Here is a 56,314-nt window from a genome sequence, read left to right on the forward strand (position 1 = left end):
GTGCGCCCAATCTTGATGATGCCGGCAAATTCCTTTGCCTTTTGCTCTAACCCACTTGCCAGTTTTTCAAGCCCCGGCAGCAGAACATCACGAACGCTCATAGCGGCGGCAATATGCATCGCAGTGGGGAAAGTGTCATTGGAAGACTGCCCCATATTGCAATGGTCATTTGGGTGAACGGGATCTTTCGAACCAATCACGCCACCCAGTATTTCGATGGCGCGGTTGGCGATCACTTCGTTCGAGTTCATGTTTGATTGTGTTCCCGAACCGGTCTGCCACACGACTAAGGGAAAGTTATCATCGAACTTACCATCAATAACCTCGTCCGCAGCCTGAATCACCGCATCGGCAATCTTGGCATCCAACTTACCTGTAGCTTTGTTTTCCATTGCGCACGCTTTTTTTATGACGCCCAATGCACGAACAATGGCTACTGGCTGTTTTTCCCAACCGATCGGAAAATTCATGATAGACCGCTGGGTCTGCGCGCCCCAGTATTTGTCCGCTGGTACTTCGAGAGGGCCAAAACTGTCGGTTTCGGTGCGGGTCTGAGACATTTGTCACTCCGTTTGGCATGCAATCGTATGCCGTGTAACCTCAGCATCAGCGCAAGGCAATCGGCCAGTTACGCGCACCTTAATCTTTGGCCTAACAAAGGTATAGATACGGCGCGGTTCCATTATTTGTCCGTTAGCGAAAACAGTGCCATTGTGCCCAAGCGAGCTAAAGTTACAATATAAGCGCAACCGCGACGGAGTTTCTTATGCGTGCAGCACACATTGTCCGACCTGTGTATATGTTTATGACCGTGTTTTCCGTGTCGCTATTGCTTTTGGCCGGCACAAATTCCACTTTCGCCGCAGAAATTGAACCATTTGTGGGGGATTATGTTGGGTCCGCTAATGTCGTAGACTCTGACGGCACAGAGACCCCAAGGGATATGAGCGTATCGATTAGCGAGTTAAAAGACGGATTCAACGTAAGTTGGACCACAACCACTTACAAAGGTGACGGTCGCATCAAAGAAGAAGAATATTCGGTCGACTTTAAGACGACTGAGCGCCCTGATGTGTTTTCGGCGGCTATGAAACGAAATGTGTTCGGTCACGAAGTCCCGTTAGACCCGATGAAAGGCGAACCGTTTGTTTGGGGACGGATCGAAGGGGCGACACTGACAGTCTTTTCATTATTTATTGGTCCAAACGGTGGATACGAATTGCAGCAATTCGACCGAACTCTTGCCGATGGCGGGCTAGACCTTTCTTTCTCGCGATTCCGCAATGGTGAAAAATCGAGGTCGGTAGAGACATTTTTGGAGAAAAAATGAACCCGGCTGGTTAGGGGTTAGTTTGGGCAGTTACTTGCGGAAATTGTCCAACGAAACAACATCCGCATCGTGATGATGCTTCTCTTCTTCAGAATCGATTTCGATCGTTTCTTCTTCTGAAAACTCTGCCTCATCCTCATCTTCTGCGCTCTCAAATCGCAATCCGAATTCAACAGATGGATCGACGAAAGTTTTGATGGCCATATACGGGATGTACAACGGCTCCGGCGCGTCGCCGAAGTTCAGTGTGATTGAGAAACCATCGTCACCGACCTCTAGATTCTCGAACCAATGCTGCATGACGATTGTCATTTCATCAGGGTAACGTTCTCGCAACCAGTCGGCCAATTCGACACCCTCTTGTTGCGTGTCGAATGTGATGAAGAAGTGGTGTGCACCCGGTAAACCGTTATTTGACACGTCAGTAAGAACAGTCTTGATAAGACCGCGCATTGCCGTGTGCATAAGGTTCCCATAATCTATGTCTTGCGACATTTTCGATCCTCGAGCGTGTTTGATGTCAGCATAAGGGATTTGAGCGGAAACGAAAGACTGGGTTGCACAAGTTCAGCTACAAAACCTCAATCGCAATTCCCGCTAGGCTCATCGCTATCAGCGTTACCGTCAAACCTGATTTCATGCGGAATATCAAGATACTCGCTATCAAGATCAAGATCAAAGCTGCGAGGTCCAGCGTGGACGGGACGGGCAGGGGCATTTCGAATGGCCCCCACGATACTCCATCCACCGATCGGAACAGAACATTCATACCGAACCACACCGAGAGGTTTAGAATCACTCCGACAACCGCGGCGGTTACAGCCTTCATCGAAGCTGCCAATCGCGGGCGGGTCGCGATTTTGTCTAAGTACGGGCCGGTCAAAAAAATCCAAAGAAAACAAGGTACAAATGTTGACCATAGGGCAACAATACCAGCGGCAATGGCAAGGGACGTACCGCCTGCCATCTGTCCGGTCAGCATAGCAACGAACTGTGTGACAAGAATCAAAGGCCCAGGCGTTGTTTCAGCGAGTCCCAAGGCATCTATCATTTGGTCCGTGCTGATCCAGTTATAGGTTTCGACGACCGTTTGCGTCATATACGCTAGTACGGCGTACGCGCCCCCAAACGTCACAACTGCCAATCGGGCAAAGAACCAACCCAGTTCAGCCAGTAGAGTTTGCCCCGCCCAGCTAAGTAAAATCAGCGGGATCAGCCACAAAGCGAGCCAGACGAAAGCTGTTCGGATGGGACGTGTAAGTATTGGAGAGGGGTCAACGGGCGGTAAAGTTATGTTTTGCGCCGTGCAATACCCCCAAATCGCCGCCGTGAGGATGATCAATGGAAAAGGCAGATTGAACACAAAAATCGCCAAAAAACCCAAACCCGCAATCAGTCGATATCTGCTGTCTGTTAAGGCTTTGCCGGACAAGTTTCGAACTGCTTGAATTACGATGACAATAACTGTCGCCTTGATCCCTAAAAAGCCGGCCTGAACCAAAGGCAGGTCTCCGTAAGCCGCGTACAAAAAGACAAGCAACGTTATCACGATGGCACCGGGCAATACGAAAAGACTGCCGGCAATCAAACCCCCGACGACCCCTTTGAGGCGCCATCCAGCATATGTGGCTAATTGCATGGCTTCAGGCCCCGGCAGCAGCATGCACAACGATAAAGCACGCAGATAGGTCTGTTCATCCAGCCAAGACCTACGCTCCACTAATTCCTGGTGCATCAACGATATCTGAGCAGCCGGACCGCCAAATGAAAACAGCCCTATGCGCCCAAACACAAGGCAAAGCTCGTTTATGCTCGGTGTCATGAGGTGTGACCGTTCGGCCAATCATGAACTTCATTGAAACCGTCACGAGCCCATCGGTATAGAGCATCGTAAATGTGCATACCGGCTTCAAGCTGTTGATGGTCGTCTTTGTATTGGCGCGATAGACCGACCGAAATTGCTAACAATCCAGCAGCTTCCGGGGCCACCTTATGTTTGTTTGTGTCTGCTGCACGAATAACATCGGCCATGCGATCAAGGGGGGCGGAGTGGATATCGAACTCGTCAAGCATCGTATCGAAAGTACAGTTTTCACCCCGGTGGCTCCAGAATTCACCGTCTTCGTCGAACGCAGTCGCACCAAACTTTGCTACCACACCTTTAACCTCAGACGGCGCTACAAAAAGGAACCGAGCGTTGGGATCCACAAATCGACGAATAAGCCACGGGCATGCAATCCGATCGATTTTAGGTCGATGACGTGTAACCCAAAGTGTTCCTGACCCGACTTCTTCCGGCAAAGCCGAAACTGAAACCAGTTGGCTATCTGGCATGTCCCGCCAAGCAAAGTGACCGCCTTCAAGATACTCGGCCGCGTGCCCATCGCTGCGCAGCCACGAAACCACCCCTTGGCTCAGTTTTTTTCCTTTTTGACAAATAATAACGCAGGGTCGGTTACCGATAAGTGCCCGCAACTCGACAATTTGGTTATGCGGATGTCGTACTGATCCAGGTATGAGCCTGGGATCATCGGCGAAGTCAAAATCTGTGCGTATATCCACTATAATAGGCGCAGATGGCGTCCCGACAATCCGGGCAAGTTGTTTTGGGGTAATAGCGTTTGGGGCAGCCACAGCATGTCTCCTTCTAAATCTCGGATACATGCGAAACTTGGGCTGCCGCCTCACGGGGCGTTCGCAAGCTAACCCCTTAAGGATTTGCTAGCGTGTAAGTAACGTGTTGGTCAAGCGTACTGGACTGTATTTTAGGCCCAATCCAACCGCTGACCAGTCATACAGACTGGCAAAGTGTCTTGCGGGAACTGGCCTAGCTGCTCAAACAGAGAAATAAAATCGAACTGGTTGTAGGCCTCAACAATTTTGCCGTCTTTGAACCGCGCCATAACTTGTCCAGTCACTTCCAACGGAGCACCATTGTCAGCTCGAAAAGTTCGTACATGTAAAATCGCAGAAACCCAGTCTTCGTGCTCTACGACTTTGGGCAGATAAAACTTTATGTCGCCAAGCACGTGGCGAAATGCGGTTACAAGGTCACGAAAATCGTCAGCTCCAACTTGCATTTCTGGGATCAAACCTTCGGCCATTACATCCGGAGCAAAGAATTTATTTATTGCGTCCGTATTCCCATTTTCCCAAACCTCGGAGTACCACCTGCGAAGTATTTCTTAATTCGTCATAACGACTCTCCTGTCCTGTTCCGGCAGGATGTGAAACAGAAATAAACAAACTCTGAACCGTTTCGGAATTTGTGGGGCAAACAACAGACATAAAGCGGTAAATGCAGGTTTCTGTTGCCAGGTACCTGCGAACCCCGCCTCACGCGGCTAGGCGCAAGGACTTAGATTTCGGTCTTGTTACTGCTTACGCAGCAACTGCAACCGGAGCACGATTGTCGTTTGCAATTGTACTATTTTCGCCGATAACGGTGGCAGACAGCCGAGACAAAGCTAACCCCTTTAGACGTTCGTCGATCCTATTTCGGCCCCATGATCCCCAAACGAAGGATTTTGGTGGAGCCGCCGGGTACCGCCCCCGGGTCCGATCCGTTTATTACGAGCGCGTTTATGTCCATAGTCCCGAAGGACACATATTATATAGGTGAGGTTTGGCTCGGATGCAAATCGGGAATGATGGGTTCAAGCGCTTTTTATTCCAATGCCTTACACGGACCTGTTCATGTTTGCAGCGATTAGCCAAATTGCCAGGACCAATTCGATTCCTCCGAAAGTCATAGCTTTGGCCAGTGGCGGATTATCAAGAAGGACTGACACGAAACGCCCCAAAGCTGCGCCAGCATAAACAATGCCGAGCATCGCATAGGCCGAGGGTGTATTTAACCAAATCACCGCAACTCCAGTCACAACGAATAATCCGCCAACAGATGCCCGCATTTCGCTTAACCCCATGTTGCTGTCTGTAGGCGCGAGATCCAGCGAAGCCGCAGTCCACGCTGGGGCAAGAAACCCGAACAGACCAAACCCAATCGTCAAAAGCGCGGCTAAAACATTGAATGCTGCTGTCATGATGTCCTCGTCGGGGTCAAAAAAGCGATTTGATAGAACCTAATTCGACCAGCTGGAATGAAAAGCAATTAAAGCGCGGACCACAATCCCAAAAAACCAACTAAGATCAGGCTCAAGGCCCAGATCAGTTCTAGGTTAAACCAACTGCGGGACAGAAACTGAAGACCAAGCCAGCGATAAACGGCAAAGGCCACAATACCCCCGCCCAAAACCATGGCGGCCGTATGTATGACGGCCACGGCCAAGACGAGCATCCCGTTGGTAGTCATGATCTCGGAAATTGCGCGGTGGCCGGCATCCAGTTCATCAAGACCACATAGTCCAAGATAGATCGGGACCAACATCAATGCAGCACCATGTGCGAGCGCCACAAGAAACGACCAGAGGGCTAACTTGCTGGGTGGTATGCGAGAAAGAACTCGGGGGTGCCGTCGCGTTATCGCGATGTAAAGACCCATGGTGATGACTATAAGAGCAGCACCAACGCGAATTTCCCGCTGATATTCGACAAGTAGCGTCATTAATGCGAAGGGAAGCAAAACTCCCAACATTGCCACGAAATGCCCACCAGCCAAAGCAGCGAGTGCGCCCCAAAGCGCAGATTGCCGTTGCTCCATCAGGGCCGACGAAACCGCCAGCGGCCATCCCATCCCTGGATTTAATCCGTGGTAGGCTCCGCTTAGAACGACGGCCAGCCAAAGGCCAGCCGTCGATGTCATCAGAAACTCCAATTCAGACGGACGGGTAGCAGAAACTGTCAGTTGAACAGTCGCCACCCTCAAGACGGATTTGGTGGCTCCGGTAGCCTTTCGGGAAATCCACCCAGAATTTGGGATCAAGCGTCAAGCCACCGTTTTCACCGACATCAGCCTTGACCATAGCGGCTCCACGATCACCGGGGTAGAACTGATCATCCCATGTCGAATACAGCGAATTCGTCCAATAAACGCGTTTGCCGTCCCGGCTGATTTCAACCATTTGCGGCCCATAGCCAAATTCCTGACCGTTCGGATGCTTCGTCTTTTTGACGATGCCGCCAATTTCAACCACGCCGGCCAACTTTGGGTTCATTGGGTCTGACACATCGTATTGATGCATTTCGCCTGTTCCCCAGCAGGAGACGTAGAGATAGTTATCATCAAGGCTCAGATCGATGTCCGTGACTAATGGAGGAACCGCCGAGAAACCTTTCAGCAGGTCAGGCAAATCGTCAGGGTCAGCCGGTTGTGGATCAATAGTGATCGTCTTTTTCGCCTCAAAGGTTCCGTCGTCGTTGCGCCACCACGTAAAGATCGCACCCTGCAGGTTAGTGGTATCGACTACGACACCGCAAAATCCATATTGCTTTACGGGATCATGAGCGGGGCGAATCTCCAAAGCCATTTGGTGGTTCTCACCTAAATCAATGGTCTGAATATTGGTGCGATCACGAAGGTTCCAAAAGTGAATCCGATGCCCATACTTGTTTGAAAGAAGATCCTCGGCCACGATCCCGTTTTCGAATTGCGGTGGTAATCCCCATTCAGAGCTTACCATGTAATCGCGAGGCAGGTTCCACCAGAAATCATAATGCTTGTCTTGAACTCCGCGCTCGATCTCGTATCTACCAATTATATCAAAGGTTTCGCAGTCCATGATAAAAATACCCGGAGGACCATCTGTACCTTCCTTTCCACCACCGCCAAGTGTGCTGACATAGATGCCTTCCGGTCCGCAATGGATCGTGTGTGGGCGGGAATACCCAGTTTTAGCAAAGACTTCTTCGGGTTCGATAATCTTGTGAATTTTGGCTTCCAGCGGATTTTTAACATCAATAATGTAGATTCGGCTTGATCGAATGCCGGGAATTATCAGGTAACGGCGTTCAAGGAATGCATGTCCGCTAAGTGGCGACAGAGAAGACGAGCACGCATTCCAACCAAAATGGTGAAATTCATCCCCTTTTTCGGGCATAATCACCTGATGAACGATTTTTCCGTAATCTCCCGATGTTGGGTCGACGTTCACAACAGCCAAGCCATCAGGCTGCGAAAAATCTGGACTAAGCATAAGCGTGAAAGCCAGTGTTTCCGTCGGTCCTTCCATAGCCAGCTTTGCAGATGGATAAAAGGTTGGGTCCGGTCTTTGGTTCATAACGTCCTCCCGTAAGAAATTGATATTCAACATTTTTGAGAGTTCCGGTCTTGATGCCGGGTGACTGGCTGCCTGCTCGTGTTTCAGTGTCTTCCTTCTGCTGCTCCAATTCCGTTTAAATTCTGCTTCAGGCCGGCTTGCGGCGCTGTTCTGCAACGTCTTGTGCCAGTTGGCGCGTATAAGTTTCCAAATCCGCCAGCGCCGCGTCGACAACATCGGCGTCGCGTGCTTCTAACGCATCTGCGATTTTGCTGTGCATAGCAATTATCGCCTCTCGCGACCTCGCTGTGAAGGTGATCATATTCATCAACGGCTGCATAGCTTCAACGGCACCAGCTAATTGATAGGACAAAACCGGATTTCCCGCACCATCCACCAATGCTCGGTGAAAAGCTACATCCGACGTACAAAACGCTTCGTCCGTAAGTCCTGGCTGTGACTGCCTGAAAATTTCCGTTCTCATAGTAGCCAAATGGTCAGGCGTACGCCGGTCGGCTGACAAAGCGGCGCATGCTCTTTCCAGAGCGTAACGTGCCTCGCACGCCGTATCGAAACTTACAGCATTCATGGATAGTAACAGCGTCGATGTCGTGATCTGCTGGGAATAGGCGTCTTCAAAATTAAGCCGATTTACAAATGCTCCACCAGCGGCACCGCGTTGTGTACGGATCAGGGACTGGGCCGCCAACCTCTTTAGCGCCTCGCGGACTGTTGGACGCGAAACTCTGAACTGATCGGAAAGCTCGGTCTCCGAGGGAAGCCGCTCATCAACAATTAACGCCCCCGATACTATCGCGTCCCGGATGGCCTGCGCGATCTGTGCGGAAAGGTCGGCAGGGTTTTGTGGGTCTATTTTCATGTCCAAAGGCCAGCATGTCAGATTTTATTTGTCTGACATTTAAAAGTCTGACATTTGAAAAAGCAAGAACTGAGTCGGGAGGAGAAAATGAGTCGCGCAATGCTACGCAGCGGATTGTGGCTTGGCTTTTACGCCGCCATCCTTTGGGCGTGGTGGACTATGTTCTCGATGAGCCGCGATATGGATCTGGATTGGATCGGCCGTCCGGGTCCGATGGGCGAAGCCATGCGTGTAATGGACCCGCGGATGGACATGTACATGCCCATGGCCGAATTCGGGCCTTTGTTCTGGATGTGGGCGATTATGATGGCTGCGATGATGTTGCCAACGCTTGTTCCGACTTTGCGCAGCTATGAAGACCTGATCCGCAGCGCTAACGGAAGCCGCGCTGGATGGATTGGCGTTCTGAGTGGATACTTCCTTGTCTGGGCGGGCTTTGCGGCACTTATCACTGAACTTCAATTGGCTCTACTTTTTGGTGGTGCAATAGATATGCTGGGGATTGCAAAATCACCTTATCTAGCAGGCGGCTTGTTGGTTTCGGTGGGCGGATTCCAGTTCACTCGCCTCAAAGAAACTTGCCACGGCATCTGCCACGCTCCCATGACCTACTTTTTGGGGCACTGGAAAACTGGTTATATCGGCGGTGTTCGAATGGGGCTTGGCCTCGGTGTTTTCTGCGTAGGTTGCTGTTGGGGCTTCATGGCCCTGGGTTTTGTTGGCGGCGTCATGAGCCTGCTATGGATGGGTTTGGCGACCCTGTTTATGGTTTTGGAAAAACTTCCCCAAATAGGTCACGCCGTGACCCGACCCATGGGGTTTGCTTTGATCGCGAGCGGAGTAATCCTGCTCGGGCATCACATCGTTTACGGAGGATAACGTGATGGCAAAGAACAGAAAACCAGAGGCGGACAGACTTCCCATAAGCCAGCGGATCGACAGTCGTATGCCCAACCCAAAGCGGCGTGAAATGAGCCCAACAGACTGGGCAATCAAGGGCGAACTGATCTTAAATTGTTCCTGTGATGTATTTTGTCCCTGCGTTGTCTCGCTTGGCGCACATCCTCCAACCGAAGGTCATTGCCATGCATGGATGGGCGTGATTATCGACGAGGGAAATTTTGAAGGCGAGGACTTATCGGGGCTAAACGTGGGACTGCTGGTCGATATTCCGGGCCGCATGGGCGAAGGTCAATGGAAAGTGGCGGCCTATGTGGACGAACGCGCCAGTGGGAAGGCTTACAACGGCCTGTTACAAATTTTCAGCGGTCAGGCTGGGGGAACGACTGGTTTGTTCACAATGCTTGTCAGCGAGATCATAGGGGCAGAGCGGGCGCCCGTTCAGATAGAGCGCGACGGAAACAAACGCCGGATCGTTATTGGACGCAAGATTCAAGGCGAGATTGAGATGTTGGCCGGCAAGGACGCCGATCATCCAGTGATGGTTTCGAATTCAAAGTACTGGATGGGACCAGATATCATTGTTGCCCGCGGAACAAAATCAAAGCTTCGAGACTATGGTCGCGTTTGGGACTTTGGTGGAAAATCCGCTGAGATTTGCCCGATCGACTGGCATGGGCCAAAGTGACGTTCGACCCTGAACCATCTATAATTATGTAGTTTTTCTGCCTGAAGGATCGGAAAATGGCAGTCATCACTCCTAACCGACGCGTACGTAAAACGCCATTTACACCCGGTGTCGAAGCTGCTGGGGTTGGCGGATACACAGTGTACAACCACACGCTTCTACCCACGTTTTTCGAGAGTGTCGAAGCTGATGCAGCACATCTGAAGCAACACGTTCAGGTCTGGGATGTTTCGTGCGAAAGGCAAGTTCAGGTCAAGGGACCGGATGCTTTGCGCCTTATGAAAATGTTAAGCCCACGTGACATGGACCGTATGCAGGCGGATCAATGTTACTATGTACCGATTGTGGATCACAATGGCGGTATGCTGAATGATCCTGTGGCGATAAAGCTGGCCGACGATCAATACTGGTTGTCTGTGGCTGATGGTGACCTGTGGCAGTTTGCTTTGGGTCTTGCAATCGCATTGGGTCTGGATGTCGAGATCACCGAGCCCGATGTTTCGCCGCTTGCGGTTCAGGGTCCAAAGGCCGACGACCTTATGGAACGCGTTTTCGGCGATCAGGTAAGGGACATAAAATTCTTCCGTTACAAACGTTTGCGGTTCGAAGATCAAGAATTCATCGTTGCGCGCTCAGGATGGTCAAAACAGGGTGGTTTCGAAATCTACGTCGAGGGTTCCGAATATGGAATGCCCTTGTGGGATACGTTGTTCGCCAACGGACAGAATTTGAAGGTCAGAGCGGGGTGTCCCAATAACATTGAACGGGTTGAAAGCGGGCTGCTTAGCTTTGGCTCTGATATGCGGCGCGAAAATACTCCCTATGAATGTGGATTGGCTAGGTTTTGCAACTCGCCGCTCGACTATATCGGCAAATCGGCTTTGGCTGGACAAGCCGAAAACGGTCCGCCACGGCAGATAAGACCTTTGGTGATTGAAGGCGAAATTGGACCGTGCACCCAATCTTGGCCCTTGCTTGCCAACAGCACTCAGGTGGGTCAGGTGGCTTCGGCTGTCTATTCGCCCGAGTTTGGAGTCAACGTGGCAATTGGGATGGTGGACCGAGCCTATTGGGAGCCGGGGACACGGATCGAGTTGATGACGGAACACGGAATGCGGTGGGCGGAGGTTCAGCAAAGTTTCTGGCGATGACCCACGACAAACAGCGGACGAAAATTGAGATCGGATTACGGAGATATAACGATGTTCAATGCATTAGTAGTTGAAAAAGATGAAGAAAGTGGCCTGGCCAGTCCTTCGGTCAAACAACTTTCTGACAGCGATCTCCCACATGGTGAAGTCACGGTGGCAGTTGAGTATTCGACGGTGAACTACAAGGATGGATTATGCATGTCGCCAAAAGGAGGAGGGTTAGTTCGAAACTATCCTCATGTGCCCGGTATCGATTATGCGGGTACAGTCGAATCCTCTTCCGACGATCGATATAAACCTGGCGACAAAGTTGTATTGACGGGCTGGCGCGTTGGCGAGGCTCATTGGGGCGGGTACTCGCAAAAGGCAAGCGCATTGGCTGATTGGCTTGTGCCGCTGCCGGACGGTTTAGACACGCGACAAGCTATGGCTGTCGGAACAGCAGGTTTCACGGCCATGTTGGCCGTTATGGCGTTAGAAGACCATGGTTTGAAACCGGGTCACGGTCCTGTTTTAGTTACAGGGGCCGCTGGTGGTGTAGGCTCTGTCGCGACAGCTATTCTGGCTCATCTGGGCTATGAGGTTGCCGCTGTCACCGGGCGCCCTGATACGGCTGACTACCTGAAATCTCTGGGTGCAACGAGTATCGTCCCAAGAGAAGAACTGAATGAAACAACCAAGCGCCCTTTGGAAAGCGAGACTTGGGCAGGTTGCGTGGACGCCGTCGGCGGCGCGATGTTGGCTCGGGTTCTTGGGCAGATGAAATACGGCGCGTCGGTTGCTGCGGTTGGTCTCGCCGGGGGTGCTGCTTTGCCCGCTACTGTAATTCCGTTTCTGCTTCGCGGAGTGAATCTGCTGGGGATAGACAGCGTAATGCAGCCCTACGAAAATCGCGTTCGTGCCTGGCAGCGCATTGCCGCAGACCTGCCGATGAACAAGCTTGAAGCGATGGTCCATCCTGCCACTTTGCAAGATCTGCCAAAACTTGGCGCCGACATACTGCAAGGGCAGGTTAAAGGGCGCGTAGTCGTAGATTTGAATTCCTGACTTGAAAAAATCAGCGGCCCACACGAATGGGTCGCTGAATTAATTGGTCAGAAACTTAAAAATGGCCGCTAGAGCTCTGGGAATTGCCACATTTGGCGGCCATGATTGCTATACAACCCTATTCCGATGGCTTATGACCCACGGGAACAGCACTTGAAGACGGGGAGTGAGCAGTATGTCTGACGATTTCGAACTGGACACCGATGATCTGAAGCGCCGAATGGAAGGCGCCATGTCCAATCTCAGGACGGAATTTGCGTCGTTGCGGACAGGGCGGGCGTCTGCATCCATGCTGGAACCCGTTATGGTTGACGCTTATGGATCTATGACACCGATCAATCAAGTTGGAACAGTGAATGTGCCCGAGCCCCGTATGGTGACGGTCAACGTTTGGGATAAGTCGCTGGTCGGAAAGGTTGAAAAAGCAATCCGTGAAAGCGGGTTGGGAATTAATCCGCAACTGAACGGTACGATCATCATGTTGCCCATTCCCGAGCTGAACGAAGAACGTCGTCGGGAACTTGGCAAGGTTGCAGGCCAATATGCTGAAAGCGCGCGTGTTTCGATCCGCAATGTTCGCCGCGATGGCATGGACCAGATAAAGAAAGCCAAAGCTGACGGTATGTCCGAAGACGACCAAAAGTTCTGGGAAAACGAGGTTCAGGAACTGACTGACACAATGATCAAATCGGTTGACGAAGCGCTGGAAACTAAACAAGCAGAGATTATGCAGGTCTGAGAACGTCACATGCCCAAGGACCCTCATATGGAGCCTACGCACGGCCCAAAGCATGTTGCCATCATTATGGATGGCAATGGGCGGTGGGCTCAGGCACGAGGTAGACCCAGGCTTTATGGCCACCATGCTGGTGCGCGTCGTGTACGCGAGGTGGTCGAAGCCTGCCCAAGACTGGGGATTAAGTATCTAACAATTTTTGCGTTTTCGACAGAGAACTGGAAAAGGACCCAAGTCGAAGTCGCGGGATTGATGAGCCTTTTCAAGCGCTACATCATCAAAGAGACTCAGACCCTAAAGGAAAACGGTATACGGGTTCGGTTTATCGGTGACCGCGTAAGGCTCGACAGTAAGCTTATCGAATTGATGGATATGCTGGAACGAGAGACCCAGGACAACGACCTTGTTCATCTGACAGTCGCCCTCAACTATGGCGGCAGGGACGAAGTGGCTCGGGCAACAAAGCGCCTTGCGCGCGATGTAGCAGAAGGCAGGCTGAGGCCCGAAGATGTAGATGAAGAAACACTTCCTAAGTATTTAGATACGCGCGTTTTACCCGATCCTGATCTTGTGATCCGCACGAGCGGCGAAGCGCGTATCTCCAACTTTCTGCTGTGGCAGTCCGCTTATTCTGAATACGAATTCATAGACACGCTTTGGCCCGATTTCACCGCGGCCGAACTTGAACGGTTGTGTCACAACTTTGGAGCACGCGAGCGGCGGTTTGGAGCAGTTCCCGCATGAGCAATGACCGCTGGTCTGACCTGAAAGCACGAGTTTTGTCAGCTGCGGGCCTGACGGCGTTGGGTGCGGTCGAAGTATGGCTGGGTGGATTGTGGTTCGAAGCCTTCATTGCCGCAGCATGCGGAGTTATGACTTGGGAACTGGTTCGGATGGTCGATCCGGGGCGGCAGAGCGTTGCGATACAAATTGCGCTTTTGACCGCATTTGCGGTTGTTGTAAGCTACCACCTGCCTCCTTTGTACAAATTACCGGTCCTTTTGGCGCCTGCGCTGGTTGGGGCAGGGCAAATCAAACGCCACCGCGGCATGTTTGTCGGATTCTTAATTTGGATTGCAGCCTCGGGACTTGGTTTTATAACCATCCGCGAAAGTATGGGCTTTGGCTGGATGGTTTGGCTAATCTCAATTGTAGTGGCGACTGACATTGCTGGCTATTTTGTTGGAAAGTCACTGGGCGGCCCAAAGTTCTGGCCCAAAGTTAGTCCCAAGAAAACGTGGTCCGGAACAGCCGGAGGTTGGGCAGCAGCAGGCTTGGTCGGCGCTGTTTTTGCTTGGAATGCCGGGTTTGGATTTTTTTTCGTTCTGATTTCCATTCTAACGTCAATGGCCAGTCAGATAGGCGATATTGTGGAAAGCGCAGCAAAGCGCAAACTTGGTGTAAAAGACAGTTCGAACCTGATCCCGGGCCACGGCGGATTTCTAGACCGATTTGACGGCATGATGGGCGCAGCGTTGTTTGTTCTGATCGCGGGACTAATTTATAGGCCCGGAGGAATGTGATGCGAAAGGTGTCCATTTTTGGAGCGACCGGGTCGATCGGCCAAAACACCGTTGATCTGATTTCGCGCGCGCCAACGGAATACGATGTCGTAGCTTTGACTGGCGGCGCAAACATTTCGCAGTTGGCAGAAGACGCGCGAAATACGGGTGCCCAGATTGCGGTGACCGCCTATGAAAGCAGACTCCAAGATCTAAAGGATGCGTTGTCAGGAAGTGGAGTTGAAGCAGCCGCCGGGCAGGCGGCTCTTGTCGAAGCAGCCTCGCGTCCTGTGGACTGGGTCATGTCTGCAATCGTAGGTTCAGCTGGCTTGGCTCCTGGCATTGAAACACTGAAACAAGGCGCAACGCTGGCGCTGGCAAACAAAGAAACGCTGGTATGTGCGGGTCCCTTGGTTCTTGAAATGGCAAAGGCGCATAACGCGCAGATTTTACCAGTAGACAGCGAACATTCGGCTGTTTTTCAGGCTCTGGTCGGCGAGGATATCCGCTCCGTTGACAGGGTAGTAATCACAGCAAGCGGCGGCGCGTTTCGCGATTGGCCAATCGAGGACTTGCCGAGGGCTACTGTCGAACAGGCCTCCAAACATCCCAATTGGGACATGGGGCAACGAATTACGATCGATAGCGCCTCAATGTTTAATAAAGCTCTGGAGATAATAGAAACAAAAGAGTTTTTTGATGTTTCACCAAACCAAATCGAGGTGGTGATCCACCCGGAATCCATCGTTCACGCACTTGTGGGTTTCCAAGATGGCGCACTCATGGCGCATTTGGGCGTACCGGACATGCGTCATGCAATCGGATATGCGCTGAACTGGCCGAACAGGCGAGAATTACCGATCCAAAAGTTAGACTTAGCAGCACTTGGCCAACTGCGTTTCATTGCCCCGGACGAAGCCCGTTACCCCGCGTTGCGACTTGCACGGGAAGTAATGGAGAGTGGCGGTCTTTCGGGCGCAGTGTTCAATGCCGCAAAAGAGCGTGCCCTTGATCTGTTTATACAGCGCAGAATTGGTTTTTTGGAGATGACCGACGTCGTATCATCGGTTTTAGACCGGTTTGACGGTGCAAAAGGCCATATTGATGCCGCTTTGACACTTGATAACGTGCTGCAAACGGACCATTTGGCACGTCATTGGGTCGATGAAGCCGTACTAAAACGAGCAGGATAAGAATTTTGGACATAATATCTTTAATCCCACAATTCGGCGGGCTGATATACACTATCGCCGCATTCGTCGTGGCATTATCCGTAATTGTCGCCGTGCATGAATATGGCCATTACATAGTAGGTCGGTGGTCCGGAATCCAAGCAGAGGTGTTCTCTATAGGTTTTGGCCCAGTTCTGTGGAGCCGCATGGATAAACGCGGGACCAAATGGCAAATCGCATTGTTGCCATTTGGCGGTTACGTCAAATTCTTGGGCGATTCCAACGCTGCCTCGGGAAAAGACGAGGACGCTATGTCAGAAATCGCCGAGCAAAGCCCTGAAGAGCTGCGTCGGACCATGCATGGGGCTCCACTGTGGGCGCGTACGGCAACTGTTGCGGCTGGTCCTGTTTTCAACTTCGTAATGTCGATACTAGTCTTTGGCCTAATTTTCTGGTCACAAGGGGTTTCGCGTGAGCCTTTGACGGTCGAGGCGCTGAATCCACTGCCGGGGACCATACAAGGATTGCAGAACGGGGACGAAATTGTCGCCATTGCAGGTATTGCTACACCGGATTTTGACGATGCAAGCACCTGGTCGGAATTTACCGCGTCACTGCCTGTCGAACCGGTACTCGATTACACTGTTATTCGCGATGACCAGACAATAGATGTAGCCGGGCCATGGCTGTTCCCTCCATTAGTTCAGCAGGTCTCTCCGCGCAGCGCAGCTATGGACATTCAGCTGCAGGCAGGGGACGTGATAACCGCGGTCGACGGCGATCCTATCTTTGCTTTTGCACAGTTAAAAGAAAAGGTTGAGAGTTCAAACGGACGTCCGCTTTTATTGAATGTGTGGCGCGATGGTGCGGATCTTGAGTTCGCATTGGCGCCTCGCAGGACAGACGAGCCTCAACCAGACGGAGGATTTGTCACTCACTGGCGGATTGGAATCGTTGGCGGTATGATGCTCGAACCTGCGACGGTCCCAGCAAACGTTTGGGATTCCTTGTCTGGTGGCGTCAGCCAGACCGTGCGAATTGTCCAGGGTTCGCTTTCGGGCATGTGGCACATGATCACCGGGGCGATTAGTACTTGCAACATCTCCGGACCTATCGGCATCGCCGAAACTTCTGGGGCAATGGCCAGTCAAGGTGCAGAGAATTTCATTTTTTTTATTGCTGTATTGTCGACAGCCGTGGGTCTTTTGAACCTTTTTCCAATCCCCGCGTTGGATGGTGGGCATCTTGTTTTCTATGCATACGAAGCGGTGGCAGGGAAACCGCCTAGTGACAAAGCTTTGCGAGTACTTATGGCGATAGGCGTGACCCTCATTCTATCGCTGATGCTTTTTGCAATTACTAATGATCTATTCTGCTGAATAAGGCGTGCGCTGCACCTCGAGGACGTAAAATTGCCTCAATTCGGAGGTAATTTAACGTCGAACTTGGTAAGGGATACCGTTGCTATGAGTGACGCGCTTCGCAAATCCTACAGGAGCTTTAGCTACCTTTTCATGCTGAATTGGGACGTGTTGTTAAGTTTCGGCATAACCGCACTTGCGTTGGCTCTTGGCGCCTATTTTGTTGGCTTGTGATTCTCCCTAACATTTCTGAATGATTAAAGGGCGACCCAGTGGGTCGCTTTGCTGTTTTGCGCTTTTGACAAGACTCAACAATCCCGTTACTCAGCAGCTAGAGGCCAAAAATTCTGGGTAGCTAAAAAATGATTGATAGCAGGGGCACGGGCACATTCTGCGGCTCTTACAGGTCGCAAGGCAAGATTTTGTGGCAAACACTAACGTTCCTTTTTCTCTTTGCAGCAGCTAGTTTTGTAACCGTTCCTAAAGTCGCTCAGGCGCAGACCTACACGATCAATTCTTTTGAGGTCGAAGGAAACCGTCGGATTGAATCGTCGACGATTATCGCCCGAACAGGAATTCAACCGGGGCAAACGGTGACGGCCGGGCAATTGAACGACAGCTTTCAACGATTGCTTGACAGTGGCGTTTTTGAAACAGTCGAGCTGACACCCCGTGGAAGTACGTTGGTAATTTCTGTCGAGGAATACCCTACAATCAACCAAATCAGCATCGAAGGGAATCGCCGCGTCAAAGACGATCTTTTGCTAGATGCGATTTCGTCGCAGCCCAGAAGGGTATTTACCCCTCAGACGGCTGAGGCTGACGCCGACCGGATTGCCGAAATTTATTCTGCGCAAGGTCGAGTAGCCGCTACGGTTATCCCACGGATCATCCGCCGCAGCGACAACCGAGTTGACTTGGTATTTGAGGTTGCAGAGGGATCCGTCATAGAAATCGAACGGGTCAGTTTTGTCGGCAACCGCGCTTTTTCCGACCGGCGACTACGTCGCGTTCTTGAAACCAAACAAGCCAACGTATTGCGTACTTTCATTCGTGGCGACACGTTCATTGCAGATCGAATTGAATTCGATAAGCAAGTCATTCGAGATTTCTACCTTTCCCGCGGATATGTCGATTTTCGCGTTAACAGCGCCAACGTGGAATTCACTCGCGAAAGGGATGCGTTCTTTCTGGTGATGAATGTCACCGAAGGGCAGAAGTTTTCTTTTGGCCGAATAACTACTGTCAGCGAGATTCCTGGTGTAGATCCGGGGGCTTATCAGGCTGCACTAAAGATCAAACCCGGGGTAACTTACACCCCGACATTGGTCGAAAACTCAATTGCCCGGCTTGAGCGTCTGGGGTTGAAACAGGGCGTTGATTTCTTACGAGTGGAGCCGCGTGTTACGCGCAATGACCGGGATCTAACGCTGGATGTGCAGTTCGTTCTAACACGTGGTCCGCGGATTTTTGTGGAACGCATTGATATCGAGGGAAATACAACCACTCTGGACCGGGTAATCCGCCGCCAATTCGACACTGTCGAAGGCGACCCATTCAATCCACGTGAAATTCGGCAGAGTGCAGAACGTATCCGAGCCCTTGGGTTCTTTGCGGTCGCAGATGTTGAACCGCGCGAGGGATCCTCACCCAGTCAGGTGATTGTCGACGTGGACGTCGAGGAACAACCCACGGGTTCGCTTAGCCTAGGCGGTAGTTACTCTGTCTCGGATGGTTTTGGTATCGCGATCGGATTGAACGAAAGTAACTTTCTGGGTCGAGGTCAAAACTTGGGTCTCTCACTTTCAACCGCACAGGACGCGGAACGTTACACCATCGACTTCACCGAACCATATCTGTTGGGCCGGAGGTTGCGGTTTGATGTAGGATTGGGTCTGGCCACTACAAACTCCAGCTTTGCCAGCTACGACACCAAAAGTGTTTTCTTCAATCCACAGTTAAGCTACCGCATCGGTGAACTGTCCAGCTTGCGTGTTCGTTATGGTTGGGACCGAAGCGAGATGACACAGCAGGACAACGAAACCAACGGAGCCGTTATTTCGTCAGAAATCGACCAAGGCAAGCGAACTGCCAGTTCGATTGGAGTGTCCTACATTTATGACAGTCGCATCGGTGGCCTGAACCCCAATGCCGGGGTTCTATTTGAAGTTGGCGTGGATGCAGCCGGTCTTGGCGGGGACAGCGAGTTCATTAAAACAACGGCCCGCGCCATCGCCCAACAGAGGGTTCTAAATGAAGAGGTGGTCCTTCGCGCCACTCTTGAAATGGGCGCGCTCAATTGGACTGGCGACGACTTTAGCCGTACGCTTGATCGTTTTGTACTTGGGCCTAGCACTTTCCGTGGCTTTGAACCTGCCGGTCTTGGCCCCCGGGATCTTTCGAACGGTCAGGATGACGCTATCGGCGGAAATTATTACTGGGTGGCAAGGTTCGAGTCTGATTTTCCACTTGGTTTGCCAGAAGAATTTGGTCTTCGAGGTGGCGTTTTCTATGATGTCGGCAACCTCTACAACATCGACAATGTGAATACGGCAGGGGCAGACATTGTCGGCTCGGGCGGTTCTATCCGACATGTTCTGGGCGTTTCAGTTCTATGGACTACACCGTTCGGGCCACTACGCTTCAATTTCTCCACAGCGTTGAAGAAAGAAGAATTTGACAAGGAACAGAATTTTGACCTGACCCTTCAGGCCCGGTTCTGATCAGGCATGGTTAGCTTGAAAAATGCAGTATTGCAGGGCCCGTTACGGGCCCTGTGCATTTTAATGACGTTGGCGGTTGTGCAGCCTGCTTTTGCTCAACAACTGGGCCTTCCGCAATCCGGCATTCTCACCATTTCCAGCGATAGATTGTTTTCAGAATCAGAATTTGGAAAGCGAGTGTTTCAAGAAATTGAAACGGAAGGCGCTGCTCTTGCTGCGGAAAACGAGCGCATTGTCGAAGAGCTAAGCAAAGAAGAAAAAGACCTGACCGAACAACGGGCGACATTAACAGCCGAAGAATTTCGTCCACTGGCGGAGGCATTTGACGAAAAGGTTCAGTCGCACCGCGAAGGCCAACGTGCCAAGTTGGATGCATTGGCCCGCCGCAGTGAAGAAGCCCGGTCCACCTTCACAAAATTAGCGGAACCGATTTTGATTGGGCTGCTGCGGGATGCAGGCGCGTCAATGATTTTAGAGCGGTCATACGTGTTTCTCAGCTCAGACGCTTTGGATATCACAGATGCAGCCATCGACCGCATCGATACTGTGATCGGCGACGGCGGCAACCAAAGGATTGACGGCGGGGAATAGGTTCGCTTGCCCTGAACGGGCTGTATTGTTAACCACGCCATAAAGAGACATCAGAAACAGGACTTCTGCCTCATGACCACGGATACCAAGAGTGCCGACATTCAGCTGATTCAGCGCATACTGCCGCACCGCTACCCGTTTCTTTTGGTCGACAAGGTCATTGAAATCGATGGAATTAATTCCGCTATAGGCGTCAAGAACGTCACAATGAACGAGCCGCACTTTCAAGGGCACTTCCCAGGTACACCGATAATGCCAGGTGTTACGATCGTCGAAGCGATGGCGCAGACGGCTGGCGTTATGTTGGGGGTTGGCATGGATGTGATCGACAGCGATCTGCTGATTTACTTCATGAACATAGACAAGTGTAAATTCCGCCGCAAAGTCGTTCCGGGTGACGTTCTGCAAATGCATGTTGAAACCTTGCGCGGCAAAAAAGGCGGCAAAATTTTCAAGTTCAATGGCCGCGCAACCGTTGATGGTGAGGTTGCAGCAGAAGCAGAATTCTCAGCCTATGTTGACTGGGACATGGAAAAAACGACATGAATGAAATTCACCCCAGCGCAATCATCGAAGACGGGGCGCAGATCGGGGCAGGCTGTAAAATAGGCCCGTTCTGCTACATCGGTCCGAAGGTGAGCCTTGGCGACCGCGTCGAACTGAAATCCCATACTGTTGTAATGGGTGAAACTTCGATCGGCGAAGACAGTGTCGTTTTCAATTTTTCTGTCATCGGGGAAATACCGCAAGACCTGAAGTTTGGTGGTGAAAATACGCGCCTGGAAATCGGAAAACGTAATCGAATCCGTGAGCATGTAACAATAAACGTGGGTACAGACGGTGGCGGAGGTGTGACCCGTATCGGGGATGATTGTCTTCTGATGGCCGGAGTGCACGTGGCCCATGATGTTCAGATCGGTGATCGAGTAATCATGGTTAACCAATCAGGTGCCGCCGGACATTGCATCATAGAAGATGACGCGATCATCGGCGGTATTTCAGGGCTACATCAGTTTGTGCGCGTTGGTCGCGGTGCAATTATCGGCGCCCTCACAATGGTGCCTAAGGACGTCATTCCTTACGGTCTGGTGCAGGCACCGCGCGGCGAGTTGGACGGACTGAATTTGGTCGGCCTAAAGAGGCGCGGTGTCCCGCGTGAGGACATTGCTGCGCTGCGAGCCGCGTTCAAAGAATTGTCCGAGGGGGAAGGCACTTTCATGGACAAAGCAGATCGGCTGAGCGGTTCAACAAGCGACTATGTCCGCGAGATTGTCGAATTCGTGACTGCTTCTTCCGACAGGTCAATCCTGACGCCGAGGAAATAGCTGAATGCTAGCTCTGATTGCAGGCACAGGAACTTTGCCAGATGAGCTGGCGTCTCAATTGAGTGAGCGCCCCCTGATATGTTCTCTGGAGGGTTTAGAACCCGAAAACCTCAAACCAGATCTGGTTTTTCCGCTAGAGCACTTGGGAAGCTTTATAGCGGAGCTGAAATCACGTGGCGTGACGGAAATCTGCATGGCAGGCGCAATTGATCGACCAGCAGTTGATCCTTCACGGATCGACGCTCAGACTTTGCCGCTGGTTCCAATAATTCAAAAAGCTATGATGTCCGGCGACGACGGCGCGCTGCGGGCAGCTATTAGTGTTTTTGAGAGTGTCGGTCTTGATGTCCGATCCGCCCATGAGATCGCGCCAGATATATTTCCGCCGTCAGGCTGCCTGACGCAGATTGAACCTTCAAAACGTGACTTGGAGGATGCAGATCGCGCTGCTGCAATAGTGCGCGCCATGGGTGCTGCCGACGTAGGACAAGCGTGTGCAGTTCTCAACGGGCAAGCTCTGGCCATAGAGAGCGTTTTTGGCACAGCTTGGATGTTAAAGTCATTGTCACAACGCCCTGACGCTGGCGGCGGCGTTCTTTACAAAGGTCCGAAGCCAAATCAAGACATGCGAGTCGATATTCCGACAATTGGTCCCGAAACTATACCTGACGTTGTGGCCGCTGGTCTGGCAGGCATTGTTATAGAAAAGGGTAGTGTCATAGTTCTGGACCGCAAGCGCGTCATTAGTGAATGCGACCGAATGGGAATTTTTCTTCTAGTCCGAGAGCACGCAGCCTGATGCGCGTTTTTCTGGTCGCCGGTGAACCTTCAGGCGACCGCCTTGGTGGCGCCTTGATGGAAGGGTTGAAGGAACTTGTCCCTGACGTAAGTTTTGACGGGGTGGGTGGACCGCTGATGCAGGCTCAGGGCCTTGTTAGCCGGTTTCCAATGTCGGAACTCAGTGTTATGGGTTTGGTCGAGGTTCTACCAAAGTTTTTTCACCTAAAGCGCCGTATCTCTGAAACTGCCGAGGCGGTGCTTACGACGGAACCAGATGTATTAATCACTATCGATAGCCCGGATTTTTCGCTGCGGGTAGCCAAGATAGTAAAGGCCGGCAGCGACATCCGTACTGTTCACTATGTAGCACCGAGTGTCTGGGCATGGCGTCCGGGTCGAGCCGACAAAATGGCCAAAGTAATTGATCATGTTCTGGCGCTGCTACCGTTCGAACCGCCCTACATGGAACGCGCTGGGATGGCGTGCGACTTTGTCGGCCATCCGATCGCCAGTGAACCAGTAGCAACCCCACAGGATGTTGCAAGTTTTAAGGAAACCCACGATTTGGGCGACGCGCCAGTCCTAGTGGTGTTGCCCGGTTCGAGGCGCGGCGAGATCGAAAGGCTTGTCCCCAGTTTTCGTGGAGCATTGGAAATCTTTCTGTCCGTTCGACCGGATTTCCGCGTAGTGGTGCCAACCGTCGCCCCGACATCCGACCTAATAGGTACCATTGTCCAAGATTGGCCTGGTAACCCAGTGGTGCTGGACCCGCGAAATGAAAGCACAGATCAGGCTAGCGCCACCAAGCGAGAGGCATTTGCGGCCGCTGAGCTTGCGCTTGCGGCGTCGGGAACTGTGTCTCTTGAATTGGCGGCCCAGAATACACCTATGGTTATTGCATACAAGTTGAATTGGCTGACCCAGAAAATGGCCGAGCGAATGGTCAGGTTGGATACTTTCACGCTCGTAAACTTGGTATCTAAGACACGCGCCGTGCCCGAGTGTATGCTGGACGAATGCCGCCCGGACAGAATTGCGGCGGAACTAAACAAAGTATTGGAACAGCCAGACGCGCAACGCGAAGCCATGGAGGTAACCATGGACCAGTTGGGACGAGGTGGCGAACCCCCGGGGCTACGTGCTGCCAGGGCAGTTTTGACCCGGATGAGCGCCGGCAATGCTTGATCACATATTGTTTGCTCTATCGGCAGGTATCGCGCAGATTTCGACCAACCTGGACAATCTGGCGGTTCTCTTTGGGCTTATAATTGTCATGGGTCGAGGCCGGCCTGTTACTGGGTTCGCTGTGGCTCAGGCTATTTTGCTTGCTCTGGCAATGGGGTTTGCAGTCGGGTTGAGCCACACCGGTTACCCAGCCGCCATCGGTTATCTGGGGATCGTACCGCTGCTGCTAGGGACGCGAGGAGCGTGGCAACAGATCAGGAAACGAGAACAAGTTGAAACTCGGCCCCAAGGCGCCGTAGCCTCGGTAATTGTTTTGTTTCTAAGTCTGTCTTTTGACAGTTTCGCCGTATTAACCCCGTTATTTGCGGAATCGTCGCCTTCGTACAGATTGGCGGGGCTGATTGGCGCTGTAACCGCTGCAGCTGCGATGAGCCTTTTAGCCGCTTGGGGAGCTCCCAAAGCGCAGAGATTTGCGCCGCAGCTAGTACGGTTTGATCGAATAACACCCTACGTCATGATAGCCGTCGGACTTTATATCCTGTCCAACAGCGCGACCGACATGATTTAAAGTCCCGGTTGTTTATCAATATCCACGCCAAATCCAGCCACCGCCAAATATCCGACTGCCTTCTGGCGCATAGAATACGCACGCCTGACCGGGTGAAATGCCTTCTTCAGGCGTCAACAGCTCAACTTCAGCTGTAGTTTCGGACAACGGCCTTACGATCGCTTCGCGCGGAGGGCGTGTTGAGCGAACTTTGACTGACAAGTTCCATTCGGCCCGAGACGTAAATGGCTCATCACCCAGCCAGTTTATCTCGCGCACCGGAACGGTGCGGGTCGCTAGCATCTCTTTCGGTCCGACCACCACCTGTTTTCTGTCCACGTCCAGCTTTACCACGTACAACGGCTCGCTTAGCCCACCTATTCCAAGACCACGACGCTGTCCGATTGTGTAGTGAATGACACCATTGTGTCGGGCCAAAATTCTTCCGTCCGCATGCACGATCTCGCCAGGTTCCGCAGCGCCTGGGCGTAATTTTTCGATAACGCTGGCATAGTTGCCGTTCGGAACAAAACAGATGTCCTGACTGTCGGGCTTGTCGGCTACTGAAAGCCCATATTTTGCTGCCATTTCACGTGTAGCGTCTTTCGAGGGTAGGTGGCCCAACGGAAAACGCAGAAATTCCAACTGTTCGGGGGTGGTAGAAAACAGAAAATATGATTGATCGCGATTTACGTCCTCGGCGCTGTGTAGTTCCGGGCCATTCGGGCCCATCTTGCGCTGAATATAGTGGCCAGTCGCCATGCAATCAGCTTCAAGGTCTTTGGCGGTCTCAAGAAGATCTTTAAATTTGACCCGCTCATTGCAACGAATGCAGGGCACAGGGGTCGCCCCCGCCAAATAACTGTCAGCGAATTCGTCTATTACGGCGTCTTTGAAGATGTTTTCATAATCCAACACATAGTGAGGAAAACCTCGTGCCTCGGCCACGCGGCGCGCATCATGGATGTCGATTCCGGCGCAACATGCGCCTTTCTTTGCCAAAGCAGCACCATGGTCATAAAGTTGAAGTGTAACACCCACCACATCGTAACCCTGATCCGCCAAGTCAGCCGCGACGACCGAGCTGTCCACACCCCCGGACATGGCGACAACCACCCGCGTTTCCGAAGGCGGTTTGGCAAAGCCAAGCGAGTTTAACTGGTTCTCAGCGGCGAAGGCCATGTGCGTTCCTGTCCGGGTTAAGAAAGACCGGCAGAATATAGGAAAATTCTAGACACTCTCAAGGGGTGGTTTCACGCCCTTTTAAGTAAGCTTGGTCCGGCCTTATCTAAAATAAGAAAGGGTCAACTTATGTATTTACAAAAAGTAGAGGGGCCGCGATCAGTTACTTTACCCGATGGCACCATTTTGACACGAGCAGATTTACCCCCCACCGAGACGAAAAGGTGGGTCGCCTCTAGAAAGGCGGTAGTCGTGCGTGGTGTGCTTTATGGTCTGATTTCCTTAGCAGATGCGAAGATTAGGTACGGTATCAGCGATGAAGAATTCAATACTTGGGTCGCTGCCGTCGCCAAACATGGCGTCGACGCCTTGAAAGTGACCGCGATGAAAAAATATCGGCAACTTAAAGGAGAAAAAAACTAATTGAGTCAACGTTAACGGCAGATTAACCATTTTTGCTCAGGTTCAAAACCAGTTGAAGAATTTGACTAAATTGGAGCAATGAAATGCGCATACTTCTTGTCGAGGATGATCCGACCACGTCCAAAAGCATCGAGCTGATGCTGACACATGCTAATTTGAATGTTTACGCGACGGATCTTGGCGAGGAAGGAATAGATCTGGCCAAGTTGTATGATTACGACCTGATACTGCTGGACCTCAATCTGCCAGATATGAACGGGCACGAAGTTCTGCGCCAGTTGCGCATTGCGCGTGTCGAAACACCAATTCTCATCCTTTCAGGCACGGACGACACCGACAGCAAGATCAAGGGATTTGGGTTCGGTGCCGATGATTACCTGACGAAACCTTTTCATCGCGAAGAATTGGTTGCGCGAATCCATGCAATTATCCGGCGGTCAAAGGGACACTCTCAGTCCATAATTCATACCGGACAAGTTGCAGTAAACCTCGATGCCAAAACCGTTGAGGTCGAGGGTAAGACTGTGCACTTAACCGGCAAGGAATATCAGATGCTGGAACTTCTGAGCCTGCGCAAAGGTACAACATTGACCAAGGAAATGTTTCTAAATCACCTTTATGGAGGCATGGACGAGCCAGAGTTGAAGATCATCGATGTTTTCATCTGTAAACTGCGTAAAAAACTCAGCAATGCGACCGGTGGAGAAAACTACATCGAAACCGTTTGGGGCCGCGGTTATGTACTGCGTGATCCACAATCCGCAACTGGGGTCGAGACCCGGATGGCGGTCGGCGCCTGATTTTAACCCACCCAACAGGGTCTGAGTAACTAACCAATCTCTTGTCAGTACGACACTGGACCTTGCAATTTCCTCGCCCTATCACTGGTGATTAGAACGACGTGACAGGGCGAGGCCATGAGTAAAATACTTCCCGTATCCGAATTGACAGAAGAGGATGCGCGCAATGAATTGTCCCGCCTCGCCAAGGAAATTTTGCGGGCCAACCGTCTTTATCACGCCGAAGACGCTCCGGAATTGTCAGACGCCGATTTTGACGCGCTAAAACGCCGAAATTCAGAGATCGAAGCGAGATTCCCCGCACTGAAACGTCCTGACAGCCCAACGGATCTGGTCGGGGCAAAAGTTGCGGATGGGTTTGCAAAGGTCTCTCATGCTGTTCGAATGATGTCGCTGGGCAACGGATTCGATGACACGGATATTGCAGACTTTGACCGTTCAATTCGCAAATATCTGGGCCTAAAGGACGTTGCACCATTATCCTATACCGCGGAACCAAAAATTGACGGGCTGTCGCTTTCACTTAGGTACGAGCAGGGGCAGCTGGTGCAGGCTGCAACACGCGGTGATGGAGAGGTAGGGGAAAACGTCACCGAAAATGCTCGCACGGTCAAAGATATCCCGCAGAAAATTGACAACGCACCCGATATTCTTGAGGTGCGTGGCGAAGTCTATATGTCTCATTCCGACTTTGATGATCTGAATTCCCGGCAAGCTGCTTTGGGGGGAAAGACATTTGCCAATCCGCGCAACGCCGCAGCTGGGTCCCTGCGTCAACTGGATCCCGCGATTACCAAGTCCCGGCCTCTTCGCTTTTTCGCATATGCCTGGGGCGAATTGTCCGAACCGCTGGCTGCCACGCAGATGGCCGCAATTCAACGGCTTCGGTCATTTGGATTTCAAACAAATGCCCTAACGAGTTTATGTGGGTCTGTTTCTGAAATGTTGGAGCATTACCGGGCTATAGAGGCTCAACGCTCCACACTGGGATATGACATCGATGGCGTCGTATACAAAGTGGACGATTTGAACCTGCAGGCGCGGCTGGGTTTTCGGTCAACCACGCCCCGATGGGCCATCGCACATAAGTTCCCGGCAGAACTGGCATGGACCCGGTTGGAGTCGATCGATATCCAAGTCGGTCGAACCGGAGCCCTCAGCCCGGTGGCACGGCTACATCCGGTAACCGTTGGGGGTGTCGTCGTTTCCAACGCTACTTTGCACAACGAAGATTATATTGCCGGACGTGATGCCAAGGGAGGCGTAATCCGAGAAGGCAAGGACATTCGTGTCGGAGATTGGGTGCAGGTTTACCGTGCCGGTGACGTGATTCCAAAAGTGGCCGATGTCGATCTGTCTAAGCGCCCAGACGATAGTGTTCCTTACACTTTTCCAACGCGGTGTCCAGAATGTCAAAGCGATGCCATTCGCGAAGACGGAGATGCTGTAAGGCGATGTACCGGAGGCTTGATTTGCCCAGCTCAAGCTGTTGAAAAGTTGAAACATTTTGTTTCCCGAAAAGCGTTCGACATCGAAGGGCTTGGCGCAAAACAGATCGAGATGTTTCATAACGATCCGGTCCTTCCAATAAAAACGCCAGCGGATATCTTTACATTGGAACAGCGAGACGCTGGCAACCTGGCTCGTCTCAAAAACCGCGACGGGTGGGGGGAAACTTCGGCCAGCAACCTTTTTGCCGCCATAAATGAAAAACGGACCATTGAGTTGTCGCGCCTGTTGTTTGCACTTGGCATTCGCCACGTGGGTGAAGTAGGTGCGCGCGATCTGGCTTTGCATTACCTCAACTGGAACGCCATGGCGCGGGCAATTGACGCTGCGCGCCCCGCTGCGCTGGCCCAAAGACGCGCTGAAGATGCGGAGGAAGCAGAACGCATTGCGGCCACCGAGGAAGGCCGCCGTGCTCGTGTCAAAGAAGCACGCGAGGCCGCAGTTGTCCGCAATGATGTGCCAGACTCCGCTGCCGCTGCGTGGAGTGATTTGATCGGAGTTGACGGCATAGGGGCGACACTTGGATTGTCATTATCGGACGCTTTTGCAAACGGCGATGAGCGGCAAGCATTCGACGATCTTATCGGACACTTGACGATTTTATCGCCTAAAGCCCCAGCGTCAGATAGTCCTGTAGCGGGCAAAACTATCGTCTTCACCGGAACCTTGGAAAAGATGACGCGAGCCGAAGCCAAAGCACGCGCCGAAGCACTGGGGGCTAAAGTTTCTGGCTCAGTCAGTCAAAAAACAGATTTGCTGGTTGCTGGTCCCGGAGCAGGTTCCAAAGCCAAGAAGGCCGCTGATTTGGGGATCGACACATTGGATGAAGACGGCTGGCTTCAGCTGATTGGGGACGCATGAGCGGTCGTCCTGAACTTTTATTTCCGCTTTTTGCGGGTTTGGAAACGCTTGAGGGCGTAGGTCCGAAAACCGCGCAACTGTTAGGTCACTTGGGAATAAACTCACCTCGGGATGTTTTGTTTGCCCTGCCTTATGCTGTCGTCGACAGAAGACGACGTGACACAATACTTGGTGCGGATCTGCCCACGACGCTGACTGTTGAGGTTACGGTCGGTGCACACAGGCCCCCTCGGAATCGTGGCGGGGCTTATCGAATCCATGTTGAGGACAGCCAGACAAAATTCCAGCTTGTGTTTTTTCATGCTCGTGGCGAATACCTCAAAAAACTTCTTCCACAAGGATCAAGTCGTGTTGTCTCAGGGAAGATGGAATTATTCGACGGAATGGCGCAAATGGTCCATCCCGACCACGTAGTCGCCCCTGTTGATGCTGATGACCTGCCAGAATTTGAACCGGTCTACCACCTTACACACGGCGTAACACAAAAAACGGCTTACAAGGCCGCACAGAGTGCTTTGAAGAAGGTGCCTGAGCTTGTTGAATGGATTGACCCCAATCAGGTTTCAAAACAGAAGTGGCCGGATTGGGCGTCCGCGATAAAGGTCGCGCATCACCCAAAGGGTGCTGATGATGTCTCAACCTTTGCTCCCGCACGGGAGCGTCTTGCGTATGACGAACTGTTCGCACATCAACTTACACTTGCGCTCGCGCGACAACGCGAAAAAAAGGCGAGGGGAGTTGTAAGTGTTGGCAACGGTTCGCTGCAGGGCGTCGTTTTGAAAAGCCTTCCATATCGCCCGACCAAAGCACAGCAACGCGCTATTCGAGAAATCTCGGACGATATGGGGTCTGAGGCCAGAATGAACCGATTGCTACAAGGTGACGTAGGCTCAGGAAAAACGCTTGTGGCCTTTATGGCCTTGTTGGTCGCAGTTGAGGCCGGAGGGCAGGGCGTCATGATGGCCCCAACTGAAATATTGGCTCGGCAACACTTAGAAGGCCTGCGCCCGTTAGCAGAAGAGGCTGGTGTGGTGTTAGAGCTACTGACCGGCCGAGATAAGGGCGCCGAGAGGAAAGCCAAACTAGCTGCTTTGGCCCGCGGTGACATTCAGGTTCTCGTAGGCACCCATGCGGTGTTTCAAAGCGACGTTACATTTAAAGACTTACGTCTTGCTATCATCGATGAACAGCATCGTTTTGGCGTGCGTCAGCGAATGGAACTGTCTGAGAAAGGGCAAAGCGCTGACGTTCTGGTTATGACAGCGACCCCAATTCCACGCAGTCTTGCACTGGCGCAATATGGTGACATGGACGTTTCTGTACTGGACGAAAAACCTCCGGGGCGTAAGCCAGTCAAGACTGCAATCATAAGCGCCGAAAGAATAAATGATGTGGTAGACCATTTGCGGCGCGCCATCGCGGAAGGCAGACAATGCTATTGGGTCTGCCCCTTAGTCGACGAGTCCGAAGTATTGGACCTGACAGCCGCAGAGGAAAGATTCAAACGATTGAGGGCATTACTGGGCGATGATGACGTCGGACTGGTCCACGGACAGATGCCGCCTTCGGAAAAAGATGCTGCAATGGCAGCTTTTCAGGCAGGGCACATCAAGGTGCTGGTAGCAACGACAGTCATCGAAGTAGGTGTCAACGTTCCCAACGCCACAATTATGGTAATTGAACGAGCCGAGATTTTTGGTTTGGCACAATTGCATCAGCTTCGTGGCCGCGTTGGGCGTGGTGCGGACGCCTCTACCTGTTTACTTATGTACAAGCCTCCGCTGAGCGATGGCGGGCGGAAACGCTTGGAAGTCTTGCGAGAAACCGAAGACGGTTTCCGAATTGCGGAAACAGACCTTCAAATGCGCGGGGCAGGCGATTTGATAGGAACAGCACAATCCGGTCTGCCAAAGTTCCGAATTGCCGATCTTGAGCGGCAAGCGGGTCTGATGGCCGTCGCTCAGACAGATGCGCGGAATTTGCTGACCGTTGATCCCAAATTGACGTCTGATCGGGGTGAAGCTGCGCGCGTCCTATTGTGGTTGATGAAACAAGATCAGGCGATCCGTTTAATTTCAGTGGGTTAAGCAAAAAATTCCGATAAGTTCACAAATGTTCCCAAAAAGTTCTTTACCGACTCGGAAAAATGTGAGAACAAAAGGTCAACAAAGGATTAAAACTCAACCGGAGGTGAAACTATGCTGACCCAGATCAAGACCGCTTTCAGCCGCTCGCAAGCAACCATCTTGCAGGACGCTGCTGGAGCCGTGTCATTGGTGGTGATGCTATTGGTTGCCCTTCACCTTCCGACGGGCTTTTGAGCCTTTCTGCCTGCGATCTCGTGCCGAAGAAACCGCGCATGTCATCCCCATCTCAGTCAAGGGTGACCTGCCTGTCCCAAACCCCTTGAGGGGCCTGCCTCGGCCCCTGCGCGGAATTCCGGATCCCACGCGAGAAACGCAAAACCTAACGCCGCCCTTTCCGCCCGGAAGGAGCGGCGTTCTTTTTTACAACTGCCCGGTTTTCATGATTTCGAGTAAGGCCGACAGCACAGAATTTACTGCGACCGAAGCCAAAATCATTCCCATAACCCGGCTTATTATCGCGGCGCCTGAGTGCCCGATTAGACGGATAATAGGCTCTGCCAGCAACATCAGCACAAAAGCAATTGCTATCACGACAAGCATTACCATGGCGGTAATCCCCTGATCCGCAGCACTGAACCGATGGTTATCCGTAAGAATGACGATCGCCAACATTGCTCCGGGCGAAGCCAAAGACGGAACGGCCAAAGGAAAAATAGCAGGGTTGTGCTGATGCATTTTGTCGCCCCTGTCTTCTTCAGCCTGACGTCTTTCGATTTCCTGTTTGCTTTCGCCAAAAATCATGGTCAGCGCGAATAGGAAAAGGATGATGCCACCGGCGACCTGAAAAGAATTGAGCCCGATATCTAACGCCTCTATTAGAAGCTGCCCAAAAATAAGAAAAAACAACAACACCCCTGCGCTGATCAAAGAAGCAAGTAAAGCCGTTCGACGACGAGCAGCAGCTTCAAGACCAGCGGTCACCGCGATAAAAACAGGGATGGTGCCAATTGGATCAATGACAACCCAAAGGGTGACGAAATGTTCCAATAAATTGTCCAAATGAATTCACTCCGCGATAGCTTGACGGGAGGTTAAACAGAATTCTGCACCAACGCCACGATCAGGCGCAGTTGGCTTGTTCCGCCTGCTCCATGGCTTCGGCTGTCGCCTCCAGCGTCAATAAGATAGACGCGTGCCTGTTTTTGTATTCCCGGGCCGGCATTAGAACCTGCAGCCCATCAAATGGGGCATCCGGGGCAGGACCGTTCTTCTTCAGCATGGTAGCCAGTTGATCACGTGCGGTTTCCACCTGCTTTCGGGTTGAACCGATGATCGAGCTACCAACAACAGACGCGGAGGCTTGACCAAGCGCACACGCTTTTACGTCTTGTCCAAACTCGGCTATCCGTCCATCGCGCATTTTGACGTCCACTGTAACGGTTGAACCGCACAATGGCGCACGTTTCTTGACCGTCGCATCTGGGTTGTCGAGACGGTCCAACAGGGGGATATCTGCTGCTAACGCAAGGATGCGCCCGGAATAAAGCTTGATCAGATCGGTTTCGCCAGACATGGGTTTCCCTCGTTGACTGTTCCCCATACATAGTAGCCAAACGAATGGATGCAAAAGGTTTTTACCATGTCGCAAACTGCCAAATTTGATCCAACGTCGATCAAATACAACGAGGCGGGCCTTGTACCCGCCATCGCGCAGGACGAAAGCACAGGCGAAGTTTTGATGATGGCTTGGATGAACGAACAGGCCATACAACGAACAATTGAGACACGGCGTGTAACCTACTGGTCAAGATCAAGAAAAGCGTTTTGGATAAAAGGCGAAAGCTCTGGTCACGTGCAAGAACTTGTCGACTTCCGCATCGATTGCGACCGGGACTGTCTTTTAGTTGTGGTGCGTCAAACAGGAGCTGCTTGTCATACCAATCGTAGAACCTGTTTTTATACTGCCGTGAGGGACGGCAAAGAAGTTGAGTTGATGGCCCCTATGACTTAAATTGCGGGCTGGGCACTTTCCTCTGGCAAAGAAAATCAAAGGCCAACCAGCTTTCTGATGCCTGCGGGTGTCACGCCGTCGTTTCGATATTTCTCTATGGCACGCGCGTCATCGCGCTTTGCAAGACGCTTGCCGTTTTCGTCCCGAATCAGCTTGTGGTGAATGTAAATCGGGGTGGGTAAGTCCAGCAATACTTGCAGCAAGACGTGTATCCGGGTGGCTTCAAACAGGTCTTGCCCACGTACAACATGTGTTATTCCTTGCTCACCGTCGTCCACCACGACGGAAAGGTGGTACGAAGTACCCATATCTCGTCGAGACAGCACGACGTCACCTATGGTATTTTCCATTTCCTGAGCAGAGAACTCAATAATCCCGGTTTCGCCTCTGGGACCTTGCCCACGTTCTTCAAATCTGGCTATTTCGCCACCTTGAATACTGAGCAAAAGCTTACGCGCCTCGCGAACTGCTTTAGCGATATCCAACCTAAGCACTGTGTCAGTTGGTCGTCTTTGATCCGGGGAAAAATTAGCTGCCCCCTTTGAACGACAGGTTCCAGGATAGATTATACCATCGGGGCCAATTAGAGGCGCGCCTTCCTGAGGAGCGTTGACAGCGGCAGAAATGTCCTTGCGATTGCAAGTGCATGGGTACAGAAGGCCTTTAGCCCACAATCTATCCAAAGCGCCCTGATAAAGGTCCAAACGTTCGGATTGCCGCATCACAGGAGTTGGCCATCGCAGACCTAACCAATGCAAATCGTTGTAAATCTGCTGCTCCCAATGCGGCCGGGCCCGAGATTGGTCAATATCCTCTATCCGCAGCACGAATTCGCCCCTTTTGGACAGCGCCGTATCATAGGCCAACAATGCCGAATACGCATGGCCAAGGTGCAAAGGGCCCGTAGGCGAAGGCGCAAATCGTGTTCTGAATATCACGTCTTTTCTAATACATACACGTCAGACTTCATGTCCATACCCTGCAGGTGCGGCCCGTTTTCACGAAACAGCAGACGGGCATGACCCATATCAAGCCAATCACTGAGCCTGGTAGTGTAACTGGGATCTGCCAAAGTCAGATTATTGAACGAAAAGGCCAGAAAACCGCCCTTGGGCAACGCGTTCATCAATAGATCAAAAGTTCCCGGAGGCGCTGCGCCGGTGCCAATTACTCCGATCGCAGTAATTGCAGAATAGGCTCCCTGCTTCAATGGATTGGGATCGGTAATATCGAAATCCTCAACATGGCGATATACACCTTTATCTTCAGCGCCTTTCAGCATTTCAGGTGTCGGATCCATTCCATCAATCACATTGTACCCGACCTTGCTTAGCGCCAGTCCAGACAGGCCGGTTCCACAGCCGTAGTCCAGTATAGGAACGTCAGCATCTGGCATTTTGGACCATAACGCTTCGGCAACACGTGTTGGTGTAACGTACCCATTTTCGCCAACATCGTCATCGTAAGACGAGGCCCATTTGCGATAATGCTCTTGGGTATCCTGAGGAGAATTCAGATCGTAAACGTCTTTGAAGTTTTTGTTGCTCATGGCCTCATTTTAGGCGGCGTTAATGCGTCGCGTCCAGCCGCCAATGCGACAACCAATCGGTCCAAGCCGCTTTTGCGCGATCCGTGTAGGCCTTGTAGCGGTCCTTGCGTCCACGGCGTCCACCTTTGAGGCCGTCGACAGGTCGAAATAAACCAAAATTCACGTTCATTGGCTGAAAGGTCTTCGCTTCGGCTCCTCCGGTGATGTGATGTATAAGGGCGCCCATCGCACTGTCCTGCGGAACGGCGGGAATTTGACGCCCCAAAATCTCGGCCGCAGCAAACCGTCCGGCCAGAAGCCCCATTGCGGCGCTTTCGACATAACCCTCGACCCCTGTGATTTGACCGGCAAATCTGATGTTCGGACGGGATTTCAACCGCATTTGCTCATCCAGCAGCGTGGGTGAATTGATAAATGTGTTTCTATGGATACCACCCAATCGCGCGAAACTGGCATTCTCCAGCCCGGGAATCATTCGGAAAACATCTGCCTGTGCGCCGTATTTCATCTTAGTTTGAAATCCTACGATATTGAAAAGTGTTCCAAGCGCATTATCCCTGCGCAATTGCACGACGGCGTAGGGTTTAATATCCGGATGGTGCGGGTTAGTCAGGCCAACAGGTTTCATCGGCCCATGTCGCAATGTTTCTCGGCCTCGTTCGGCCATCACTTCGATCGGCAGGCAACCATCAAAGTACCCGGCAGTTTCACCTTCGTGGAATTCTGTCTTTTCGGCAGCCAGCAGCGCGTCAATGAAAGCCTCATATTGATCTCGGTCCATGGGACAATTCAGGTACGCTGCGCGCTCCTCTTCGGTTTCACCTTTGTCATAGCGCGATTGCATCCAGGCTTGGCTCATGTCGATGCTGTCTGTGTAGACTATGGGCGCGATTGCATCGAAAAACGCTAATGCGTCAGATCCGGTTTCGGATTTGATTGCCGAACCCAGCGAAGTCGACGTCAGTGGGCCAGTAGAAAATATCCAATGCCCATCTTCCGGTAAGCAGGATATTTCCTCTGAATTTAATGTAACCCGGGGATGGGCTAGAAGTTTGGCGGTCACCTCTACTGCAAATGGGTCACGATCTACAGCCAGCGCTCCTCCGGCGGGTAAGCGGTGCGCGTCGGCAGTGGTCATAATTAATCCATCAGCAGCGCGCATTTCCCAATGTAGCAAACCAACTGCATTCTGCTCATCATCGTCCGATCGAAAGGAATTCGAACACACCATTTCCGCAAGGTTCCCGGTTTGGTGCGCAAAAGTGCCAACTTTGGGTCGCATTTCATGAACAACAACGTCAACGCCCATTTCCGCCGCTTGCCAGGCGGCCTCGGACCCAGCCATGCCGCCGCCTACAATGTGTAATTTCTGTGTCATGTGCAGCCACATAGGGCACAGACACACTGCGTGCAACGCACGTTTACAGGTAAATTTTTGGGTAATCTTGGGGTCGCCGCTGCGGGAATGTCTACGCCGGTGAGAGAAACCGGCTTGGAGGGACCTTCCGCCGACGGCGACCCAAAAGTGTCCTTAAGGCCTTAGCCTTGTCCCACCTTTGCCACACTGTCGCCCATTTGAAAAGCAAAAAAACACCACGAGCCGCGAAAATCGTTTAAAATAATCGTCTTATTGCTTCCAATTAGGAGGTCTTTTTTCGATAAAGGCGTTTATTCCTTCCTCGGTATCTCTATGAAGCATATTCTGCGCCATCACCTCGGCAGCGTAAGTGTAAGCCAGATCTGTAGGCATTTGAATTTGCTGGTAAAATGCTTCTTTTCCCACCTTTACTGCTGATCCTAGCTTTTCAGCAAGGCGTTCCGCCAACGCGTTTGCTTCTTGATCCAGGCTTGACTCAGATACAACCCGATTGATCAGGCCTATTTCAGCGGCTCGACTTGCCGTAATGAAATCACCGGTGGTCAGCATCTCAAAAGCAAGTTTTCGCGGAACGTTTCTACTGAGCGCAACCATGGGCGTAGAACAAAACAGGCCGATATTTACTCCATTAACACCGAAACGCGTACTGTCGGCTGCTATGGCTAAATCGCATGTTGCGACCAACTGGCACCCGGCCGCAGTGGCAATACCATGGATTTGCGCGATAACTGGTTGCGGAAGACTTTGGATTGACATCATCATCTTAGCGCAGCGGTCAAACAAATCTTGAAAGTATGCAAGCCCCCCGTCTTCCGCTTGCCGACCTTGCGTCATCTGTTTCAAATCATGGCCAGCACAGAAGGCCTTGCCTGCACCACTTAGGATCACAGCACGAATAGATCGATCATCTCGGAGCGAATCGAGTTGGGCTTGAAGGGCCGCCAACATTTCATCACTCAAGGCGTTCAGGCGCTCTGGAGCATTCATAGTCAAGCGCGCCACCGCGCCAATGTCGTTACGTTCCAGAATTGCCATCTTGCCCTCCTGCTGGCTGTTGGCCAACTCTAGGGCGGTACGGCAAGGAGTGAAAGTATGTCATTGGCTCTGAACAAAAAAGAATTGGCTGAATACCTGGTGCAGGTTTTTCCACAGGTTCATCAAGATTTTGTAATCGAGGAACTAACAGAATCGGGTATCACCATGCGCCTTGTCGTGACTGAACGACATCTAAGACCAGGCGGAACGGTGTCGGGACCGTCGATGTTTGGTCTGGCTGACGTAAGTGTTTATGCTATGGTGCTTGCTCGAAAAGGACGTCAATCTCTTGCCGTAACCACCAACAGTTCAATGGACTTTTTGCGCAAACCGATCGGCGGGGTGGACTTAATTGCGAAATGCCGGCTTCTAAAACTTGGCCGCAGTCTGGCTGTCGGAGACGTGCTTATGTTTTCAGAAGGTTCAGATGACGTTGTTGCACGTGCAAGTTTAACCTATTCCACTCCACCGGCAGGTTCAGCTGCAGCGTCATTTGGATAAAAAAGGCCGGGGACAAACCCCGGCCAAGGAAGAGGTCCCAATGAAATGGGACTGGGGACAATTCATTTCATCCAGAAGTAAAGGCCGATTTCGTCATGGGCTTGAAATCGCGTCAATCCGACGTCGCGCAGTAAACGATCGTCTAGTTTGCCAAGGTTCACGCGACTACGGCGGCGCTGCTCCCATTTTGTGACAGTCGCTGCAAATTGCACGGCCAGGGCTGCGATAAGAGGCAGCCGAGGGCTGTCATTCAGCAGTGCAAGGGCAGGTATGTGCATTGAGCGTGTCATCTTGAGTATCCTTTCAAATTGTATTGACACAAATATAAGACATTCGGTACAATTGTGGGTACATTCAAAATTGTGTCGAAATCAAAGAAAGAATTGTAATGGATACAATTTGGCCGGAGTCGTTGCCTAGGGCAAAGGGTGCAAAATATACGCTGGTTGCCGATACAATTAGAAAAGCAATCGAAAACAAAACACTGGAGGTTGGCGCTAAACTTCCTCCGGTCCGCGAACTTGCGTATCGCTTACGAATAACACCGGGAACCGTAGCGAGAGCTTATACAATATTGACGGACGAGGGGCTGCTTCTGGCCGAGGTTGGGCGCGGTACATTCGTTGCTCCGCCGAAATCTCCGATTTTGGATGATGTTTGGTCTCGACAACTGCATTTACTGGAAGAAAAAAACGAAAATCATGTGAGCCTGTTCAGCCCGCGTCTGGCAGATGTGGGGCAGGTGGCCTTGATCCGGGAATGCCTGCAAAAAGTGGCAAAGGCCGATCCCTGGTTGTTTTTGAACTACCCGACCCGCGACGCGTATAAACCGATGCGGCAGGTGGTAGCCGAGTGGTTGTCTGATTTGCCTCTTGGGGCATTGACCCACGACGATATTGTTTTGACACATGGAGGACAGAATGGTCTGTGCTTAGTATTTCAGACCATCCTACAAGGGGCAAAACCAGTCGTGCTGGTTGAGGACCTGTCCTACGCCGGGTTCCGTCGGGCAGGAGAATTGATGCGCGCCGAAGTCATCGGCATCAGAATGGACAAATGGGGCGTCGATCCCGATGCCATGGATCATGTGCTCCGACAGACCCCCGCGCAGGCGGTCTGCGTTTCTCCAGAGGTGCAAAATCCTACCGGCCTGCACACTCCACTGGAACGCCGTAAAGAAATTGTCGAAGTGGCACGCCGTCATAACGTTCAGATTGTGGAAGACGATTGCTACCGCATGGGTGAAGCACGTGAACCTAGTTTTCGCGCATTGGCGCCCGAGCGCGGATGGCACGTTTCGTCGATTTCAAAAATACTGACACCTGCCTTGCGTATCGGTTTCGCCATCGCCCCAAGAGAGCGCAGTGCAGATCTGAGGCGGTCGGCCGAATACGGTTATTTCGGATTAGCCCAACCTCTTGCCGAGTTGACTCGCCTGCTTTTATCAGACCCACGCACGCGCGAAGTAGCCAGTGATGTGCGCAAGAGGATGGGTGAGTATGTGCGGGTTGCCGTTAATGTTCTGGGTGGTTTTGATCTAAATTGGGCGCCAGACGTTCCTTTCCTGTGGCTCAACCTGCCAGCGGGATGGCGTTCTGCTGCATTTAGCAGAGCGGCAGAAAGAGAGGGTATTCAGTTGCGTTCGGCCGATGAATTCGCGCTCCGAGATGGCCGTGCCCCGAATGCAGTACGCATCGCCGTCAATGGCCATGTGTCGTTAAATCGGTTCGAAAATGCGATGGTGCGTTTGCGGACTTTGCTGGACAATCCACCGGAACAAATCAGCGTTTGACATCTCACGCCAAGGGATCCGGATCGCCAAAAAAACCAGCAAGATGCGCTATTTGCCCTTGCTTATTCAATTGAACAAAATCATGTCCTGAAACCATGACGCTACCGTCGGGCGCGATCATGTGCCACGTGAAATGGACGACATCGTGATGAACAGTGGGAGCACTGATAATTTCAACACGCCCTTTCGTATCCTTAAGGACATTGCCGATGTGCTCACAGAGTTGCTGCCTGCCTCCGACATCAGCCGTGGGGTCCACATATCGTCCATTCTCGGCAAAACAATGGTCCAACAATTGGGAACGTCTTTCGGGATCGGTTTCCTGCCAGGCTGCGCCGTAAACCGTGATCGTATTATTTATTTCTTGCATCGAAAGCTCCTAAATCCATTGGATGAATTTATAAGAAGATTAGCAGCCCTCGCGTGAATGCAACAACATCCCAAAACTTGGGGTATAATAATACCTATTTTTTATCCATCTGATATTTAACAATAAAATAACACCAACGGCGCTTGACGTGAAATTCCACTCGATCTAAATACCCTTCATCGAATTTGGACCGGTCTGCGATCAGGCCGGTCTTTCACATCAAACAGGATTGTCCTGACATGAAAACCTTTTCTGCAACTCCTGCAGACATCGACAAGAAATGGATCCTGATAGACGCAGAAGGCGTCGTTCTGGGTCGCCTTGCCTCGATTGTCGCCATGCGTCTGCGTGGCAAGCACAAAGCTTCGTTCACACCGAATATGGATATGGGCGACAACGTCATCGTTATCAACGCTGATAAAATTCAGATGACCGGAAAGAAGCGCGACGAAAACTTCTATTGGCACACTGGCCATCCGGGCGGCATCAAATCGCGCACCAAACAGGAAATTCTTGAAGGTGCGCACCCCGAACGCGTTGTAACTCAGGCAGTAAAGCGCATGCTGCCCGGTAACCGCCTGGCACGCCAGCAGATGACGAACTTGCGTGTCTATGCTGGTGCCGAGCATCCTCATGAGGCGCAATCGCCCGAAGTTCTGGACGTTAAGTCCATGAACAAGAAAAACACCCGGAGCTAATGACCGATGGCTGATCAGATCAATACTCTAGAAGAGCTGAGCGCCGTTGCAGGCGTTGAAACCGTGGCTGAAGAAACTGTCGCACGCGAACCAGTGCGTGACGAACTGGGCCGCTCATACGCAACGGGCAAGCGCAAAGACGCTGTTGCACGCGTTTGGATCAAGCCGGGTTCCGGCAAAGTCACTGTAAATGGTAAAGATCAGGACAAGTACTTCGCTCGTCCGGTTCTGCAACTCATCCTGCGCCAGCCATTTCAGGTTGCCGGCGTTGAAGGTGAATTCGATGTTGTCGCAACCGTCAAAGGCGGCGGGCTGACAGGCCAGGCTGGCGCTGTTAAGCACGGCATCTCAAAAGCCCTGCAGCTCTATGATCCGAACCTGCGCGGCGCTCTGAAGGCCGCTGGGTTCCTTACACGCGACAGTCGCGTTGTTGAGCGTAAGAAATATGGTAAGCGCAAGGCGCGTCGTTCGTTCCAGTTTTCCAAGCGCTAATTCGCTACGGACTACAAAAAAGTTTAAAGGGCTCGCTGCGCGAGCCCTTTTCTTTTGTTTGACTATTCTTCGTAAACCAGATTCCACGCCCCACCTTCGACCACGTTGACAAACACAGTATCGGCACCTTGGTGATCATCCGGCCCGTAAGATATATGATTCCCGACTAGTTCATCATTGTAATCAAGCGCTTCCATGGCAGAAATAAAGCTATCATGGGTCAAATCTGGACCGGCTGCCTCTAACGCCATGACCATCATTTCAGCAGCGGAATAACCCAGCATCGAAAAGCCAACCGGATCTTCCCCGGTAGCTGCTTTATACTCGGCGATAAAAGCCGCAGGGGCGGGCTCATCGGCTCGCGCCCAAAGATCCAGCCACGATGCAGCTGCATAGAAACCATCAGTGACACCACCAGGAACCTGAGCGACGACAGTCAGAAAGCTTGCTGAAGTGCCAAGGAACTTCATATCGTTAAGTCCCATTTTCTTTGCCGTTCCAGCCACGGTGATCGCTTGGCGGACGCCAAGGGCGATAGTCACGATATCGCAACCTTCGTCCTTTAACTTGCTCAGCGAGCCGACAAAATCCGTTTCGTCAGGTTTATGGGTCGTTTCAGTTCCAAACTTGATCCCGGCTTCTTCCGCTCCCGCCTTACTACCTTCGAGAATTTCCTGACCGAAATCTGTGGGCAGGTACATCGTGCAAACGGTTTGAGACCCGAACTCGTTGGCCAAGTATTTCACGCCGATCCGGCTTTGGTCAAAATAGGTAGAGAAAGAAGTGAACTTGTTGTCCATTGGCTCCTGCAACATTTGCCGGGCCGCGGTAAGGGGCGCTACATTTGGAATACCCTTTGGGTCCAATAGCTTAAAGCCTGCAACATTCATTGGTGTACCCAAAGATTGGAGCATTGCGAAAACCTTATCTCGGTTCAACAGCTTGTTGTAACCTTGCATCGCCCGAGGCATTTGGTACCCGTTATCTTCGACCACGTAACGGATTTTTCGACCATGAACGCCACCTTCGGCGTTGACGCGATCAAAAACCACGTTCGCGCCTTTGGTTGCTGGCACACCCACCGCAGCAAAAATCCCGCTAAGGTCGCTTACAGAGCCGATGACAATCTCGTCATCCGTTACACCCTGAGTTTCCGCCCAGATTGATGTAGTGGAAACTGCCAAAGTGGCGGCTGTCGCCAAACCTTTCGTCAAGTTTCTCATGTCTCTCCTCCCTTTGAACCTCTATCTAATTGTACATGTCATCAATGAGATGTGAGTGTTTCTTCTCCACCAGTCCCCGCTTTAGTTTCATGGTGGCCGTCAGTTCGTCATCTTCGGCGGTTAACAAGACATCAATCAGCCGAAAGTCTTTTATTTGTTCGACGCGGGCAAATTTTTCGTTCGTCGCAGCGACTTCTGCTCCAATCAGTTTTTTTATCTCTTGCGCAGCGCACAAAGAGGCAAAGTTGGAAAATGGAACCTTATGATCCTGCGCAAATTTTTCGACATGTTCCTGATCAATCATGATCAGTGCGGTCAGAAATTTGCGACCATCGCCAATGATGACAGCATCCGAAATGTAGAGACTGAATTTCAATCGACTTTCGATCTCGGCAGGAGTGATGTTTTTGCCGCCAGCCGTGATGATAATATCCTTAGATCGCCCGGTTATCGTGACAAAGCCGTCATTGTCCATCTTCCCCAAGTCACCTGTGCGCAACCATCCATCCGCTGTGAATGTCTCGGCCGTCTTTGCATTGTTTCTCCAATAACCCTGGAAAACATTCAGGCCCTTGATTTGAATTTCGCCATCTTCGGCAATCCGAATATCGCTACCAGCGACGGCTTTACCGATGGTGCCCGGTTTGTTGGCTTCAAGTGTGTTTAGCGTCGCGATCCCGGACGTTTCCGTCATTCCGAAACCTTCAATCAAAGGGACACCGATGGCCCAGTACCATTTCAGCAATTCGGGGGAAATCGGCGCCGCGCCCGAGCCACCGCGACGTAATCTGTCCATTCCTAACATTCGTCGCAAGTTTCGCAGAACAAGCTGATCCCAGATCCAAAATCGCACTGCAACGTAGATCGGTACCGGATTGTTTTTCATGCTGTATTCCGCCCGGTCCATCCCTACCTTCAAGGCCATTTCAAAGGCTATACGCCCAGTTACCGAGGCCTCTTGCTTCATTATTTGAACCTGAGAATAAATCTTTTCCCAAACCCGCGGAACAGCCGTAAAGGTCGCCGGAGAAACCTCTTGGAGGTTGGCAAAAACGGTTTCTGGACTTTCCGCAAAATTTACTGTGGATCGCGCCGCTAACGGAAAATAGATCGAAACGTCACGTTCAAGAATATGACACAGGGGCAGAAAACAAAGCTGCTCATCCGAAGCCAGCGTAGGCAGTGAGTGCGCACCCGCCTCGATTGCAGCCAAGATGTTTTCGTTACTCAACATCGCGCCCTTAGGTTGGCCCGTGGTGCCGGAAGTATAAACAAGGATCGCCGTGTCTTGCGGCGTCGTTTTTTGGATCTCAGACTCGAACCATCCGTTCTCATGAACTTCGACCTGATTACCAATTGCGTACAGGTCCTGAATCATTAGGCACTTTGGATTATCCAGATCGTGCAAGCCTTCGTCTTCTAGGATTATCACCTTCAACAGGCCAGGGACTTCGTTTTCGATCTCAAAGAACTTGTCCAGCTGTTCCTCGTTTTCAACGATCAAAAACCGGCTGTCGCTGTCGGCGATCAAATATTGAAGCTGACTGGCAGAGTCCGTTGTGTAAACACCCGAGGCAATGCCGCCAACGCACTGTATGCCCATATCGAACCACGCCCATTCCTTGCGGTCCTCAGACAAAATTGAAACGACTTCGCCGCGCTTCAATCCTAATTCTCGCAAAGCGAGACCGATCCACTTTGCATGTTTCCAGTAGTCAGACCACGAATAGGACTTCCAAATACCCAGATCTTTTTCCCGATGGGCTGTTCGGTCACTTAGCTCAGTGCAGCGTTTGTGAAACAGCTCGCCAACCGTTACGCATCCATCAACGCGCAACGGGCGTTGACCGGGTGTTGCGTTGAAACTGACCCCATTGATAATTTTCTGAGCGGGCAGGGTGCTGGCATTCATCTGGTTCATCTCCAGGTCTTTTTCCGCTTCCAACGGCGATTTTCGCGAGCACCTTCTTCTTGAACGCCCAGATAAAAATTCTGGATGTCTTCGGATTTCATCAAATCCTCTGCTGAACCATCCATGACGATCCGCCCAAGTTCCATCACGTACCCATGATGGGCCAATTCCAACGCCGCGTTGGCATTCTGCTCGACAAGCACCATGGTCATTTTTTGCTCGTCGTTTAGTCTCCGCAAAATGCCGAAAATCTCCTGCACGAGTATTGGCGACAATCCCAGTGAAGGTTCGTCCAACAACATGATTTTAGGGCTAGCCATCAAACCGCGACCGATTGCCAACATTTGTTGTTGGCCACCTGACAGTGTACCTGCCTCTTGCTGCCTGCGCGCTTTTAGAACCGGAAAGTAGTGAAAAACCAGTTCCCGATCCCTTTCGATTAGGGACTTATCGGATATTGTATATGCACCTAGAGTGAGGTTTTCATCCACTGTCATCAAGGGAAAAACCTCGCGTCCTTCGGGAACGTGGACGATGCCCCTTTGCACCACTTCGTGTGGTTCCAATCCCTGAATATCCTTTCCGTTCAGATTGATACGGCCCTTTTCTGGGTCCATAACCCCCGAAACGGTTTTCATTAAAGTAGTTTTTCCAGCGCCGTTGGCACCAAGGATCGAGACAATCTGACCTTCCAGAATATCAAGGGAAACGCCTCGGATCGCTTGGATTGGGCCATAAAAACTTTCAATGTTTCGGATCATAAGGATTGGGTCGTTCATGAGGCTTTCCCAAGATACGCTTCAATCACAGCCGGATGGGATTGCACATGTTCTGGCGGACCAAGCGCCAATTTTGCGCCGTCAGCCATCGCTAAAACTCGGTCCGAAACACCTGAAACGAGCCCCATGTCGTGCTCTACCATCAACACAGTGATACCCATCTGCTTGCGGATATCATCGATCCACCAGCGCATGTCCGTAGTTTCTTCGACCGACAAACCCGAGGCAGGCTCATCCAACAGCAGAAGTTTGGGGTCTGTTGCCAAGGCTCGGGCAACCTCTACAACCTTCCTCACGCCATAAGGTAATCCCGAAATCATTTTGTCGCGAAACGCTTGGAGGTCGAGAAAGTCAATTATTTCTTCGACTTTTTCACGGTTCTTAATCTCTTGCTGCCTTACGGAAGGTAGGAAAAGGATTTCTGAAACCAAGTTCGTTCGGCGGTGCCGATGGCGCCCGACCAATAGATTCTGTAACACGGTCGCGTGCTCAAAAAGTTCGATATTCTGGAAAGTCCTTGCCACTCCGTACGATGCGACACCAGACGGTTTCACCCGCAACAAATCATGCCCATCAAACCGGATTGACCCAGCGAATGGATCATAGAACCGCGATATAAGGTTAAAGACTGTGGATTTACCCGCGCCATTAGGCCCCACAATGGCGAAAACTTCTCCTTCTTCGACTTCGAAAGACAAATTGTCGACGGCCGTGAGACCCCCGAAGTTCAGGGTGACACTTTCAAATTCTAGCAAACTCACCTTAGGCGCTCCGTCTTGAGGTACGACTTCTGGCGTTTGAACATTTCCTTTCTGTAAAATGGAAATAACTCGAACCAAGTTCGAATTTTCAACCAACGACCGTACATGCCCAAGGGTTCGAAAAGGATGAAGGCGATCAAGATCATGCCAAAGATTCCAAATTCAAGCCCGGGAATGGCTACGGCATTGCCGCCAAATATCGCGCCGACATATTCCTTTGAGATGGAAAGGAATTGCGGCAAGAAGCCAACCACAATGGCACCAAGAAACGCTCCATGGATTGAACCTAATCCTCCAATCACAATCATCATCAGCAGTTGGATCGAAATCAGAACGCTGAACGTTTCGTTGTTGAAAGCTCCGGCATAGAGACCCATCAATGCTCCGGCCCAACCCGTTACAGAACAGGACAAAGCGAACGAAATCATCTTGGTCCGCGCAATGTCCACGCCCATTGCCTGAGCGGAAACTTCTGAATCTCGAACGGCGATAAAACTGCGGCCTAACGGCGCCCTTAACAAATTGATATACCCTATTGTAACCAATAACGTAACACCAAGTACCAGCCAGAAGAACTCAACTGGCGTAGCCCATCGATCCACCAGTTTGCCGAATATCTCGACGCCTCCGACAAATTTACCGGTGACGCCGCCGGTGATCGGCTCAGCCAGCACAATGATGTCGTCCATCAATATTGAGAGAGCCAACGTGAAAATCGCCAGATAAATACCATGCAGCCGCAGAGCAGGGATTGCGACGGTAACACCAGCTACTCCCGTCAAAATACCAGATAAAGGAAAAGCCAGCAGAAAAGGAACGCCAGCTTCGATCAGAGCCACGTTTGCATAACAACCGAATGCCAGAAAAGCCGCGTGCCCAAGGCTCACCTGACCTGTATGGCCAGTCAAAATCATCAAACCCAGGCCGGCAATTGCCCAAATCAGAACATTGGTCAACTCGCCCAGAAAGAAATCATCCAGCAACCATGGGGCAGAAAAAACCAAAGCCAGAAGAAAAAGATAGAGGCTTAGTTGATATCCATCTTTCCAAGGGCGAATGTCCTGAATGTAATTTGTTTTGAACACAAATCTCATGTAGCTAGACCTTTTTAGCCCGTACTTGGCTGAACAAACCGTTGGGACGAAAAATCAAAACAGCCAACAACAACGCATAGGGCGCAACCTGGCTATAGCCAGCCGCAATATACCGACTGGCAAATGGCTCGATCACGCCAACAATAAGACCGCCAGCTAAAGCACCGGGCAAACTACCAAACCCTCCAATCACTGCAGCAGCAAATGCTTTTATTCCCAGCAAGCCCGTGGTTGGATCAACCGATCCCTTGGCTGCAAAAAGAATGCCTGCAATACACGCGACAACACCGGCCAAGGCCCAGATTACACCCTGAACCTGTTTGACGGGGATACCCATGTAATAAGCAGCCAGTTGGTTTTGTGATGCCGCTTGCATCGCGAGGCCCAGCTTGGTTCGGCTAAAAAACAAGTAAAGCCCAATAGTCAGCAATAAAGTGACGACAATGACGGCAACGTCTTCCAAGCCAAGAACTAGCGCTCCAAAACGGATATCCTTTCCCGCCAGCGGGTTTTGCAAAGTTTGCGGCTCATGCCCCCAGATCAATCCGGCAACAAAACGTATTACAAATCCCATGGCGATGGTAAGAATTACAACCGCCGACTGGCTTTCGCCAAACAGTCTTCGGATGATCAGACGATCCACAAGATACCCGACAGCTGCCATGATGCTTAACGAAATCGGCAAAGCCATCCAGAAGGGCAGCCCCATGTACTCTGTATTCGTCAGTCCGATGGTTACAAAAGCGCCCAGCATCATAAAGTCGCCCTGCGCAAAGTTCACGGCTTCTGTTGCTTTGTAAATCAACACAAAACCGAGAGCGATCAGGCCGTACACGCAGCCATTCGCCAGCCCGCTGATAAGCAGCTGTGCGTTATCCAAGCTTTCCCTCCCGTTGCCTGCGCGCCCGGCGACGTTGGCGCCCCGATCTGGTGTTGGGCTTGGTGTTACTATGGCGTGATAATGACCTTGCCGTCACTCTTTTTCAGCGCACTTGCAAGGTTCGGTACAACTTCGCTCAATCTAAGCCGCTCGGATACATCAGTTTTCCAACGACCATCGGCAAATCGGGCCTGCACCTCGGCAACCACGCGCATTTGCTCTGCAAGGGGCGTCGACATCATCCATCGGGTCAGCCAGAACCCTTCAATTCGTTTGCTCATAAAGATCATTTGCCCGGATTGCGTCAATTGAGGCATTTCGCTGCTGAGCTTTCCATATATAACCCAGCGAGCACCGTTCGGCATGGCGCAAAACAGCTGTTCAGACAATTGATCGGCCACTGCATCCAAAAAGACCCGTGGTTTCATGTTGGTGCTAATAGACGCGAAGTGATCTTTGATCTTTGGATCCGAAGTCACCAATACTTCGACGGCACCAAGTTCTTTCAGTGGTTGAACAGTTTCTGGCCTGCGCACCAATGCGATCGGACTCAATCCTAAATCTCGACCCAGACTACACATCAATTTTCCCAACTGGCTGTTAGCCGCAGAAATCACAAAAGCGTCGCCGTCATTTCGCGCCAAGTCGACCATGGCCATCGCAGTTAAAGGGTTCACGATCTGGGATGCTCCATCTTCATCAGAAATGTCGGGCCGCAATGGGATGCACATTTGACCTTGAGTTACGACATACTCTGCCCAAGCCCCTGATCCTGCCGCAACAAAAGCAACACGTTGATCCTGGAGCGTTTCGGCACCAGCACCAGTTGCCACTACATCGCCGCAACCCTCGAATCCCGCCGGAGCACCTTTTACCCGCGGTTGGCCGTATTCACCCTTAATAAAGTGCATATCCGATGGGTTAACCGAAGCCGCCCGCAACCGGATTAAAACCTGCCCAGGCCCGGGCGAGGGTACCGGTAATTCAGCTTCGGATAGCCAATCAGAAGCATCTTTTATCGTCGGTTCTAGCGCCGTACCGGAATATCCGCCGTGGTTTAGTACAACGGAATACATTGTTGCGGGTAAGGTGTTCATGTGTTGATCCTGTTCAAAATTTATTGAAATATAATCCGTATTGTTCACAAAGGCGCCTTAATGGCAAAAACCAGATAAAATATAACTTATTCAATTTTCAGTTGTTCGAGGAAATAAAATTAGCAACTTGCCCGGCGATGATGCCATAACCGGCAGTGGAAGGATGACCACAACCATCCGGCATATATTTCGACCAATCCTGCGGTGTTACAACAACTTTCATAATGTCGGCACGGTTTTGAAATACTACTTTTAGAGTTTCGATCGTATTTTCGTAAATTTCAACATCTTCAGCAGTACCCGGTATCAATACTATGACCGGCTGAATTTGATGTTCTTCTGCAGTAGTTACAAATCGTTCAAGCACAATATTAAGGTCCTTCATAAACGGTGCAAATTCATCAAACCCTTGCGACCTTTTGATGAGGGCCCACCTAAATCTGTTAGTTCCAAAGTACTCAATTAGCGAAATTGAGTAAGGAAACTTAGCGCGAGGCAGCGTCCAATAATCGGTAATAGCCAATCCTTCGACAATTTGGGTCATTTCTTCTTGATCAAATACGGTAGGGTTATTCGGATTTTCCACGAATTGACCAGCGCGGGAATACGGCTTGAAGCCGAAGTGGAAAGTCGGGTTCCCGCGCAGCGGATAATAAGAGTTCAACATTCGATAAATGTTGTCGCCAATAAAGGCCAATACTGCGATGTCAGCATCCTGCTCTGCTTCAGCCGTCAATTCGAACTTATGCACCGCCTGAAGTATACCATAGCCTGAGACCCCATGATTTATGACTTCGGCATGCAGTTCACTGGCGAGCAGATTTGGAAAGCTGAATGCGTCGCCAACTTCGTCGCCATGCGTAAAAGAATCCCCATAAGTTAATATCTTGAGGCCTTCTGCTGACGCAGGTGTCAGCCGACTTCTATCCTTTTTGTATGTAACTTGCACTGGTTCACCAGAACAATCCAACGCCTCATCTTTGCGGCTTGAAGGGTTATTCCATCCAAGCGCTGCATCATAACGATGTTCGAGCCAATGCTCGTAAGTGCCCCAGTTTGCGATTAGGTCTTGTTTTATCCTTTCTACATCTGAAAACACTCTGCCTTTCGACTCGGATGTCCTCGAAAGTGCAAACCCCAGAACTTCTAAAAGCAAAATGAGAACACAAAAATTTACTAGAACAATCTTTGTGAACCTGAACAATTTCATCCTTGCAGCTCCGCAACAAAAACTAACTGTTTAACAATCTGCTTGAAGTTTAAGGCCTTTTTGTTGTCTGTCCAAACGTCAAAAGGTTTTTTGCACTTGGATGTTCGCAACAACCAACAAAATTTGTCTCTTCCGTGTTCCGCGCGGTCAAGATGTGCGGCCACAGAAATGGCCGCATAAGTCGGTACTTAGCCGAGAATTTAAGGTGGTCCGAAACAGGCCTTCCTTATCTCATGCGAAATTTACTGAGTTAACAAAGTCCGCAGTTCTTGGATCTTTTCAGCCACTGTTTCGGGGGCAGCTTTTATTTCGTCGAGAATTGCTACAGTTTGCGCCTTGATCTCTTGTGAAAGGGTGCTGTCTTGGATTGCCTCGACCATAGCGTCATAGTCAAAATTCTGCGCCGTCAACTTCCCTTCTTCGACCCATGAGTTGAAAAGGTCCTGACCCTGATCGGTCAGTGAGGCGACCTGATCGCCGGCTTGCGTAACAGCTTCTTCTGCTTGTTCTGCCGCTGAATTCGCGGCATCGGTGGCCTGTTCCGTCACCGAAGAGGCGGCTTCACTGGCTTGATCTGCAACAGATGAGGCCGTTTCAGTTACCTGGTCAGCTACGGCATCGGCTGCCTCTCCAGCGGCTTCTTTGACTGCAGATGCCGCCTCACTTACGGCTTCGCCAGCCTCTTCGGCCGCAGACTGCAGTTTTTCGGCAGGGGTAGGTTCTGGTTGACTCAGGTAGAAGTAGGCGCCGAAACCGACAACGACGACCACTAGAACAAGTAATAGGCGGGACATTGGGATCTCCTTTGAGTTCTGCTTTTCGTCGAATTGAGAGAAAACTAGCCACTTGCAAAGGGGAAAACCGGAGTATTTCGGTCAAAGAACAAGATTGAGCCACACAGCGCTGATCGGGTACGTTTGGGACGGCGACTTCATGCCACTTCGAAAACGAACAGTTACAAAACGCTTGTCACTGCCGAAGGAGAAATTGAGTTTTTGAAAAAGTTGTGGCGGAGAGACAGGGATTCGAACCCTGGGTGGGCTTGCACCCACAACGGTTTTCGAGACCGCCCCGTTCGACCACTCCGGCACCTCTCCGCGGGGGTCTGTGAGGCGTCGATTTAGTGAGGATCATGCAGGGGTGCAAGCAGAAAATTCCCGATTTCCCGCTAGCCGGGATTTTCCATTGCTTGCGGGCGGAAAACGCCTAGGCTCACATTTATGACTTACTCAAAGCGCTATACCATTCTTCCGTACTTATTGTCCGTCGCAATTCTTTGCCTGACTGCAGCATGCGCATCGGCGGCCAGCCGTGACAGGATTGAGGCGTTTTTGACAACGACTGGATTTGACGTCGCATTAGAGAGCATCGCACTTGCGAGCGCATCGGCGCCACAAATGCTGGGGATCGATCCCGACGGCTTTGGCTCTGACTGGACACGCCTGACCGAAGAAGTGTTCGACACTGAGGAAATGCACGAAACAGCCGTTTCTATACTTGAACAGACGCTAAGCGAAGAAGCTTTGTCCCATGCGGTTGAATTTTATGCTTCCGATCTTGGTCAGCGTCTGGTCGAGGCCGAAAACGCCTCCCACATGGATGAAGATGAGGACGAAAAACAGGACCTAGGGCAGGAGATCGTTTCGGATTTGATCAAAGAAGGCTCGATGCGTGTTGAAAGCCTTAAGCGCATGAACCGAGCTGTCGACGCTAGTGGAACATCCTTGAGGGCATTGCAGGAAATTCAGGTCCGTTTCCTGCTTGCGGCCAGTGCTGCCGGCGTAATCGAACTTCAAATGAGTGGCGACGAGTTACGCCAGATGATGAAACAACAAGAACCCGAGATGCGGCGCGCACTTCAATTGTCTGCCTTGGCAGGGGCGGCTTACACGTACAGAGACTTTTCCGATGAAGATGTCGATGCATATGTTTTGGCCCTAGAACAGCCTTTGATGCAGGAGGTCTACGAGCTGTTGAACGCAATTCAATATGAAATCATGGCTATGCGATTTGAGGTTTTGGCTTCAAGAATGTCCGAACTGCGGCCTGCTCAGGATATTTGATGCGCCGCTTGTTTTACAATGTGTTGGCCATCGCTTTTTGGTCTTCCCCGCTTGCAGCCGATGAAAAGTTGGATCGGCTGATGCAGGCCATGCAGTTGCAAGAGGTAATAGAAATAATTGGAAAAGAAGGCCGTGAGCAGGGCGAAGTATTGATCGACACCGTGCTCGACGGCAACGGTGATTCATACTTTCAGGCAGAGGTCGAAGACATCTACGATCCGGTCTGGATGCACGATCAGATGATCAGAACGGTCGGAGAATATCTGAATGAAGGACAAATAGAACAGGCGACCGTTTTTTTCGAAAGTGAATTGGGGCAGACCATTATTTCACTCGAAAATTCGGCACGAATGGCCCTTATGGACGATGCCATAGACGATATGGCACGACAGGCCTATCGCCAATTCGACCGCGAAACTGAATTCTACTTACTAATCGACGAATACGTTCACGTTAATGACTTGATTGAGCAGAACGTGCAGGGATCGCTTAGCGCGGACTACAATTTCTTTCTCGGCATCTCGAATAGTCAAGGCTTTCCAATGGAAAACGACTTGCTGTTGAACCAGCTAATGGAACAAAAAGGCGAAGTGGCTGTCGAAACTGAGACCTGGGTGTATTCCTTTCTGCTTTTGGCCTACCAACCTCTGAGCAAAGCGCAAATGCGAGAAAATATTGCCTTTTCGCGAACCGAAACTGGGCAGGCGCTTAACGAAGCGCTGTTCAAGGGGTTCGACTTCATGATCGACGGAATTTATTATCGTTTGGGCGAAGCCGTAGCTCGCGCGATTGACTCATCTGAGCTTTGAACTCGAAATCGGTTGACATTTAATTGCAATGCTTAGATAAGCCTGCATCCCGGCCGGAATAACCGCGCCGGGTATCGTTATTATTTGACCCGAAAGGCGTGTCCTCAGGGTCATCCACACAGCCCGAAAAGGGCGCGCAGTTCGAGGTGGCAGCGGCCAAAACTCCCGTAAATCGGGGACCACAGAACGCGGTTTTGAAAAGGATTAACACATGTTTGCGGTCCTGAAGACCGGCGGCAAGCAGTACAAGGTTCAAGCGGGCGACATGCTCCGCGTTGAAAAACTTGCTGCAGACGCAGGTGAAACAATTCAATTCAACGACGTTCTGATGCTTGGGGGTGAGGCTCCCGTGGTCGGTGCGCCGTTCATTGATGGTGCGGCAGTTCAAGCCGAAGTGATCGAACAAGTTAAAGGTGACAAGGTCATCAAGTTCGTGAAACGCCGTCGTAAACACAGTTCGAAGCGGACGGTCGGACATCGTCAAAAACTGACGTTGGTCAAGATCACCGACATCTTGTCGTCGGGCGCGGACAAGTCGGGCGTTAAAGCTGCAACAGGTACAGCACCTGCAGGCGAGGCTGCTCTGGCAGCGAAAAAGCCTGAGAAGAAAGCGGAGGCCAAGGCTGAAGCTCCCGAAGCTGGCGCTGCTGACGATCTGACCAAGTTGAACGGCGTTGGCCCTGCTGCCGCCAAGAAATTGGCAGAAGCAGGCATCGAGAGCTTTGCTGCTTTGGCCGCCTTGTCGGACGAGCAGATTGCTGCTATCGAGGCCATCAAAGTGAAACCCGAATGGGTTGAACAGGCCAAAGAACTGGCCAAAGGCTAAGGAGAGAGAGAATGGCACATAAGAAAGCTGGCGGTTCCTCCCGTAACGGTCGCGACTCAGCGGGTCGTCGCCTTGGCGTAAAACTTTATGGTGGTCAGTCCGCCATCGCGGGCAACATCATTGTACGCCAACGCGGCACCAAGTTCTGGCCGGGCGAAGGCGTAGGCATGGGCAAGGACCACACAATCTTTGCAACCGTGGATGGCGCCGTGAAGTTCCATAAGGGACTAAAAAACCGCACATTTATTTCGGTCTTGCCAGTAGCGGAGGCCGCAGAGTAAGCCGAAACCCAGAAGGTTGAAGAAAAATTCATGGGGGACCGGCAGAAAGTGCCGGTCCCCTTTCTCGTTTTAACGCATTCCTGATTGAACACCCAGATGACAGTCGCAACCACCAGCTTTCTTATCTTTGCTGCCAGCCAGGTTGGTACGCCCGGGCCTGCCAATATGGTCCTGCTTGGAACCGGCGCGCGCTACGGCTTTCGCGCTACGCTGCCATTTGTGGCCGGTGTCATCTTGGGCAAGCAGCTGATCATCTGGCCAGTAGGATTTGGCCTTATGCAAGTGGCAGATCAGGCTCCAATTGTTTTTACGATCCTGAAATATGCTTCTGCGGCATATATTTGTTGGCTGGCTTGGAAAATCGCGAACTTACGCCTGTCACGCTCTGATGCCGATGGAAACGTGCCGGGATTTTGGGCCGGATTGATCGTCCATCCGCTTAATCCAAAAGCCTGGGCTATGATAATTGCAGGATTCACGGGCTTCGTTGCCGCCGGTACTCCCAGCTTTAACGCGACGTTAACAATCGCTCTTTGTTTGTTGATTTGCCAAGTTGTTTTGCACCCGATCTGGACTTTTGCTGGCGATAGAATAGCCCATGCGGTTGAAGGACGACCGGTTGAAAAATATCTGATGTGGACGTTGGCCAGTCTTACTGTTGCGTCCGTACTTTTTGTGTTGTTCGGAGGAGGAACGAACTCATGAAACTTGAGACAATAATAAACCAGCCGGTCATCGAAACCGAGCGGTTCGATCTTCGCCCTTTGCGCAGATCGGATATGGGTCTCATTGAACACTACGCGGGTGATGAACGCGTGGCGCGTATGACCACGTCTATCCCTCATCCGCTTCCACCAGGCTCGATCGAGGCCTTTGTTAACCGTTCCATGGCTGAAGAACGGGACGAGGATGTTTGGGTGATGGATGCAACCAAGGATGGCGGTCCTGAGCTGATCGGTCTGATCTCGTTGGAAAAGCTGGATCGCAATCAGTCCGAAGTTGGTTATTGGGTCGCACCGATCTATTGGAACACAGGGATTGCGTCCTTGGCCGTCGAAGCACTGGTTCTCGCTAATCCGTTACAGAACTCAAACATGTTCGCCAGTGTTTTTCAGGATAACCCTGCCTCAGCCCGAGTATTGACGCATTGCGGGTTCCAGTATCTTGGCGATGCAGAAAGTTATTCGGTGGCACGCGACGCGAATGTGCCCACCTGGACTTACAGTAAAAAACTCTGACTTGTGGCCGATGGGGCCTTTGCAGTAGGGGACAGTCATGAAATTTCTCGATCTCGCAAAGGTCTACATCCGGTCAGGCGCCGGAGGCAACGGCTGCGTCAGTTTCCGACGCGAAAAGTACATTGAATATGGTGGGCCTGATGGCGGCGACGGCGGTACGGGTGGATCGGTTTGGGCCGAAGTGGTGGATGGGTTGAACACGCTCATCGATTTCCGCTATCAGCAACATTTTTTCGCAAAAAACGGTCAACCAGGACGTGGGCAGCAACGCACTGGTAAAGACGGTGACGACATAATCTTGCGTGTGCCGGTCGGCACCGAAATTCTTGATGAAGACGAAGAAACTGTCATTTGTGATTTAACTCAGATAGGTGAGAGATTTCTGCTGGCCAAAGGTGGGAACGGCGGCTTCGGAAACCTCCACTTCAAGTCCGCAACCAATCAAGCGCCTCGCCGCTCTAATCCCGGTCAGGCTGGGATCGAACGAACGATCTGGTTACGCTTGAAGCTGATCGCTGATGTTGGCTTGCTGGGCCTGCCGAATGCCGGCAAATCAACCTTTCTGGCAGCCACATCGAATGCCCGCCCAAAAATCGCTGACTATCCGTTTACGACACTTCACCCCAATTTGGGTGTTGTTGGCGTAGACAATGTCGAATTCGTCGTGGCCGACATTCCGGGCTTGATTGAAGGTGCTCACGAGGGGCGAGGAATTGGAGACCGTTTTTTAGGTCATGTCGAACGCTGCTCGGTATTGCTACATTTGGTTGATGGAACCTCTGAAACCATTGCCGAGGATTATCACACCATCATCCGAGAGTTGGAAGCTTATGGCGGCGCCTTAGCTGAAAAACCAAGGATCACGGTTTTGAACAAGGTCGATGCATTGAACAATGAGGAACAGAAAATTGCCGTTGCAGTATTGCAAGAGGCGGTCGGTGGTCCTGTAATGACCATGTCCGGAGTTGCTCTTTTGGGAGTCACCGACGTTTTGCGTGCTTTGCGCGCCCAAATCGACGAAAACAGGTTGCGCCAGAAACCCTCTGAGGAGGCACTGCCTTGGCAACCCTAAGCAAAGCCCGACGTCTGGTCGTCAAGATCGGATCAGCTCTGTTGGTGGACCGCAAAACTGGGTTGTTGCGAGGCGATTGGTTGGAGTCACTGGCACAAGATGTAGCCTGGATAAAGGGGCAGGGTGCAAACGTCATTCTAGTTTCATCTGGGTCAATCGCGTTGGGACGCGAGGTTCTTAATCTCCCGCTGGAAAATCTGCCATTGGAGCAGTCTCAGGCTGCGGCGGCCGTCGGTCAGATCCGGTTGGCCCGCGCATATGAAGAGGCGTTGAATCCCTACAGCATCACAACCGCACAGGTTTTGGTA

63 protein-coding genes, 1 tRNA gene and 1 other RNA gene (1 of these 65 cut by a window edge) are annotated in these 56,314 nt (G+C 51.5%); 36 read left to right on the plus strand and 29 right to left on the minus strand.

What is annotated here, in order from left to right; genetic code table 11:
- Positions 1–560, minus strand: a 560-nt coding sequence (locus AC2FNV_RS11385) for a lyase family protein (protein WP_496773343.1), incomplete at its 3' end; no start/stop codon positions are given.
- 206 nt (positions 561–766) lie between these two features.
- Between AC2FNV_RS11385 and AC2FNV_RS11390 the strand changes: the two genes are divergently transcribed.
- On the plus strand, positions 767–1,330 hold the full coding sequence (locus AC2FNV_RS11390; protein ID WP_437436531.1) for a hypothetical protein: 564 nt from the start codon (positions 767–769) through the stop codon (positions 1,328–1,330).
- A gap of 30 nt (positions 1,331–1,360) precedes the next feature.
- Here the strand turns inward: AC2FNV_RS11390 and AC2FNV_RS11395 are convergent, their stop codons facing one another.
- From AC2FNV_RS11395 to AC2FNV_RS11435, 9 genes are all read right to left on the minus strand, one after another.
- Complete coding sequence (locus AC2FNV_RS11395; RefSeq protein WP_170606835.1) at positions 1,361–1,825, minus strand: SspB family protein; 465 nt, start codon at positions 1,823–1,825, stop codon at positions 1,361–1,363.
- A gap of 76 nt (positions 1,826–1,901) precedes the next feature.
- Complete coding sequence (gene chrA, locus AC2FNV_RS11400) at positions 1,902–3,152, minus strand: chromate efflux transporter (RefSeq protein ID WP_170606838.1); 1,251 nt, start codon at positions 3,150–3,152, stop codon at positions 1,902–1,904.
- Positions 3,149–3,964 carry a chromate resistance protein ChrB domain-containing protein gene (locus AC2FNV_RS11405; RefSeq protein WP_170480421.1) on the minus strand — a complete coding sequence of 272 codons (816 nt, stop codon included), beginning with the start codon at positions 3,962–3,964 and terminating at the stop codon, positions 3,149–3,151. Before AC2FNV_RS11405 ends, chrA begins: the two co-directional genes overlap by 4 nt.
- 131 nt (positions 3,965–4,095) lie before the next feature.
- A complete protein-coding gene (locus tag AC2FNV_RS11410) occupies positions 4,096–4,512 on the minus strand; it encodes an ester cyclase (RefSeq protein WP_367648169.1) in 417 nt (138 codons plus the stop codon).
- Between the two features lie 115 nt (positions 4,513–4,627).
- Positions 4,628–4,974, minus strand: a transfer-messenger RNA (tmRNA) gene (gene ssrA, locus AC2FNV_RS11415).
- Positions 4,975–5,010: 36 nt separating this feature from the next.
- A complete protein-coding gene (locus tag AC2FNV_RS11420; protein WP_170606840.1) occupies positions 5,011–5,373 on the minus strand; it encodes a DUF4345 family protein in 363 nt (120 codons plus the stop codon).
- 68 nt (positions 5,374–5,441) lie between these two features.
- Entirely contained in the window at positions 5,442–6,092 is a 651-nt protein-coding gene (locus AC2FNV_RS11425) for a hypothetical protein (protein ID WP_170606842.1), read from the minus strand.
- 13 nt (positions 6,093–6,105) lie between these two features.
- Complete coding sequence (locus AC2FNV_RS11430; RefSeq protein ID WP_170606844.1) at positions 6,106–7,506, minus strand: selenium-binding protein SBP56-related protein; 1,401 nt, start codon at positions 7,504–7,506, stop codon at positions 6,106–6,108.
- Positions 7,507–7,633: 127 nt separating this feature from the next.
- On the minus strand, positions 7,634–8,365 hold the full coding sequence (locus tag AC2FNV_RS11435) for a FadR/GntR family transcriptional regulator (protein ID WP_170606846.1): 732 nt from the start codon (positions 8,363–8,365) through the stop codon (positions 7,634–7,636).
- An 87-nt stretch (positions 8,366–8,452) separates the two neighbouring features.
- Here AC2FNV_RS11435 and AC2FNV_RS11440 point away from each other — a divergent pair, with 87 nt between their 5' ends.
- The 17 genes from AC2FNV_RS11440 (at position 8,453) to AC2FNV_RS11520 (ending at position 24,094) form a co-directional block, all read left to right on the plus strand.
- On the plus strand, positions 8,453–9,244 hold the full coding sequence (locus tag AC2FNV_RS11440; protein ID WP_170606848.1) for a DUF2182 domain-containing protein: 792 nt from the start codon (positions 8,453–8,455) through the stop codon (positions 9,242–9,244).
- A 4-nt stretch (positions 9,245–9,248) separates the two neighbouring features.
- Positions 9,249–9,953: a DUF1326 domain-containing protein gene (locus tag AC2FNV_RS11445; RefSeq protein ID WP_170606850.1), complete on the plus strand. Its 705-nt coding sequence runs from the start codon at positions 9,249–9,251 to the stop codon at positions 9,951–9,953.
- 56 nt (positions 9,954–10,009) lie between these two features.
- On the plus strand, positions 10,010–11,104 hold the full coding sequence (locus tag AC2FNV_RS11450; protein WP_170480437.1) for a dimethylsulfoniopropionate demethylase: 1,095 nt from the start codon (positions 10,010–10,012) through the stop codon (positions 11,102–11,104).
- 51 nt (positions 11,105–11,155) lie between these two features.
- Positions 11,156–12,151 carry an acryloyl-CoA reductase gene (gene acuI, locus AC2FNV_RS11455; protein ID WP_170480439.1) on the plus strand — a complete coding sequence of 332 codons (996 nt, stop codon included), beginning with the start codon at positions 11,156–11,158 and terminating at the stop codon, positions 12,149–12,151.
- Between the two features lie 175 nt (positions 12,152–12,326).
- Positions 12,327–12,890 (plus strand): ribosome recycling factor, encoded by a 564-nt coding sequence (gene frr, locus AC2FNV_RS11460; protein ID WP_170480441.1) that lies wholly within the window; start codon positions 12,327–12,329, stop codon positions 12,888–12,890.
- A 9-nt stretch (positions 12,891–12,899) separates the two neighbouring features.
- Positions 12,900–13,631, plus strand: a complete 732-nt coding sequence (gene uppS / locus AC2FNV_RS11465; protein ID WP_170606852.1) for an undecaprenyl pyrophosphate synthase — start codon at positions 12,900–12,902, stop codon at positions 13,629–13,631.
- Positions 13,628–14,410: a phosphatidate cytidylyltransferase gene (locus AC2FNV_RS11470; RefSeq protein WP_496773349.1), complete on the plus strand. Its 783-nt coding sequence runs from the start codon at positions 13,628–13,630 to the stop codon at positions 14,408–14,410. The genes uppS and AC2FNV_RS11470 overlap by 4 nt, the downstream gene beginning before the upstream one ends.
- The gene (dxr, locus tag AC2FNV_RS11475) at positions 14,410–15,582 is read left to right on the plus strand and encodes a 1-deoxy-D-xylulose-5-phosphate reductoisomerase (RefSeq protein WP_170606856.1); all 1,173 of its coding nucleotides are present in this window, start codon (positions 14,410–14,412) and stop codon (positions 15,580–15,582) included. The genes AC2FNV_RS11470 and dxr overlap by 1 nt, the downstream gene beginning before the upstream one ends.
- 5 nt (positions 15,583–15,587) lie before the next feature.
- Positions 15,588–16,940, plus strand: coding sequence for an RIP metalloprotease RseP (gene rseP, locus AC2FNV_RS11480; protein WP_170606858.1), 1,353 nt, complete (start codon positions 15,588–15,590; stop codon positions 16,938–16,940).
- 87 nt (positions 16,941–17,027) lie between these two features.
- Complete coding sequence (locus tag AC2FNV_RS11485; RefSeq protein WP_302477839.1) at positions 17,028–17,156, plus strand: hypothetical protein; 129 nt, start codon at positions 17,028–17,030, stop codon at positions 17,154–17,156.
- Positions 17,157–17,284: 128 nt separating this feature from the next.
- Entirely contained in the window at positions 17,285–19,645 is a 2,361-nt protein-coding gene (bamA, locus tag AC2FNV_RS11490) for an outer membrane protein assembly factor BamA (protein WP_170606860.1), read from the plus strand.
- A 6-nt stretch (positions 19,646–19,651) separates the two neighbouring features.
- The gene (locus AC2FNV_RS11495; protein WP_170606862.1) at positions 19,652–20,236 is read left to right on the plus strand and encodes an OmpH/Skp family outer membrane protein; all 585 of its coding nucleotides are present in this window, start codon (positions 19,652–19,654) and stop codon (positions 20,234–20,236) included.
- Between the two features lie 72 nt (positions 20,237–20,308).
- Entirely contained in the window at positions 20,309–20,782 is a 474-nt protein-coding gene (gene fabZ, locus AC2FNV_RS11500) for a 3-hydroxyacyl-ACP dehydratase FabZ (RefSeq protein WP_170606864.1), read from the plus strand.
- Positions 20,779–21,561 carry an acyl-ACP--UDP-N-acetylglucosamine O-acyltransferase gene (gene lpxA / locus AC2FNV_RS11505; protein ID WP_170480456.1) on the plus strand — a complete coding sequence of 261 codons (783 nt, stop codon included), beginning with the start codon at positions 20,779–20,781 and terminating at the stop codon, positions 21,559–21,561. The genes fabZ and lpxA overlap by 4 nt, the downstream gene beginning before the upstream one ends.
- 4 nt (positions 21,562–21,565) lie before the next feature.
- Complete coding sequence (locus AC2FNV_RS11510) at positions 21,566–22,360, plus strand: LpxI family protein (RefSeq protein WP_170606866.1); 795 nt, start codon at positions 21,566–21,568, stop codon at positions 22,358–22,360.
- Positions 22,360–23,526 (plus strand): lipid-A-disaccharide synthase, encoded by a 1,167-nt coding sequence (lpxB, locus tag AC2FNV_RS11515; RefSeq protein WP_170606868.1) that lies wholly within the window; start codon positions 22,360–22,362, stop codon positions 23,524–23,526. Before AC2FNV_RS11510 ends, lpxB begins: the two co-directional genes overlap by 1 nt.
- Complete coding sequence (locus AC2FNV_RS11520) at positions 23,519–24,094, plus strand: hypothetical protein (protein WP_496773352.1); 576 nt, start codon at positions 23,519–23,521, stop codon at positions 24,092–24,094. Before lpxB ends, AC2FNV_RS11520 begins: the two co-directional genes overlap by 8 nt.
- Positions 24,095–24,109: 15 nt before the next feature.
- Here the strand turns inward: AC2FNV_RS11520 and mnmA are convergent, their stop codons facing one another.
- Entirely contained in the window at positions 24,110–25,255 is a 1,146-nt protein-coding gene (mnmA, locus tag AC2FNV_RS11525) for a tRNA 2-thiouridine(34) synthase MnmA (RefSeq protein WP_170606870.1), read from the minus strand.
- Positions 25,256–25,384: 129 nt separating this feature from the next.
- On the opposite strand from mnmA, the gene sciP reads away from it, so the two are divergent.
- The 5 genes from sciP (at position 25,385) to AC2FNV_RS11550 (ending at position 31,169) form a co-directional block, all read left to right on the plus strand.
- Positions 25,385–25,678 (plus strand): CtrA inhibitor SciP, encoded by a 294-nt coding sequence (gene sciP / locus AC2FNV_RS11530; protein ID WP_170480465.1) that lies wholly within the window; start codon positions 25,385–25,387, stop codon positions 25,676–25,678.
- Positions 25,679–25,761: 83 nt separating this feature from the next.
- Positions 25,762–26,478, plus strand: a complete 717-nt coding sequence (gene ctrA, locus AC2FNV_RS11535) for a response regulator transcription factor CtrA (protein ID WP_170606872.1) — start codon at positions 25,762–25,764, stop codon at positions 26,476–26,478.
- 117 nt (positions 26,479–26,595) lie between these two features.
- The gene (ligA, locus tag AC2FNV_RS11540; RefSeq protein ID WP_170606874.1) at positions 26,596–28,848 is read left to right on the plus strand and encodes an NAD-dependent DNA ligase LigA; all 2,253 of its coding nucleotides are present in this window, start codon (positions 26,596–26,598) and stop codon (positions 28,846–28,848) included.
- Positions 28,845–30,935 carry an ATP-dependent DNA helicase RecG gene (gene recG / locus AC2FNV_RS11545; RefSeq protein ID WP_170606876.1) on the plus strand — a complete coding sequence of 697 codons (2,091 nt, stop codon included), beginning with the start codon at positions 28,845–28,847 and terminating at the stop codon, positions 30,933–30,935. The genes ligA and recG overlap by 4 nt, the downstream gene beginning before the upstream one ends.
- A gap of 111 nt (positions 30,936–31,046) precedes the next feature.
- Entirely contained in the window at positions 31,047–31,169 is a 123-nt protein-coding gene (locus tag AC2FNV_RS11550; RefSeq protein ID WP_302477840.1) for a hypothetical protein, read from the plus strand.
- 186 nt (positions 31,170–31,355) lie between these two features.
- Here the strand turns inward: AC2FNV_RS11550 and AC2FNV_RS11555 are convergent, their stop codons facing one another.
- Both AC2FNV_RS11555 and AC2FNV_RS11560 read right to left on the minus strand, forming a co-directional pair.
- Positions 31,356–31,994, minus strand: coding sequence for a MarC family protein (locus AC2FNV_RS11555; RefSeq protein WP_170606879.1), 639 nt, complete (start codon positions 31,992–31,994; stop codon positions 31,356–31,358).
- Positions 31,995–32,055: 61 nt separating this feature from the next.
- Complete coding sequence (locus AC2FNV_RS11560; RefSeq protein ID WP_170480475.1) at positions 32,056–32,508, minus strand: iron-sulfur cluster assembly scaffold protein; 453 nt, start codon at positions 32,506–32,508, stop codon at positions 32,056–32,058.
- Positions 32,509–32,556: 48 nt separating this feature from the next.
- On the opposite strand from AC2FNV_RS11560, the gene hisI reads away from it, so the two are divergent.
- Positions 32,557–32,946, plus strand: coding sequence for a phosphoribosyl-AMP cyclohydrolase (gene hisI, locus AC2FNV_RS11565; protein ID WP_170606882.1), 390 nt, complete (start codon positions 32,557–32,559; stop codon positions 32,944–32,946).
- 35 nt (positions 32,947–32,981) lie between these two features.
- On the opposite strand, the gene gluQRS is transcribed toward hisI, so the two are convergent.
- The 4 genes from gluQRS to AC2FNV_RS11585 form a co-directional block, all read right to left on the minus strand.
- Positions 32,982–33,884, minus strand: coding sequence for a tRNA glutamyl-Q(34) synthetase GluQRS (gluQRS, locus tag AC2FNV_RS11570; protein ID WP_170606884.1), 903 nt, complete (start codon positions 33,882–33,884; stop codon positions 32,982–32,984).
- Positions 33,881–34,495, minus strand: coding sequence for a class I SAM-dependent DNA methyltransferase (locus AC2FNV_RS11575; protein WP_170606886.1), 615 nt, complete (start codon positions 34,493–34,495; stop codon positions 33,881–33,883). Before AC2FNV_RS11575 ends, gluQRS begins: the two co-directional genes overlap by 4 nt.
- A gap of 19 nt (positions 34,496–34,514) precedes the next feature.
- Positions 34,515–35,873: a methylenetetrahydrofolate--tRNA-(uracil(54)-C(5))-methyltransferase (FADH(2)-oxidizing) TrmFO gene (gene trmFO / locus AC2FNV_RS11580; protein WP_170606888.1), complete on the minus strand. Its 1,359-nt coding sequence runs from the start codon at positions 35,871–35,873 to the stop codon at positions 34,515–34,517.
- A gap of 249 nt (positions 35,874–36,122) precedes the next feature.
- Positions 36,123–36,935 carry an enoyl-CoA hydratase gene (locus AC2FNV_RS11585; RefSeq protein ID WP_302477841.1) on the minus strand — a complete coding sequence of 271 codons (813 nt, stop codon included), beginning with the start codon at positions 36,933–36,935 and terminating at the stop codon, positions 36,123–36,125.
- Between the two features lie 30 nt (positions 36,936–36,965).
- Between AC2FNV_RS11585 and AC2FNV_RS11590 the strand changes: the two genes are divergently transcribed.
- Positions 36,966–37,409, plus strand: coding sequence for a PaaI family thioesterase (locus AC2FNV_RS11590; RefSeq protein ID WP_170606892.1), 444 nt, complete (start codon positions 36,966–36,968; stop codon positions 37,407–37,409).
- A 62-nt stretch (positions 37,410–37,471) separates the two neighbouring features.
- Here AC2FNV_RS11590 and AC2FNV_RS11595 read toward each other — a convergent pair whose 3' ends face one another.
- Entirely contained in the window at positions 37,472–37,699 is a 228-nt protein-coding gene (locus AC2FNV_RS11595; protein WP_170606894.1) for a DUF1127 domain-containing protein, read from the minus strand.
- 98 nt (positions 37,700–37,797) lie between these two features.
- Between AC2FNV_RS11595 and AC2FNV_RS11600 the strand changes: the two genes are divergently transcribed.
- Entirely contained in the window at positions 37,798–39,201 is a 1,404-nt protein-coding gene (locus AC2FNV_RS11600) for an aminotransferase-like domain-containing protein (protein WP_170606895.1), read from the plus strand.
- A 4-nt stretch (positions 39,202–39,205) separates the two neighbouring features.
- Here the strand turns inward: AC2FNV_RS11600 and AC2FNV_RS11605 are convergent, their stop codons facing one another.
- Positions 39,206–39,571 (minus strand): nuclear transport factor 2 family protein, encoded by a 366-nt coding sequence (locus AC2FNV_RS11605; RefSeq protein WP_170606897.1) that lies wholly within the window; start codon positions 39,569–39,571, stop codon positions 39,206–39,208.
- Between the two features lie 239 nt (positions 39,572–39,810).
- Between AC2FNV_RS11605 and rplM the strand changes: the two genes are divergently transcribed.
- Entirely contained in the window at positions 39,811–40,269 is a 459-nt protein-coding gene (gene rplM / locus AC2FNV_RS11610; RefSeq protein WP_170480494.1) for a 50S ribosomal protein L13, read from the plus strand.
- A 6-nt stretch (positions 40,270–40,275) separates the two neighbouring features.
- Positions 40,276–40,761 carry a 30S ribosomal protein S9 gene (gene rpsI / locus AC2FNV_RS11615; RefSeq protein WP_170480496.1) on the plus strand — a complete coding sequence of 162 codons (486 nt, stop codon included), beginning with the start codon at positions 40,276–40,278 and terminating at the stop codon, positions 40,759–40,761.
- 62 nt (positions 40,762–40,823) lie between these two features.
- On the opposite strand, the gene AC2FNV_RS11620 is transcribed toward rpsI, so the two are convergent.
- The 10 genes from AC2FNV_RS11620 to AC2FNV_RS11665 form a co-directional block, all read right to left on the minus strand.
- Positions 40,824–41,984 (minus strand): ABC transporter substrate-binding protein, encoded by a 1,161-nt coding sequence (locus tag AC2FNV_RS11620; protein WP_170610826.1) that lies wholly within the window; start codon positions 41,982–41,984, stop codon positions 40,824–40,826.
- 25 nt (positions 41,985–42,009) lie between these two features.
- Positions 42,010–43,896, minus strand: a complete 1,887-nt coding sequence (locus AC2FNV_RS11625; protein WP_170606901.1) for an AMP-dependent synthetase/ligase — start codon at positions 43,894–43,896, stop codon at positions 42,010–42,012.
- Positions 43,897–43,901: 5 nt separating this feature from the next.
- Positions 43,902–44,675 carry an ABC transporter ATP-binding protein gene (locus AC2FNV_RS11630; RefSeq protein WP_170606903.1) on the minus strand — a complete coding sequence of 258 codons (774 nt, stop codon included), beginning with the start codon at positions 44,673–44,675 and terminating at the stop codon, positions 43,902–43,904.
- Positions 44,672–45,436 carry an ABC transporter ATP-binding protein gene (locus AC2FNV_RS11635; RefSeq protein WP_170606905.1) on the minus strand — a complete coding sequence of 255 codons (765 nt, stop codon included), beginning with the start codon at positions 45,434–45,436 and terminating at the stop codon, positions 44,672–44,674. Before AC2FNV_RS11635 ends, AC2FNV_RS11630 begins: the two co-directional genes overlap by 4 nt.
- Positions 45,433–46,530: a branched-chain amino acid ABC transporter permease gene (locus AC2FNV_RS11640; RefSeq protein ID WP_170606907.1), complete on the minus strand. Its 1,098-nt coding sequence runs from the start codon at positions 46,528–46,530 to the stop codon at positions 45,433–45,435. The genes AC2FNV_RS11635 and AC2FNV_RS11640 overlap by 4 nt, the downstream gene beginning before the upstream one ends.
- Positions 46,531–46,534: 4 nt before the next feature.
- Positions 46,535–47,410, minus strand: a complete 876-nt coding sequence (locus tag AC2FNV_RS11645) for a branched-chain amino acid ABC transporter permease (RefSeq protein WP_170606909.1) — start codon at positions 47,408–47,410, stop codon at positions 46,535–46,537.
- A 68-nt stretch (positions 47,411–47,478) separates the two neighbouring features.
- On the minus strand, positions 47,479–48,507 hold the full coding sequence (locus AC2FNV_RS11650; protein WP_496773359.1) for an alcohol dehydrogenase catalytic domain-containing protein: 1,029 nt from the start codon (positions 48,505–48,507) through the stop codon (positions 47,479–47,481).
- Positions 48,508–48,604: 97 nt separating this feature from the next.
- A complete protein-coding gene (locus AC2FNV_RS11655) occupies positions 48,605–49,606 on the minus strand; it encodes an SGNH/GDSL hydrolase family protein (protein WP_170606913.1) in 1,002 nt (333 codons plus the stop codon).
- A 353-nt stretch (positions 49,607–49,959) separates the two neighbouring features.
- A complete protein-coding gene (locus tag AC2FNV_RS11660) occupies positions 49,960–50,511 on the minus strand; it encodes a hypothetical protein (RefSeq protein ID WP_170606915.1) in 552 nt (183 codons plus the stop codon).
- Positions 50,512–50,724: 213 nt separating this feature from the next.
- Positions 50,725–50,814: transfer RNA gene (locus AC2FNV_RS11665), tRNA-Ser, on the minus strand.
- 123 nt (positions 50,815–50,937) lie between these two features.
- On the opposite strand from AC2FNV_RS11665, the gene AC2FNV_RS11670 reads away from it, so the two are divergent.
- The 8 genes from AC2FNV_RS11670 to proB all read left to right on the plus strand — a co-directional run.
- On the plus strand, positions 50,938–51,780 hold the full coding sequence (locus AC2FNV_RS11670) for a DUF2059 domain-containing protein (protein ID WP_170606917.1): 843 nt from the start codon (positions 50,938–50,940) through the stop codon (positions 51,778–51,780).
- Positions 51,780–52,589, plus strand: a complete 810-nt coding sequence (locus tag AC2FNV_RS11675) for a DUF2059 domain-containing protein (protein WP_170606919.1) — start codon at positions 51,780–51,782, stop codon at positions 52,587–52,589. Before AC2FNV_RS11670 ends, AC2FNV_RS11675 begins: the two co-directional genes overlap by 1 nt.
- 211 nt (positions 52,590–52,800) lie before the next feature.
- Positions 52,801–53,415: a 50S ribosomal protein L21 gene (locus tag AC2FNV_RS11680; protein WP_170606921.1), complete on the plus strand. Its 615-nt coding sequence runs from the start codon at positions 52,801–52,803 to the stop codon at positions 53,413–53,415.
- A gap of 11 nt (positions 53,416–53,426) precedes the next feature.
- On the plus strand, positions 53,427–53,696 hold the full coding sequence (rpmA, locus tag AC2FNV_RS11685) for a 50S ribosomal protein L27 (RefSeq protein WP_170480523.1): 270 nt from the start codon (positions 53,427–53,429) through the stop codon (positions 53,694–53,696).
- 96 nt (positions 53,697–53,792) lie between these two features.
- Positions 53,793–54,401, plus strand: a complete 609-nt coding sequence (locus AC2FNV_RS11690) for a LysE family translocator (protein ID WP_170606923.1) — start codon at positions 53,793–53,795, stop codon at positions 54,399–54,401.
- Complete coding sequence (locus AC2FNV_RS11695) at positions 54,398–54,934, plus strand: GNAT family N-acetyltransferase (protein WP_170606925.1); 537 nt, start codon at positions 54,398–54,400, stop codon at positions 54,932–54,934. The genes AC2FNV_RS11690 and AC2FNV_RS11695 overlap by 4 nt, the downstream gene beginning before the upstream one ends.
- 37 nt (positions 54,935–54,971) lie before the next feature.
- Positions 54,972–56,006 (plus strand): GTPase ObgE, encoded by a 1,035-nt coding sequence (gene obgE / locus AC2FNV_RS11700; RefSeq protein WP_170606927.1) that lies wholly within the window; start codon positions 54,972–54,974, stop codon positions 56,004–56,006.
- A protein-coding gene (gene proB, locus AC2FNV_RS11705; protein ID WP_170606929.1) for a glutamate 5-kinase crosses the window boundary here: on the plus strand, positions 55,994–56,314 show its beginning. Its footprint extends 786 nt past the window's final position; only the first 321 of its 1,107 coding nucleotides appear in the window; it begins with the start codon at positions 55,994–55,996; the stop codon falls past the right edge of the window. The genes obgE and proB overlap by 13 nt, the downstream gene beginning before the upstream one ends.

The sequence above is a fragment of the Ruegeria sp. BHSA163 genome (assembly GCF_059613365.1).

Coding starts and splice junctions, on each gene's coding strand:
- rplM (WP_170480494.1), top strand. CDS start 39,811: ATGAAAACCTTTTCTGCAACTCCTGCAGACATCGACAAGAAATGGATC.
- AC2FNV_RS11670 (WP_170606917.1), top strand. CDS start 50,938: ATGACTTACTCAAAGCGCTATACCATTCTTCCGTACTTATTGTCCGTC.
- acuI (WP_170480439.1), top strand. CDS start 11,156: ATGTTCAATGCATTAGTAGTTGAAAAAGATGAAGAAAGTGGCCTGGCC.
- AC2FNV_RS11590 (WP_170606892.1), top strand. CDS start 36,966: ATGTCATTGGCTCTGAACAAAAAAGAATTGGCTGAATACCTGGTGCAG.
- AC2FNV_RS11420 (WP_170606840.1), bottom strand. CDS start 5,373: ATGACAGCAGCATTCAATGTTTTAGCCGCGCTTTTGACGATTGGGTTT.
- AC2FNV_RS11390 (WP_437436531.1), top strand. CDS start 767: ATGCGTGCAGCACACATTGTCCGACCTGTGTATATGTTTATGACCGTG.
- AC2FNV_RS11620 (WP_170610826.1), bottom strand. CDS start 41,984: ATGAGAAACTTGACGAAAGGTTTGGCGACAGCCGCCACTTTGGCAGTT.
- fabZ (WP_170606864.1), top strand. CDS start 20,309: ATGACCACGGATACCAAGAGTGCCGACATTCAGCTGATTCAGCGCATA.
- AC2FNV_RS11445 (WP_170606850.1), top strand. CDS start 9,249: ATGGCAAAGAACAGAAAACCAGAGGCGGACAGACTTCCCATAAGCCAG.
- AC2FNV_RS11625 (WP_170606901.1), bottom strand. CDS start 43,896: ATGAATGCCAGCACCCTGCCCGCTCAGAAAATTATCAATGGGGTCAGT.
- AC2FNV_RS11495 (WP_170606862.1), top strand. CDS start 19,652: ATGGTTAGCTTGAAAAATGCAGTATTGCAGGGCCCGTTACGGGCCCTG.
- trmFO (WP_170606888.1), bottom strand. CDS start 35,873: ATGACACAGAAATTACACATTGTAGGCGGCGGCATGGCTGGGTCCGAG.
- AC2FNV_RS11600 (WP_170606895.1), top strand. CDS start 37,798: ATGGATACAATTTGGCCGGAGTCGTTGCCTAGGGCAAAGGGTGCAAAA.
- obgE (WP_170606927.1), top strand. CDS start 54,972: ATGAAATTTCTCGATCTCGCAAAGGTCTACATCCGGTCAGGCGCCGGA.
- sciP (WP_170480465.1), top strand. CDS start 25,385: ATGTATTTACAAAAAGTAGAGGGGCCGCGATCAGTTACTTTACCCGAT.
- AC2FNV_RS11440 (WP_170606848.1), top strand. CDS start 8,453: ATGAGTCGCGCAATGCTACGCAGCGGATTGTGGCTTGGCTTTTACGCC.
- frr (WP_170480441.1), top strand. CDS start 12,327: ATGTCTGACGATTTCGAACTGGACACCGATGATCTGAAGCGCCGAATG.
- AC2FNV_RS11575 (WP_170606886.1), bottom strand. CDS start 34,495: ATGAGCAACAAAAACTTCAAAGACGTTTACGATCTGAATTCTCCTCAG.
- AC2FNV_RS11680 (WP_170606921.1), top strand. CDS start 52,801: ATGTTTGCGGTCCTGAAGACCGGCGGCAAGCAGTACAAGGTTCAAGCG.
- AC2FNV_RS11640 (WP_170606907.1), bottom strand. CDS start 46,530: ATGAGATTTGTGTTCAAAACAAATTACATTCAGGACATTCGCCCTTGG.
- AC2FNV_RS11510 (WP_170606866.1), top strand. CDS start 21,566: ATGCTAGCTCTGATTGCAGGCACAGGAACTTTGCCAGATGAGCTGGCG.
- AC2FNV_RS11470 (WP_496773349.1), top strand. CDS start 13,628: ATGAGCAATGACCGCTGGTCTGACCTGAAAGCACGAGTTTTGTCAGCT.
- AC2FNV_RS11650 (WP_496773359.1), bottom strand. CDS start 48,507: ATGAACACCTTACCCGCAACAATGTATTCCGTTGTACTAAACCACGGC.
- mnmA (WP_170606870.1), bottom strand. CDS start 25,255: ATGGCCTTCGCCGCTGAGAACCAGTTAAACTCGCTTGGCTTTGCCAAA.
- rpmA (WP_170480523.1), top strand. CDS start 53,427: ATGGCACATAAGAAAGCTGGCGGTTCCTCCCGTAACGGTCGCGACTCA.
- AC2FNV_RS11435 (WP_170606846.1), bottom strand. CDS start 8,365: ATGAAAATAGACCCACAAAACCCTGCCGACCTTTCCGCACAGATCGCG.
- uppS (WP_170606852.1), top strand. CDS start 12,900: ATGCCCAAGGACCCTCATATGGAGCCTACGCACGGCCCAAAGCATGTT.
- recG (WP_170606876.1), top strand. CDS start 28,845: ATGAGCGGTCGTCCTGAACTTTTATTTCCGCTTTTTGCGGGTTTGGAA.
- AC2FNV_RS11630 (WP_170606903.1), bottom strand. CDS start 44,675: ATGAACGACCCAATCCTTATGATCCGAAACATTGAAAGTTTTTATGGC.
- AC2FNV_RS11595 (WP_170606894.1), bottom strand. CDS start 37,699: ATGACACGCTCAATGCACATACCTGCCCTTGCACTGCTGAATGACAGC.
- AC2FNV_RS11395 (WP_170606835.1), bottom strand. CDS start 1,825: ATGTCGCAAGACATAGATTATGGGAACCTTATGCACACGGCAATGCGC.
- AC2FNV_RS11425 (WP_170606842.1), bottom strand. CDS start 6,092: ATGACATCGACGGCTGGCCTTTGGCTGGCCGTCGTTCTAAGCGGAGCC.
- AC2FNV_RS11695 (WP_170606925.1), top strand. CDS start 54,398: ATGAAACTTGAGACAATAATAAACCAGCCGGTCATCGAAACCGAGCGG.
- AC2FNV_RS11550 (WP_302477840.1), top strand. CDS start 31,047: ATGCTGACCCAGATCAAGACCGCTTTCAGCCGCTCGCAAGCAACCATC.
- AC2FNV_RS11690 (WP_170606923.1), top strand. CDS start 53,793: ATGACAGTCGCAACCACCAGCTTTCTTATCTTTGCTGCCAGCCAGGTT.
- AC2FNV_RS11520 (WP_496773352.1), top strand. CDS start 23,519: ATGCTTGATCACATATTGTTTGCTCTATCGGCAGGTATCGCGCAGATT.
- AC2FNV_RS11605 (WP_170606897.1), bottom strand. CDS start 39,571: ATGCAAGAAATAAATAATACGATCACGGTTTACGGCGCAGCCTGGCAG.
- ctrA (WP_170606872.1), top strand. CDS start 25,762: ATGCGCATACTTCTTGTCGAGGATGATCCGACCACGTCCAAAAGCATC.
- AC2FNV_RS11485 (WP_302477839.1), top strand. CDS start 17,028: ATGAGTGACGCGCTTCGCAAATCCTACAGGAGCTTTAGCTACCTTTTC.
- bamA (WP_170606860.1), top strand. CDS start 17,285: ATGATTGATAGCAGGGGCACGGGCACATTCTGCGGCTCTTACAGGTCG.
- AC2FNV_RS11675 (WP_170606919.1), top strand. CDS start 51,780: ATGCGCCGCTTGTTTTACAATGTGTTGGCCATCGCTTTTTGGTCTTCC.
- chrA (WP_170606838.1), bottom strand. CDS start 3,152: ATGACACCGAGCATAAACGAGCTTTGCCTTGTGTTTGGGCGCATAGGG.
- rpsI (WP_170480496.1), top strand. CDS start 40,276: ATGGCTGATCAGATCAATACTCTAGAAGAGCTGAGCGCCGTTGCAGGC.
- AC2FNV_RS11560 (WP_170480475.1), bottom strand. CDS start 32,508: ATGTCTGGCGAAACCGATCTGATCAAGCTTTATTCCGGGCGCATCCTT.
- lpxA (WP_170480456.1), top strand. CDS start 20,779: ATGAATGAAATTCACCCCAGCGCAATCATCGAAGACGGGGCGCAGATC.
- lpxB (WP_170606868.1), top strand. CDS start 22,360: ATGCGCGTTTTTCTGGTCGCCGGTGAACCTTCAGGCGACCGCCTTGGT.
- dxr (WP_170606856.1), top strand. CDS start 14,410: ATGCGAAAGGTGTCCATTTTTGGAGCGACCGGGTCGATCGGCCAAAAC.
- AC2FNV_RS11430 (WP_170606844.1), bottom strand. CDS start 7,506: ATGAACCAAAGACCGGACCCAACCTTTTATCCATCTGCAAAGCTGGCT.
- AC2FNV_RS11450 (WP_170480437.1), top strand. CDS start 10,010: ATGGCAGTCATCACTCCTAACCGACGCGTACGTAAAACGCCATTTACA.
- hisI (WP_170606882.1), top strand. CDS start 32,557: ATGCAAAAGGTTTTTACCATGTCGCAAACTGCCAAATTTGATCCAACG.
- AC2FNV_RS11660 (WP_170606915.1), bottom strand. CDS start 50,511: ATGTCCCGCCTATTACTTGTTCTAGTGGTCGTCGTTGTCGGTTTCGGC.
- ligA (WP_170606874.1), top strand. CDS start 26,596: ATGAGTAAAATACTTCCCGTATCCGAATTGACAGAAGAGGATGCGCGC.